The following is a 57274-nucleotide window of genomic DNA, read 5'->3' on the forward strand; positions in this document are numbered from 1 at the left end:
GCGTCACGCCGGCCGGGAATCCAAATTCCTCTGGTAGGAGACACTGGGGCGCCGTGTGGATGGCTGCATGCGCCCCTCACTGTGCGGGAGGTGAGGGAAGCGGTGGCGGGAAGGTCTCCCTAGCGCGCTGGCGAGCGGCGGCATGAAGTTGGGGGAGGAGTGGATGTCCCGCGCGCACCTACCCTCAACCCAACCCCTCTCCCGGAGGGAGAGGGGCTAGGAGCGCGACAGCGGCCTGGGGCTACTGCAGCTTCAGCATCACGATTGCCTTGGCCGGCAGCGCCACCTGCAGCGTGTCGCCTTGCAGGCGGGCGCCTGCGAACGCGGCCGGGCGCACCGCCTGCGGCTGGGCGAAAGTGTTGAGCGCGTCGATGGTCGGGGCGGTCAGGATCTGCCCGTCGATGCTGCGTGCCTGCACGCCGTCGACCTGCACCGCGATGTCGGCGCTGCGGTTGGGGTCCAGATTGGTCAGCGCCACGTACACGTGCCCGTCCTTGGCCCGCACCGCCGAGCCGTGCACCGCCGGCACCGTGTAGCCGGCATGCCGGTAGTCCGGTGTCGTGATCTGCAGCGGCAGCGCGGTCGCGTCCTGGTAGGGCTTGTACAGCATGAACACGTGGTAGGTCGGCGTGAGCAGCATCCTGTCGCCGTCGGTGAGGATCATCGCCTGCAGCACGTTGACCATTTGCGCGATGTTGGCCATGCGCACGCGATCGGCATGCTGGACGAAGATGTCCAGGTTGAGCGAGGCCACCAGTGCGTCGCGCAAGGTGTTCTGCTGGCGCAGGAAACCCGGGTTCACGTCGGGCAGGCCCTTGTACCAGGTGCCCCATTCGTCGACCACCAGCGCGACCTTCTTGTCCGGGTCGTACTTGTCCATGATCGCGCTGTGCTTGGTGATCAGCTCGTCCATCAGGAGTGTGCGCGACAGCGTCTCGATCCAGGCCGCCTCGTCGAAGGTGGTGGAGGAGGCGCGCGGCGGCCAGCCGCCAGGGATGGTGTAGTAGTGCAGGCTGAGGCCATCCATGAACTTGGTGGCCTCGCGCATCATCACCTCGGTCCAGTGATAGTCGGCATCGCTGGGGCCGGGTGCGATCTTCATGATCTTCTGGTCGGCCGGCGCCTTGACGAAGGTCTGGTAGCGGCGGAACACGTCGGCGGCGTATTCGGCGCGCATGTTGCCGCCGCAGCCCCACAGCTCGTTGCCGACGCCGAAGAACGGCACCTTCCACGGCGCCTGGCGGCCGTTGCGGCGGCGCTGCTCGGCCAGGGTCGAGCGCGTGGGCGCGGTCATGTACTCCACCCACTGCGCCATCTCGTCCGGCGCCGCGTCGCCGACGTTGCCGGCCACGTAGGCTTGCGTGCCGAGCAGTTCGGTGAAGTCCATGAACTCGTGGGTGCCGAAGCTGTTGGGTTCCTCCACGCCGCCCCAGTGGGTGTTGACGCTGGTCGGGCGCTGGCTGCGCGGACCGATACCGTCGCGCCAGTGGTATTCGTCGGCGAAGCAGCCGCCGGGCCAGCGGATGTCGGGGACATCCAGCGCCTTCAGCGCGGCGACCACGTCGTTGCGGTAGCCGCGGGTGTTGGGGATCTTCGAGTCCGGGCCGACCCAGACGCCACCGTAGATACCGGTGCCCAGGTGCTCGGCGAACTGCCCGAACAGGTGGCGCGACACCGCGGCGCCGGGGCGGTCGGCACGCAGGGTGCCACGCACCTCGACATCGGCGGCCTGGGCCAGCGTGGCGGCCAGGGCCAGGCCGAGCGTCGCGGCGATCAGCGGCAGCCGCCGCCACTGCACCGCACGCTGCTTCAGGAAACGGGGCGAACGCATCGGGAACTCCTTGTCGGGTAGGGCGGCGCTGTCGCCAGCGTCGCGTGGAAGCGACGGCCGGCAGGCGGCCACGACGTGGCGCCAGACCGATGCCGCATTCGGGTGGCGCAACCCCGGCACGCGTCGCTCCGCGCCTGTCCCCGGTTGCCCCTGTCCCGAGCATAAAAGAGACGCGCAGAGCGGACCAATGTCCGAATGCGCTGCCGCCATATCCGAATTGCAATACGCGGCACCGCCCCTCGCGCAGCCCGGTCCGCGAGTGTGTGCGCTATCGCACAGCGCATGGCCGATGCTCGCGCAGCGATGGCCGCGCCGCGTCCTCGCTGGTTATGCTGCGGGCCCCGCGCATGCGCATCACCGAACAGGCTCCTGCATGTCCTCGCTCTTCGGTCATCTTCCCGACGGTACCGCCATCCACTGCGTGGTCCTGGACAGTGGCGACGGCCTGCGTGCCGAACTGCTGAGCTACGGTGGCCTGCTGCGCAGCCTGCGCCTGCACGGCGCGCATGGCGAGACCGAGCTGGTGCTGGGGCTGCCGACGCTGCAGGACTACCTGCACGACCCGGCCTACCTGGGCGTGCTGGTCGGCCGCTTCGGCAACCGCATCGCCGGCTCGGCCTTCACCATCGATGGCCGGCACTACGCGGTCACCGCCAACGAGGGCGCCAACCACCTGCACGGCGGCGCGCTGGGTTTCGGCCGGCGGGTGTGGACGGTGCTGGCGCAGACCGAGCGCACGCTGCAGTTGCGCTACGACTCGCCGGCGGGCGAGGAGGGTTACCCGGGGAACGTCGCGGTAGAGGCGACCTACCGCGTCGATGGCCGCTGCCTGAGCGTCGAGTTCGTCGCGCAGACCGACGCGCCGACCCCGCTCAATCTCACCCATCATCCCTATTTCAACCTGGCCGGCGACGCCGCGGTGCCCGCCGCGGCGCAGTGGCTGCGGGTGCCGGCCGACCGTTACCTGCCGGTCGGCGATGCGGCGCTGCTGCCGCGCGGCGAGGTCGCCACGGTGGCCGGCACGCCGTTCGATTTCCGCCAGGCGCGGGCCATCGCCGACAAGGACATCGCCGCCGATCCACAGCTGTCGCTCAGCGCCGGCTACGACCACTGCCTGGTGCTGGCCGACGGCCACGATTGCACCGCGCTGCTGTATTCGCCACACAGCGGCGTGGCCATGCGCATCGCCAGCCCGATGCCGGCGGTGCAGTTGTACGAGGGCCAGGGCCTGGACCGGCAGCATCCGGCGCTGGGCCGCGGCATCTGCCTGGAGCCGCAGGGCTATCCGGACGCGCCGAACCAGCCGGGCTTTCCCGATTGCATCCTGCGTCCCGGCCAGGTCTATCGGCACCGCATCGCGTACCAATTCGCCGACGTTGGCCGCGACGCGGAGTGGGCGGCGGTGGAGGCGGCGCTGGCGGAGCAGGGCGGCGGTTGATGCGTGGGACGTCGTCGTAGGAGCGGCTTCAGCCGCGACCGGGCCTTCACCCGTCGCGGCTGAAGCCGCTCCTACGGGAAGATGGGGACGCTACTGCGCGTGCCCCAGCACCAGCTCGATCACGAACTTGCTGCCGAAGAACGACAGCAGCAGGAGCACCATCGCCGCCAGGGTCCAGTGCACCGCCTTGACCCCGCGCCAGCCGTAGCGCCAGCGGCCGAACAGCAGCGCGCCGAACACGATCCACGACAGCACGCTGAGCACGGTCTTTTGCACCAGCCGCTGCGCCAGGAAATCCTGCACGAACAGCACGCCGGTCAGCAGGGTCAGGGTCAGCAGGATGAAGCCGACCACGATGGTGCGGAACAGCAGCGTCTCCAGCGCGGTCAGCGGCGGCAGCGCGCGCAGCCAGGGATGGAAGTCGCGGCGTCGCAGCGCGCGTTCCTGCAGCCACAGCATCACCGCCAGCAGGGCGGCGATGCCCAGGGTGGCGTAGGCCAGCAGCGCCAGCCAGGCGTGCAGTTGCAGCCGCCAGTCCAGCACCGGCGCCGGCTCGTGGCCGTAGCCGTGGTAGGCCAGCAGCAGCGCCGCCGACAGCGGGAACACCACCACGCCCAGCGCGGCCATGCGCCCGCTGGCGCCGACCAGGGCGGTCATCAGCGCCATGCCCAGGCTGACCAGCGACAGCGCGGCGAAGAAGTGCATGTCCGGGCCGCCGGCGGTGTGCAGGGCGACCAGCACGTGATAGCCCGCGTGCAGCGCCACCGCCGGCAGCGCCGGCAGCAGCCAGGCCCGGCTGCGGTCCACCCGGTCGCGCACCACCGCGGCGATCAGCAGGCCGGTCGCGGTCAGGTACAGCAGGGCGGCAAGGACGGTGATGAGCATCGCGCCAGTTTCGCATATCGGGCCCGCTGCCGTGACGGCGGCACCGGGGATCGCCGACGCGCCCGGCTATAATCGACGGCCGTTTCCCGTCCGCGACCCGCCCGCATGTTCGAATCCCTCACCCAACGCCTCTCCGGCACCATGCAGCGCCTGCGCGGCCGCGGTCGCCTGACCGAGGAGAACATCCGCGAAGCCACCCGCGAAGTGCGCATCGCGCTGCTCGAGGCCGACGTCGCCCTGCCGGTGGTGCAGGCGCTGATCGAGCGCATCAAGGTGCGCGCGGTCGGCCAGGAAGTGCTCAAGAGCCTGACCCCGGGCCAGGCGCTGATCAAGGTCGTGCGCGACGAGCTGACCGCGGTGATGGGCTCGGCCGCCAGCGACCTGAACCTCAACGTGCCGGCGCCGGCGATCGTGCTGATGGCCGGCCTGCAGGGCGCGGGCAAGACCACCACGGTCGGCAAGCTGGCCAAGCACCTGAAGGAAAAGCGCAAGAAGAAGGTGATGGTGGTGTCGGCCGACGTGTACCGCCCGGCCGCGATCGAGCAGCTCAAGACCCTGGCCGAGCAGGTCGGGGTGCTGTTCTTCCCGTCCGAGGCCTCGCAGAAGCCGGTGGACATCGTCCGCGCCGCCATCGCCGACGCGCGCAAGTCCTTCGTTGACGTGCTGCTGGTCGATACCGCCGGCCGCCTGGCCATCGACGCGGCGATGATGGAGGAGATCAAGGCGCTGCACGCGGCGATCACCCCGGTCGAGACCCTGTTCGTGGTCGACGCGATGACCGGCCAGGACGCGGCCAACACCGCCAAGGCGTTCAGCGAGGCGCTGCCGCTGACCGGCGTGGTGCTGACCAAGACCGACGGCGACGCCCGCGGCGGCGCGGCGCTGAGCGTGCGCTACATCACCGGCAAGCCGATCAAGTTCATCGGCGTCGGCGAGAAGCCCGACGGCCTGGACGTGTTCCATCCCGACCGCCTGGCCAGCCGCATCCTCGACATGGGCGACGTGCTGTCGCTGGTCGAGCAGGTCGAGCACCAGGTCGACAAGGACAAGGCGCAGAAGCTGGCCGAGAAGGTCGCCAAGGGCAAGAAGTTCGACCTCAACGACATGCGCGACCAGCTCGAGCAGATGCAGAACATGGGCGGGCTGTCCGGCTTGATGGACAAGCTGCCGGGCATGGGCCAGATCCCCGAGCACCTCAAGCAGCAGGTCGCCGGCAACAAGGACGTGCCGCGGATGATCGCCATCATCGGCTCGATGACCAAGAAGGAGCGGCGCAACCCGGGCCTGCTCAACGGCTCGCGCCGCGCGCGCATCGCCCGCGGTTCCGGCACCCAGCCGGCCGACGTCAACAAGCTGATGAAGCAATATCAGCAGATGGAAAAGATGATGAGCAAGATGGCCGGCGGCGGCATGAAGGGCCTGATGCGCGGCATGAAGGGCATGCTCGGCGGCATGGGCGGCCGCGGTGGATTGCCGTTCCGCTGAGCCTGCAGCCACGGCACGCGCGGTGAGCGTGTCCGCCGGCACGCGCGTGCTGCGTCTGGCCCTCGCGCTCGCCCTGGCGCTGCACGCGACCTCCGGCTGGGCGGTGCTGCCGGCGGCGCTGGTGTACTGGGTGCTGGTGGTGCTGGTCGCCGCCGCAATCGATCACGCGATGGCGCGCCGCACGGTCGGCAGTGCCGCGGCGGCGTCCATGGACTCCGTCAGTGGCGAGGCCGGCGCCGCGCCCGCACCGGCGCGGTTGCCGCCGCCAGCGCAGCCGGTCATCCCACCTGCGGCGCTGCGCGCGCGGCCGTCCGGTCTGCGCCAATGGCGCCGCCATCTCGAGGACATCGTTCCGTTCCCGAAGGAGCACTTCCCGCGCCAGGGCATCTGCACCACCTCCGAACTGGTGCTGTACGCCGGCGATGCGCTGGTGCTCGCCTTCCATCCTGCTGCCGACGGCCCCGCACAATGGCGCTGCGACGTGCTTGCGCCGGGCGCGACCCAGCCGCAATGGCTGGATGTGGCGGCGGACGTCGAGTGCGTAGTGCCGATCGCGCAGACCGGCGTGTACTCGATCGGCATCGGCCAGGCCGAACTGCAGGTACCCGGTACGGTGGCGCTGTGGCGACGCGTGCCGGAACCGGAACGGCTGGCGTGGCCGGTGCAGCCGCTGCGCGGCGCCCCCTTGGTCTATGCGCAGCGCTCCGACGGAACCCTCGCCATCGATGACGCGCCGGCTCTGAATGCATGGCCGCTGGCGCAGTTGCCGCTCCGTTGCGTGGCACGCGCGCCGGCGGGAGCCGCGTTGCTCTTCGCCAGCGTCGATCGGAGCTGGGATGTGCCTGGAGCATCCGACGCCTCGGTGGCGGATCCAGCGGATGGCGCGATCGTGCATCGCCACTTCCTGCAGCTGACCCAGGGTGACGTCCTGGTGCTCGAGGCGGTGTGGACATCCGCCCTCTTCGGCCAGCCACTGCCGGTGTCTGGCGGCACCCGTCCGACCGACGGCGAACTGCGGCTGTTCGCGCTGTTGCACGGGCCGCAGCTGGCGGCCTTGCATTCGTCCGCGACTGCGCCGACATGCGTGGAGGTGGTCTGTCCGGTCGACGGGCTGTATTGCCTGGAGTTGTGGTTGTCCGGCCCGGCGTCGTGGCGCGATCGTGCTGTGGAGACGTTGGTCGATCTGCGGCTGTGGGGCGCCTTCGTGCAACGCCCGGCGTGGCTGCGCGCTTTTTCCCTGCAACAGGTGTGGGTCGGCGATCGGGGCCGGCAATGTCTGCCGGTGCCGCTGCCGTGAGCGTCGCCGCGTCGGTGGTACGGCGGCCCGGAGGCAGCGCGGCTAACATGGCGATTCCTGGAATCGCGGAGCACGCATGATGGAGCGCCTGGCGCGCGTGGAGGCCTTCCGGCAGCGCTTCGGCCTGCGCCTGCCGATCCTGCTCAGCCCGATGGCCGGCGCCTGCCCGGTGCCGCTGTCGGCCGCGGTCGCCGCGGCCGGCGGCATGGGCGCGATGGGCGCGGTGCTGTCCGCGCCGCAGGACATCGTGACGTGGATGGATGCGCTGCGCGCCGCTGGCGGCGGGCCGGCGCAGGTCAACCTGTGGGTGCCGGATCCGCCTCCCGTGCGCGATGCCGCCGCCGAGGCCGAGGTGCGTGCCTTTCTCGCTGCCTGGGGCCCGCCGGTCGAGGCCGCCGCCGGCGATGCGGCGCCGGCCGATTTCGATGCCCAGTTCGAGGCCTTGCTCGCGGCGCGGCCGGCGGTAGCCTCCACGATCATGGGCCTGTTCCGTCCGGACCAGGTGCAGCGCCTGCAGCAGGCCGGGATCGCCTGGTTCGCCTGCGTCACCACCCTGGACGAGGCGCTGGCCGCGCAGGCCGCCGGCGCCGATGCGGTGGTCGCGCAGGGGGCTGAGGCTGGTGGGCACCGCGGCGCCTTCGAGGCTGGCAGCGCCGAGCGGCAACTGACCGGGCTGTTCGCGCTGCTGCCGCGGTTGGCCGACCATCTGCAGATCCCGGTGGTCGCCGCCGGCGGCATCGGCGACGGCCGCGGCATCGCCGCCGCGCTGACCCTGGGCGCGAGCGCAGTGCAGATCGGCACCGCCCTGCTGCGCAGCCCGGAGGCGGCGCTGGCGCCGGCCTGGGCGGCCGCGTTGGCCCAGGCCGAACCCGAACAGACCACGCTGACCCGCGCCTTTTCCGGCCGCCTGGGCCGCGCGCTGGTCACCGACTACGTGCGTGCCGCCGCCGCGCCGGACGCGCCGCCGCCGCGGCCGTATCCGGTGCAGCGCGGGCTGACCGCACCGATGCGCCAGGCCGCGCAGCGAGCCGACCGCCTGGCGGCGATGCAGGCCTGGGCCGGGCAGTCGGCATGGATGGCCCAGGCCGAGCCGGCTGGCACATTGGTCGCGCGCTGGTGGGCGCAGGCGCAGGCACTGCTGTGACATCGCAAGTCTTCCACGACGGGCAGCCTGCCGGCGCCGAGCTGCTGGCCGCGGCCGCGCTGGTGAACTACGGGCATTTCAGCACCATGCAGGTGCGCAATGGTGCCGTGCGCGGGTTCGACCTGCATCTGCAGCGGTTGCAGCAGGCCAACGCGGCGCTGTTCGGGAGTGCGTTGCCGCATGAGCGCGTGCGCGCCGAGCTACATGTGGCGCTGGCCGCCTTCGGCATTGGCGACGCCTCGCTGCGCGTCACCGTGTTCTCGCCCGCATTCACGCTGCGCCGTGCCGGTGCCGACTGCGCCGTGGAACTGCTGGTGTCGCTGGCGCCACCGGCACAGGCCGAGGCGGCGCCGCTGCGGCTGCGCAGTGGCGTATTTGCCCGGGAGACGCCCCACATCAAGCACGTCGGCACCTTCAGTGCTTTTTACCAACGCCGCTTGGCGCAGCAGGCCGGCAGCGACGACGCGCTGTTCGTCGACGCGCAGGGGCAGGTGGCCGAAGGCCCGACCTGGAACCTGGGATTGTGGGACGGGGCCTGCCTGCATTGGCCACAGGCCCCGGCGCTGCATGGCACCCAGCAGCGGCTGCTGCAGGAGGGCCTGACCGCGCTGGGCGTGGCGCAGCAGGTGCGGTCGCTGTCGCTCCAGGAAATTGGGCCCGACGTGGCCGCCTTCACCTGCAACGCCCGCGGCCAGCAGGCGGTGGTGGCGGTGGACGGGCGCGCGCTGCGCCCGGCCGCAGATCTACTGGCACTGCTGGAGCAAGCACTGCGCACCCAGCCCTGGCAGGCGATCTAGGCGGCTCAAGAGGCATCTCGCCGCCATCGGCACCGCTTCTGGCGAATCCCCAATCCCGGATCCCCAATCCCTTGCCGCGGCAGCGGCACCCGACTTGGCAGAGCCGGGGCCGGCCGCTATAATCGCCGGCTCACCGCGCCATCCTGGCGACTGGGCAACACCGGAAACTCACCATGGTCAAGATCCGCCTCACCCGTGGCGGCGCCAAGAAGCGCCCCTTCTACCACATCATCGTCACCGACGTGCGCAGCGCGCGCGACGGCCGCAACATCGAACGCGTCGGTTACTACAACCCGGTCGCCCAGGGCGCCGAGCCGCGCGTGGTGCTGGACCTGGCCCGCGTCGACCATTGGGTGTCCAATGGCGCTCAGCTGACCGACAAGGTGCGCAACCTGTACAAGGAAGCCACCAAGAACCAGGCCGCCGCGGCCTGATTCCGCGGGCCGCGCCCAGCGCGCGGCCCTTGCGTTTGCGCCAATGAAAGACAGCCAGCGCCGCATCCTGCTCGGTCGGGTCCTCGGCGCGTTCGGCATCCGTGGCGAGGCCAAGCTCGAGTCCTGGACCGAGCCGCGCCTCGCCATGTTTCGTTATCAGCCCTGGATCGCGCGCAAGCCCGACGGCAGCGAGAGCAGCCTCACCGGCGTGCGCGGCCGCGAGTCCGGCAAGTACCTGATCGCCACGCTGCCCGAGGTCACCGACCGCGACGCCGTGGAAGCCCTGCGCGGCACCGAGATCTACGTGGCGCGCAGCAGCCTGCCGCCGCCGCGCCCGGACGAATACTACTGGGTGGACCTGGAAGGCCTGGACGTGCGCACCGTCGACGGCGTGGCGCTGGGGCAGGTATCGCACCTGTTCTCCACCGGCGCCAACGACGTGCTGGTGGTGCGCGGCGACCGCGAGCGGCTGGTGCCGTTCGTGCAGCCGGACTACATCAAGTCGGTGGATTTCGAGGCCAACCTGGTCGTGGTCGACTGGGACCCCGAGTTCTGAGCGAAGCGGCCATGCGGCCGCTTTGGCTTTTGCCTTTCCCATTCCCCATTCCCGGCTCCCCATTCCCAGCTTCATGCGCATCGACGTCATCAGCCTGTTCCCCGAGTTCGTCGCCCAGTGCGCCGGGTTCGGCGTGGTCGGGCGTGCGCAGGAGCGGGCGCTGCTGGACCTGCACGGCTGGAACCCGCGCGACTACGCCGCCGGCGGCTACCGCAAGGTCGACGACCGCCCGTTCGGCGGCGGCCCGGGCATGGTGATGATGATCGAGCCGCTGCAGGCCTGCCTGCAGGCGGTGCGCGACGCCGATCCGCAGCCGGCGCCGCTGATCTACCTGAGTCCGCAGGGGCGGCCGCTGACCCAGGCCAAGGCCCGCGAACTGGCTGCGTTGCCGCGGCTGCTGCTGCTGTGCGGGCGCTACGAGGGCGTGGACGAGCGCTTCGTCGCCGCCGCGGTGGACGAGGAGATCTCGATCGGCGACTACGTGCTGTCCGGCGGCGAACTGGCCGCGGCGGTGCTGGTGGATGCGGTGACCCGGCTGCAGGAGGGCGCGCTGAACGACGCCGAATCCGCCGCCCAGGACAGTTTCGAAGGCCCGGACGGCCTGCTCGACTGCCCGCACTACACCCACCCGCGCGAACACGCGCTGGGCGAGGTGCCGGCGGTGCTGCGTTCCGGCAACCACGCCGCGATCGCCCGCTGGCGGCGCATGCAGGCGCTGGGGCGGACCTGGCTGCGGCGCCCGGAGCTGCTGGACGAGGCCGCGCTGAGCGCGGCCGACCGGCGCTTGCTGCAGGAATTCCGCCAGGAGCGGGAGGCGGCGCAGGCCGCCGAACAGGAAAATCCATCCAGGCCCTAGCCATTGCCGCCGGGCTGGGTTAAAATGCCCGGCTTTCCGGCCAGTGCGTTCCGTGCTTGGCCCATCCGATATCGCGCAATCGCCGTGCGGCGACTGCCGGACCACCTCACCAGACACAAGCGGTGCCCACCATGAGCAAGCTCAACAAGACCATCCTGGCCGACTTCGAAGCCGCCCAGATCCAGCGCAAGCTGCCGGAGTTCAACCAGGGCGACACCGTCGTCGTCAACGTCAAGGTGAAGGAAGGCAACCGCGAGCGCGTGCAGGCCTACGAAGGCGTGGTGATCGGCACCAAGAACGCCGGCCTGAACTCCTCGTTCACCGTGCGCAAGATCTCGCACGGCTACGGCGTCGAGCGCGTGTTCCAGACCCACAGCGCCACCATCGACTCGGTCGAAGTGAAGCGCCGCGGCAAGGTCCGCGCCGGCAAGCTGTACTACCTGCGTGGCCTGGAAGGCAAGGCCGCCCGCATCAAGGAAGATCTGGCCGCCGCTGCGCAGGCCAAGGTCGCGCGTCAGGCCGCCGCCGCCGCCGCCAAGGCCGAGTAATCCCCGGCGACCAATCGGTCGCTGCCGCAACGGCCGCCTTCGGGCGGCCGTTTGCGTTTGTGGCGTCGGCCATGGTGCCGGCCCGGTGTGTCAGCCAAGGCCGCGCGCGGAGTGTTCTGTAGGAGCGGCTTCAGCCGCGACAAGCTCGACCGGATCAAGGCCGATCCAGGCGCGTAGCGGCCATGGCTTTGCGGGGGGATGCCGTCGCGGCTGAAGCCGCTTGTGTCAAAAGAGGGTCTATCGTTGCAGGTGAGAGCGGAGTGCGGCAGGCCGTGTAGCCCGCAGTGCCAGCAAGCACGAGTAGGAGTCAGCGCCGCCGCACTCCGTGTCTCCTGCCTCACAAGCCCGAACAGTTGCTCGAGTCGCGAGCTCGAACTCCACAAGCATGGGCATCGGCAGGAGTGCTCTCACCCCTGAGTCTACTGCGGAGAACGTCTATGCGTCGCTTTGTCGGGATCGATGTTGCCAAGGCCGAACTGGTCATTCATGTCTTGCCGGACGAGCAGACCTGGACCCAACCCAATACGCCACAGGGGCAGCGTGCGCTGGCCCAACGCCTGGCCGAGCTGGGCTGCGAGCGGATCGTGCTGGAAGCCAGTGGCGGCTACGAACATGCCGTGCTGCAGGTGCTCCGAGAGGCGGACCTGCCGGCAGTGCGGATGGCCGCCGATCGTCCGCGCAAGCTAGCACAGGCCTTGGGCCTGCATGCCAAGACCGATGCCCTGGACGCGCGCCTGCTGGCCATCGCCGCCCAGCACATCCCGACCATGCCCACGCCCGTGGTACCTGAGCACCAGCAGTCTCTTCGCGAACTGCTGGACCTGCGTGCCACCCTGGTGAGCCAGCGTGATACCCATCGGCGGCGCCTGGAGCACATCACCAGCGCCAAGGTGCAACACCGTTGCCGAGAGGTGATCGCCCTGCTGAACCAGCAGATCCAGACGTTGACGCAGGAGATCGAGCAGCAGGGCAAGACCTGCTCGAGCCTCCCCCCGGTGCCTGGGCTCGGCACGATCCTGCGCGCGGTTCTGGCCGCGCGGTTGCCAGAGCTGGGTACGCTGCCGCCACGCAAGCTCGCTGCCCTGGTCGGGCTGGCCCCGTTCAATCACGACAGCGGCTGCTGGAAAGGCCAACGCCGCATCAAAGGCGGACGTGCCGACGTGCGGCGCGTGCTGTACATGGCCACCTGGGCCAGCATCCGCGCCAAATCCCCCTTGGCCAACACTTACGCGCGCCTGCGCGCAGGCGGCAAACCGGCCAAGGTCGCCATCGTCGCCTGCATGCACAAGTTCCTGCGCTGGCTCAATGCCATCGCGCGCGATCAGGCCCCGTACGCTCCTCCTGCCATCGCGGCTGCATGACAGTTGACTCCTACGCGAGGATGGTGCGATACGCGGACGGGCGCTCAGCGCGCCGGATCCTGCGCCACCGCCACGTCGGCAACCGGCGCCGGCGGTTGCACCGGCACTTCCGCCGGATGCGCCACCGTCTCCGGTGGCGCGGGTGCCAGCATCCGCGCGGTGCGCCAGTTGCCCCAGCGGTAGTACGCCAGCGACACCAGCATCGCGCAGGTGGCGCTGGTCGGGAAGCTCCACCAGACCGCATCGGCGCCCAGCTGCGGCTGCAGCAACTGCGCGAACGGCACGCGGATGCCCCACAGCGACAGCGCCAGGATCAGTAGCGGCGGGATCACCGCGCCGGTCGCGCGGACCACGCCGGAGATCACGAAGGTGACCCCGAAGAACAGGAACGACCACACCGCGATGTGGTTGAGATGGCGCGCGATCTCCAGCGCAGCGCTGTGCGCTGGCAGGAACAGCGCCAGGGTCCAGCGGTCGAACAGGATCAGCGGCGCGATCAGTGCACCGGTCAACAGGAAGTTGAACAGCACGCCCTTGCGCGCAGTCGCCGCGACCCGGTCCCAGCGCTGCGCGCCGACGTTCTGCGCGGCCATCGACGAGCAGGCAGCACCGATCGCCATCGCCGGCATCTGCAGATAGGCCCACAGTTGCAGCGCCGCGCCGTAGGCCGCGGACGTGTCGGTGCCGTAGCCGTTGACCAGGGCGATCATCACGATCATCGCCAGCGAGATCAGCACCATCTGCAGGCCCATCGGCACGCCCTTGACGATCAGCGCGCGCAGGATCGGCAGGTCGAGCCGGAACAGCCGCGCATCGCGGCGGCCCAGCCACAGCACGTGGCGCTTGTGGCGCAGGTACAGCAGCAACCCGGTCAGCGACACCGCCTGCGCGATCAGCGTGGCCCAGGCCGCACCGGCGATGCCCAGCTTGGGGAACGGTCCCAGCCCGAACAGCAGCAGCGGATTGAAGCCGATGTCCAACGCCACCGACAGCAGCAGGAAGCGGAACGGCGTGCGCGAATCGCCGGTGCCGCGCAGCGCCGCCGACAGGAACGCGAAGGTGTACAGCAACGGCATCGCCAGGAAGATCACCCGCAGGTAGGCCTCGGCCAGCGGCAGCGACGCCGCTGGCGTGCCCATCGCCGCCAGCAGGTGCCGCGCCAGCCACCAGCCGCCGGCGGCGATCAGTACCGAGATGCCGATGAAGAAGGTGGCGCTGGTGCCCATCACCCGTCGCGCCTGGGCCACGTCGCCGCGGCCCATCGCCTGGCCGATCAGGATGGTGGCGGCCATGCCGATGCCGAACACCGAACCGATCAGGAAGAACATGATGCTGTTGGCATTGGCCGCGGCGGTGAGCGCCGCTTCACCGAGATAGCGGCCGATCCACACGGCATTGACCGAGCCGTTGAGCGACTGCGCGATGTTGCCGGCCAGGATCGGCAGGGAGAACAGCAGCAACTGGCGGCCGATCGGGCCTTCGGTGAGCGCGGCAGGCTTGGTCATCGCGGGTCGGGATCGAGCGTGAGCCGGCCACACTAGCACCGACGGATGTCGGCAGGGCGATGGCGTACCGGGATCTGCAGCGTTCGTGCAGCAGACGGGCTGTGGGGCGAGCCTGCGCCGCCCCCACGGCGGGTGGCGTGGGCCGTCACGCGTGGCGGCCGGCCCAGCCCGAGTCGCGGTAGTGCGCTTGCGCCGAGGATGGGCGCGCGTTCGGCATGGGTCGCGTCATTCGCTTGGTGTGGAGGTGGATCAAAGCCAGCGCCAGCCTGGGACCGTAAACCTTGGTGAGCCACACCCACGGTGCGCCTGCCTCGAGTTCGCTCGCTACCTGCCAACGCGTTCATCCTGAAGGGGCGTGTCCTTGCGGGCGCGGTGCTTGTATTGGCGCGATCGCATCGCCATCTGTGCGGAAAGACGTGCGCGCCGCCCATGCACTCTGCCTGTCCGATCCGGCGTCGTCCTTTGGCTGCCTGCAACCCCTAACGTGAGTGGATGTCGAGCAACGTAATGAACGAACCTGTCGTGCAAGCCCCCTCGGTGCGCCTGGATGTCTGGCTATGGGCCGCGCGCTTCTTCAAGACCCGCAGCCTGGCCAAGCAGGCCGTGGAAACCGGCAAGGTGGACGTGGCCGGGCAGCGGCCCAAGTCCTCGCGCGCGGTGCGCGTGGGCGAGCAGGTGCGGGTGCAGCGTGGCGATGAGGTGTTCGAGATCCAGGTGCTGGGGCTGAGCGATACGCGCGGTCCTGCCAGCGTGGCGCAGGCGCTGTACCAGGAAAGCGAGGCGTCGCGCGAGCGCCGCGCGCAGTTGCGCGCGCAGCGCAGCGCCGAGCGCAACGGCTACCAGGCGCCGGAGGGCAAGCCGGACAAGCGCGCGCGGCGGTTGATCCGCGCGCTCGGCGATCTGGACGCGTTGTAGCCGAGCGTGATGCGTCGCCGCGCGGCTGGCCTGGCCGGCAGCGCACATCGGTGACGTGGGGAGGCTGGCATGCATGCCGCTTGTAGTGTTGGTGCGGCGACGCTTCCTGAGCGCTGCCGTCGCGGCTGAAGTCGCTCCTACGGGACGCGTTGCGTCCTTGTGGAAGCGTCGTCGATCACCGACGATCGGCGTCTGCCCGGGCTGCCCAGCAGTCGGGACTGAAGTCCCTCCCGCACGTGCGATCGTGTTTGCAATCGGCCAGACCGCGTAGGAGCGGCTTCAGCCGCGACGCCGTCAGCCCGCGAAAGATCCGCTGCAGTCTCTGCCTCACGTCGATGCGCCGCGGCCGCCACCGCCACCGACGACATCACACAGACGACAACGCCCCGGCGAGCGGGGCGTTGTCGGGACGCGCGCTGCGGCCGTCAGGCGGCCAGGTCGAAGCGATCCAGCTGCATCACCTTGGTCCAGGCGGCGACGAAGTCGCGCACGAACTTCGCCTGCGCGTCGGCGCTGGCGTAGACCTCGGCCACCGCGCGCAGCACCGAATTGGAGCCGAACACCAGATCGGCGCGGGTGCCGGTCCACTTCAACGCGCCGCTCTTGCGGTCGCGGCCTTCGTAGACGTCCTTCATTTCCGAGGTCGCCTTCCACTCGGTGCCCATGTCCAGCAGGTTGGCGAAGAAGTCATTGCTGAGCACGCCCGGGCGATCGGTGAACACGCCATGCGCGGACTGGCCGCTGTTGGCGCCGAGCACGCGCAGGCCGCCGACCAGCACGGTCATCTCGGGCGCGGTCAGGGTCAGCAGCTGCGCCTTGTCGATCAGCAGCGCTTCGGCCGACAGCGCGTAGCGGCGCTTGGCGTAGTTGCGGAAGCCGTCGGCGATGGGTTCCAGCACCGCGAACGATTCCACGTCGGTCTGTTCCTGCGAGGCGTCCATGCGGCCGGGCACGAACGGCACCTGCACGGTCTGCCCGGCCAGCTTGGCCGCCTGTTCCACCGCGGCGACGCCGCCGAGCACGATCAGGTCGGCCAGCGAGATCCGCTTGCCGCCGCTCTGGGCGCCGTTGAACTGCGTCTGGATGCGCTCCAGCGTGGCCAGCACCTGTGCCAGTTGCGCCGGCTGGTTGACCTCCCAATCCTTCTGCGGGGCCAGGCGGATACGCGCACCGTTGGCGCCGCCGCGCATGTCCGACCCGCGGAAGGTGGACGCCGCGGCCCAGGCGGTGGACACCAGTTGCGCCACGCTCAGCCCGGAATCGAGCAGGGTCTTCTTCAGTGCGGCGATATCCTGCGCGTCGACCAGCGGGTGGTCCACGGCGGGGATCGGGTCCTGCCACAGCAGTTCTTCGGCCGGCACGTCGGGGCCGAGGTAGCGCGCACGCGGGCCCATGTCGCGGTGGGTCAGCTTGAACCAGGCGCGGGCGAAGGCATCGGCGAACTGCTCCGGGTTCTCCAGGAAGCGGCGCGAGATCTTCTCGTAGGCCGGGTCGAAGCGCAGCGCCAGGTCGGTGGTGAGCATGGTCGGCAGGCGCTTCTTCGACGGATCGTGCGCGTCCGGGATCACCGCCTCGGCGTTCTTGGCCACCCACTGGTGCGCGCCGGCCGGGCTCTTGCTCAGCTCCCACTCGAACTTGAACAGGTGCTCGAAGAAGTCGTTGCTCCAGCGCGCCGGGGTCTTGGTCCAGGTGACTTCCAGGCCGCTGGTGATGGTGTCGCCGCCCTTGCCGCTGCCGAAGCTGTTGGACCAGCCCAGGCCCTGGCTCTCCAGGTCGGACGCTTCCGGCTCGGCGCCGACGTGGTCGGCCGGGCCGGCGCCGTGGGTCTTGCCGAAGGTGTGGCCGCCGGCGATCAGCGCCACGGTCTCTTCGTCGTTCATCGCCATGCGGCCGAAGGTGTCGCGGATGTCCTTGGCCGCCAGCAGCGGGTCGGGGTTGCCGTCCGGGCCTTCGGGATTGACGTAGATCAGGCCCATCTGCACCGCGGCCAGCGGGTTCTCGAGGTCGCGGGTATGGCGCACTTCGCTGTCGTCGTCCTTCACCAGCACGCCGTGCGCCTCGTCCACGCCCGGCGAGCCGTGCGCGTAGCGCTCGTCGCCGCCCAGCCACTTGGTCTCGCGGCCCCAGTACACGTCCTGGTCCGGCTCCCAGGTGTCGGCGCGGCCGCCGGCGAAGCCGAAGGTCTTGAAGCCCATCGATTCCAGCGCGACGTTGCCGGTGAGGATCATCAGGTCGGCCCAGGAGATGGCCTGGCCGTACTTCTGCTTGATCGGCCACAGCAGGCGCCGCGCCTTGTCCAGGCTGACGTTGTCCGGCCAGCTGTTGAGCGGGGCGAAGCGCTGCTGGCCGCGGCCGCCGCCGCCGCGGCCGTCGCCGGTGCGGTAGGTGCCGGCGCTATGCCAGGCCATGCGCACGAACAGCGGACCGTAGTGGCCGAAGTCGGCCGGCCACCAGTCCTGCGAATCGGTCATCAGCGCATGCAGGTCGCGCTTGAGCGCTTCGAGATCGAGCTGCTTGAACGCCTTGGCGTAATCGAACTGCGGGTCCAGCGGGTTGGAGCGGGTGGAGTGCTGGTTGAGCAGATCCACGCGCAACTGCTTGGGCCACCAGTCGCGATTGCTGGTGCCGCTGCCGCTGGCAGCCTGATGGAACGGGCATTTCGATTCGCTGGTCATGGGAGGCTGCCTCTGTCTCGATGGACGATGGGGTGGCGTGGCGCCGCGATCATACGGCGGCGCTGCGGTGAAACTGGAGACACGATAGGCGCAAGCGGTCATCTATAGAATTCGAATTCTTCTAATCAATCGATAGCGATTGACTATCGCTGTATTCGACGGAACGGGTGGCCGCTTGAACGTCGGGGCACGTGTCGCGGTATCCGGCCCGTGTGCGCTGGGCCGATTGCGCTCGCTATCCTGTCGCGATGACCCAACGCGCCACCCGCCTGCTGCGCCTGCTCGATGCCCTGCGCGGTCGCCGCCGGCCCGTGGCCGGGGCGCAGCTCGCTGCCGACCTGGGGGTGAGCCTGCGCACGCTGTACCGCGACATCGCCAGCCTGCGCGGGCAGGGCGCCGACATCCTCGGCGATCCCGGCGTGGGCTACGTGCTGCGCCCCGGCTTCCTGCTGCCGGAACTGAACTTCAGCGAAGACGAACTGGAAGCGCTGACCCTGGGCGCGCGCTGGGTGGCGAGCCAGGCCGACCCGGAACTGGCGCAGGCCGCGCAGCGCGCCATCGCCCGGATCGGGGCGACGCTGCCGGCGCCGTTGCGGCTGGCGCTGGAGACCAGCGGGCTGCTGGTGCCGGCGGCCACGCCCGCGCAGCCGGCGGCGCCATGGCTGCCGGTCCTGCGCCGCGGCATCCGCCTGGAGCACGTGCTGCACATGGACTATGCCGATGCCGGCGGCAGTGCCTCGCAACGGCGCATCTGGCCGTTCGCGATGGCCTTCCTGGGCGGCTACGGCATGATCGCGGCGTGGTGCGAACTGCGCGGGGATTTCCGCCATTTCCGCGCCGACCGCGTGCTGGCGCTGCGCGACGACGGCGAGCGCTACCCGACGCGGCGGCATCAGCTGATCCGACGCTGGCGCGCCGCCACCGGGTACGGCGTCGGCTCCTGACAGCAGGTGTCAGCAGGGGCCGCGCAGACTGCGCGGCGTCCACCACGGAGTCCGACCATGTCCCACGATCTTGTGCTCTACACCCACCCCATGTCGCGCGGCCGCATCGCGCGCTGGATGCTCGAAGAAACCGGCCTGGCGTACCGCGCGCAGATCCTCGACTACGGCACCGGCATGAAGGCGCCGGCGTATCTGGCGATCAACCCGATGGGCAAGGTGCCGGCGCTGGTCCACGGCACCACCACCGTCACCGAGAACGCAGCGATCTGCGCCTACCTGGCCGACCTGGTGCCGGAACGGCAACTGGCGCCGCCGCCGGGATCGCCGGCGCGCGGCGATTACTATCGCTGGCTGTTCCTGCTGGCCGGACCGGCCGAGGCCTTCCTCACCGCCAAGCAGCACGGCACGCTGGCACCGGCGCACAGTGCCGGCTACGGCCACGGCGAGGATCTGCTGGACATGCTGGAGCAGGGTGTGGCCGGTCGGGAGTACTTGGCCGGCGACCGCTTAAGCGCGGCCGACCTGTATGCCGCCGCGTTCCTCGGCTTCTACACGCGCATCGGCGTGCTGCAGGCGCGGCCGGCGTTCGTCGCGTTCGCGCAGCGGCACATGGCGCGGCCGGCGGCGCAGCGGGCGGCGGCCATCGACGATGCGCTGCTGGCGGCGCATCCGAATCCGTTCATGCCGCGTCCTAGCGCCGTGCCGGCGAGCGCCTAGCGGAATGTGGAGGGCTGGCGGTTGGGTCATGCCGTATGGCCGGCCGGACCCTCACCCCAACCCCTCTCCCGGTGGGAGAGGGGCTCTAGCGCTTCCCTTCTCCCATTGGGAGAAGGTGCCCCGAAGGGGCGGATGAGGGTGCGGGCGCAGCCTCGTGCGTCCTGGCGCGACGAGACGCTTCGCGCCGGACCCTCACCCCAACCCCTCTCCCGGGGGGAGAGGGGCTTGCAGCCTTTCCTTCTCCCATTGGGAGAAGGTGCCCCGAAGGGGCGGATGAGGGTGCGGGCGCAGCCTCGTGCGTCCTGGCGCTGCGAGATGCTTCGCGCCGGACCCTCACCCCAACCCCTCTCCCGGGGGGAGAGGGGCTAAAGCCGTAGGCCGCCTACAGCAGCGACTTGAGCCGGTACAGCGCTTCCAGCGCCTGCTTGGGCGTGAGTTCGTCCGGATCCAGTGCGGCCAGCGCCTCCTGTGCGGCGGACGGCGTGGCCGCGAACAGGCCGAATTGCTGCGGGGCGTCCAAGGCCTGCGGTGCCATCTGCGAGGCGTGGCTCTCGCCGCCGCGTTGTTCCAGTTCCGCCAGGCGGCGCCGCGCCTGCGCCACGGTGGTCCTGGGCAGGCCGGCCAGCGCCGCCACCTGCAGGCCGAAGCTGCGGTTGGCCGGGCCGTCCTTGACCGCATGCATGAACACCAGGCGGTCGCCGTGCTCGACCGCGTCCAGGTGCACGTTGGCGATGCCGCTGGGGCCGCCTTCGACCGATTCGTCGGCCAGCGCGGTCAGTTCGAAATAGTGCGTGGCGAACAGCGTGTAGCAGCGGTTGTGGTGGGCGAGGTGACGCGCCACCGCGTCGGCCAGGGCCAGGCCGTCGTAGGTGGAGGTGCCGCGGCCGATCTCGTCCATCAGCACCAGCGACTGCGCGGTGGCGTGGTGCAGGATGTAGCTGGTCTCGGCCATTTCGACCATGAAGGTGGACTGGCCGCGCGCCAGGTCGTCGCCGGCGCCGATGCGGGTGAGGATGCGGTCGATCGGGCCGATCACCGCGCGCCGCGCCGGCACGTAGCTGCCGATGTGCGCGAGCAGCACGATCAGCGCGTTCTGGCGCATGTAGGTCGACTTACCGCCCATGTTCGGGCCGGTGATCACCAGCATGCGTCGATCCGGGTGCAGGTCCAGGTCGTTGGGTTCGAACGGCTGCTCGCGCACTGCTTCCACCACCGGGTGGCGGCCGCGTTCGATGCGCAGGCAGGCGCCGGTCTCGAGTTCCGGCTGGGTCCAGTCCAGCGCCTGTGCGCGTTCGGCGAAGCCGGCCAGCACGTCCAACTCGCTGAGCGCGGCGGCGGCGCGCTTGAGCGGCTCCAGGCGCTCGCCCAACGTGTCCAGCAGGCCTTCGTAGAGCAGCTTCTCGCGCGACAGCGCACGCTCGCGCGCCGACAGCACCTTGTCCTCGAAGTTCTTCAGTTCCTCGGTGATGTAGCGTTCGGCGTTGGTCAGGGTCTGGCGCCGGCTGTAGTGCACCGGCGCCTTGTCGGCCTGGCCCTTGCTGATCTCGATGTAGTAACCATGCACGCGGTTGTAGCCGACCTTCAGCGTGGCGATGCCGCTGTTGGCGCGTTCGCGCGCTTCCAGGTCGATCAGGAACTGGTCGGCGTTGGTGCTGAGCCGGCGCAGTTCGTCCAGTTCGGCGTCGTAGTCGGCGGCGATGACGCCGCCGTCGCTCAGCTTGAGCGGCGGCTGCTCGGCGATCGCCGAGGCGAGCAGGTGCGCGATCTCGTCGTGCTGGCCCAGTTCCGCGGCCAACGCCGCCAGCCGCGGCGAATCCAGCGGGGCGAGGATCGCGCGCACCTTCGGCAGCAGGCCCAGGCCGTCGCGCAGGGTGGAGAAGTCGCGCGGGCGCGCCGAGCGCAGGGCGACGCGGGTGAGGATGCGCTCGACGTCGCCAAGCGCGCGGAATGCCTCGCGCAGGTCGGCGTCGGCGCCGCGGTCGATCAGCGTGCCGACCGCGTGGTGGCGCTGCACCAGCACCTCGCGCAGACGCAGCGGACGGTGCAGCCAGCGCCGCAACAGGCGCCCGCCCATCGGCGTGACCGTGCTGTCGAGCACGCCGAGCAGGGTGTTGCGAGTGTCGCCGTCCACGCGCGTGTCCAGTTCCAGGTGGCGGCGGGTGGCCGCGTTCATCGCGATCGCCTCGCCGGCGGTCTCCATCGCGATCGCGGTCAGGTGCGGCAGGCGCTGTTTCTGGGTTTCCTCCACGTAGCCGAGCAGGGCGCCGGCGGCAGCGGTGGCGCGTGGCTTGTCGTCGATGCCGAAGCCGCTCAGATCGTGCAACTGGAAGAACGCCAGCAACTGGCGACGGCCGCTGTCGGCGTCGAACAGCCACGGCGGCCGGCGGCGCACGCCGCGGCGCTCGCGCAGGAATTCCGGCCACTGGTCCTCGTCGGGCACCAGCAGTTCGGCCGGCTCCAGCCGCGCCAGTTCCGCTTCCAGCGCGTCCTCGCTGTCGACCTCGTTGACCAGGAAACGGCCGCCGGCCAGGTCGGCCCAGGCCAGGCCGTAGCCGTGCTTGTTGCGTGCGATGGCCATCAGCAAGGTGTCGCGGCGCTCGTCCAGCAGCGCCTCGTCGGTCACCGTGCCGGGGGTGACGATGCGCACCACCTTGCGCTCGACCAGGCCCTTGGCCAGCGCCGGATCGCCGATCTGCTCGCAGATCGCCACCGACTCGCCCAGCGCCACCAGCCGCGCCAGATAGCCCTCGTAGGCATGCACCGGCACCCCGGCCATCGGGATCGGCGCACCGCCGGAACTGCCGCGCTGGGTCAGGGTGATGTCCAGCAGCCGCGCGGCCTTGCGCGCGTCGTCGTAGAACAGTTCGTAGAAATCGCCCATGCGGAAGAACAGCAGCAGGTCCGGGTACTCGGACTTGGCGGCGAAGAACTGTTTCATCAGCGGGGTGTGCTCCGCTGCGCTTCCGGGAACTTGGGTCTTTTCTCGATTCTGCATCTGATTCAGTGACTTAATGAATTTCGGGGTGACTGTCCGTGGACAAGTATGGACGGGTGCCCGCAGCAAATGACAGCGTGGCGCGTCGCCAGCCCGGTGCATGGTTCGATGCGCCACCTGCCGATCCGCGGTGCAACGTCGGGGTCGCACCGTTGCCACCGGCGACGGCAGGAAGGTCAATCGCGAGACAGTGGATGTCCGGTGCGCACGCAGCACGTGCAGTGCCGAGTCCGCAGCAACCGCGTGCGAGTCGTCTCGGCGCCAGCTGCAATTGTCCGTAAAAAAGGGGATCGGCGACAGCACGCAGTGCAATTCCCGAGCACGCGGCGGAGGATCGGCCACACGGTGACGTTGTGTCCTTTGAATGCCTGTGTGTCGCTTCGGGCAGGACTGTTTCGCCGTTGGAAAAGCTAAGATCCGGGCTTGTGTAGAGCCGGAGGCGTCCATGATCGATCGTCGTACCTTTCTTGCCACGGGTGTCGTGGCCGTCGCCGCGGGCTTCAGCGCATCCGCCGCCCAGATCGTGGCCGCGCCGCGCCCGAAAGGGCCGGCACCGTGGGGCGCCGTGCCAAGCGCGCGGCAGTTGCGGTGGCACCGGTGGGAGCAATACGCCTTCGTGCATTTTGCGATGAACACCTTCACCGACAAGGAGTGGGGTTACGGCGACGAAGATCCGCGCAGATTCGATCCCAGCGATTTCTCCGCCGATCAGATCGTCGCTGCGGCCAAGGCCGGCAACCTCAAAGGGATCATCTTCACCGCCAAGCACCACGATGGCTTCTGCCTGTGGCCGACGCGCCTGACCGAGCATTGCATCCGCAATTCGCCCTACAAGAACGGCAAGGGCGACATCGTCGGCGAAATGGCCGCGGCGTGCCGGCGTGCCGGGCTGGCCTTCGGTATCTATCTCTCTCCCTGGGATCGCAACCACGCCGAGTATGGCCGTCCCGGCTATCTGGACTATTTCCGCAAGCAGATCGTCGAGCTGTGCACGGGGTATGGCGACCTGTTCGAGTTCTGGTTCGACGGCGCCAATGGTGGCGACGGTTACTACGGCGGAGCGCGCGAAACGCGCAAGATCGATGCCCCCGCGTACTACAACTGGCCGCGGATGATCGAGCTGGTGCACCAACACCAGCCGATGGCCTGCACCTTCGACCCGCTGGGCGCCGATATCCGTTGGGTCGGCAACGAGGAGGGCGTGGCCGGCGATCCGTGCTGGCCGACCATGCCCAATGCGCCTTACACGCAGGAAAACGGCAACGCCGGCGTGCGGGGCGGGGCCCTGTGGTGGCCTGCGGAAACCAACACCTCGATCCGCCCGGGCTGGTTCTACCATGCCGACGAAGACGGCAAGGTGCGCAGCCCGGAGAATCTGGTGCGCTACTTCGATACCTCGGTCGCGCGCGGCACCAACATGAACCTCAATCTTCCGCCGGACCGACGCGGCCGCATCGCCGACCATGACGTCGCGGTGTTGAAGAGCTTTGGCGACGCGATCCGCGCCAGCTTCGCCATCGATCTGGCCAAGGGCGCCAAGGCCAGCGCCAGCGCGTCGCGCGGTCCGGGGTTCGAGCCGGAGCGTGTGCTCGACCGCCAGCCGGACAGCTACTGGTCCACGCCGGACGACGTCACCACGCCGACGCTGACGCTGGAACTGTCGGCGGCGCATAGCTTCGACCTGATCCGGCTGCGCGAATACCTGCCGCTGGGCGTGCGTGTCACCCGCTTCGCGATCGAAGCCGAGGTGGATGGGCAATGGCAGCGCTTGGCCGAAGCGCAATGCATCGGCGCGCAGCGGATCCTGCGGCTCGATCGTCCGATCGCCGCGCGCCGTGTGCGCCTGCGTGTGCTCGAGGCACCGGTCTGTCCGGCGATCAGCGAATTCGCGCTGTTCCGCTCGGTGGCCCCCGTTGCGGTCGCGCGGCCCACGACGAACGCGCCGGACGTGCTGTCCACCGCGGGGTGGCGCATCGTCGCGGCCAGCGCGCCGGGAGCGGAGAAGTTGCTCGACGACGATGCCGGCACGATCTGGGTCGTGCCCGCTCCCACGCCGGGCCATCCCGCGCAGGTGACCATCGACCTCGGTGCGCTGCGCCAGGTCGCCGGCTTCAGCCTCACCCCCTCGCGCACGGTGATGAACGGTGCGGCGCCGCCGAAGGGCTATCGCGCCGAAAGCAGCGAGGATGGCCAGCATTGGCAGCCGGCCGGCGGCGGCGAGTTGTCCAATATCGCCTACGCGCTCTCGACCCAGCGGCTGAATTTCCCGGAGGTCCGGCAGATCCGTTACCTGCGGCTGTCGTTCGCCGAAACGGCGCTGCCCGCCGAGCGGCTGGCGATCGCCGGGATCGGTGCCTTCTCGCGGTTGCGGTGAGGGCTGGCGCTCCCTCGCCGCGATGCGCGGTGTGGGAGCGTGCATCGCCGGGGCGATGCAGCGTCGTGGGTGCGGCGATGCTGGCGAGGCGTCGTAGATCGGCTTCGGAATGAAGCGTCAGCGGCTTTGCTTCATTGTGCGTAGCGCGTGTGCCGACCACGGTTTGTGCGGGCGTAGCTGGCGCGCCAGCGCCGCATAGGAGCACCGAGTCGGGCGCGCATGACGATGGCGCCGCGCAGCTCCTCGAAAGCGCGCGCCCGCCTCAGGCGACGAACGGCCGCGGCCTGGTGCGCACACTCTTCAGCGCCAGCCGCGCAGGCACCAATCCGGGCGCGGTCGCTTCCAGTGTCAGCGTGCCGGCATCGCGCGTGGTCTGCAGCAAGGCCATGCACAGACCGTTGAAGGCGCGGCGTTGGTCGGCCTTGTCGGGTTCGTGGCTGGACGGGTCGCCGTTGCCCACGCCGATCAGACGGCCGGGGCCGCTGACGGCGAAGCGCACGGTGTCGCTGGCGGTCGGGACGACGCGGCCCTTGGCGTCGACGATCTCCACCGCGACCACGGCCACGTCCTCGGCGTCGGCCAGCAGATTCGCCCGTTCGCAGCGCAGGCGCACCGCGGCCGGGGCGCCGGCGGTCTCGCGGAGTTGCGTCAGCACCTGCCTGCCGCCGCGGTAGCCGCGCGCTTCGATGCGGCCCGGCGCGTAGCGCACGCGCCATTCGACGTGGCCGTAGGCCGGCACCTGCTGCAGGCCCTGGCTGACGCCATTGACCAGCAGTTCCACCGCGTCCAGGTTGCTGTGGCACCAGACGTCGACCATGCCGTTGTCGCGCTCGTCCAGCAGGCCGTCCCAGTTCCAGTGCGGGAACAGGTGTAGCACCGGCGCGGTGGTCCATTGCGCGCGGTAGTACCAGTAGTTGTCCTTGGGGAAGCCGCAACTGTCGAGGATGCCGAACTGCGAGGCCACGTTCGGCCAGCGGTTGTACGGGGTCGGCTCGCCGCGGTAGTCGAAGCCGGTCCAGACGAAGCCGCCGGCGATGTACGGGCGCTGCGCGACATAGCTCCACCAGGCTTCGGCGCTGCTGGCCCACCAGGGGTAGTCGAGGTCGTAGGCGCGGGCATAGCCGCGCACGTCGTCGGTGCGGTAGTTGCCGCGCACGCCGACGGTGCTGCCGGTTTCGCTGCCGTAGACCGGGATCTGCGGATGGCGCGCATGGAAGGCGTCCATCTGCGTGGTGCGGTAGTTGAAGCCGACCACGTCCACGACCTGGCCGACGCCGTCGTCGAAGCCCTTGTCCATGGCGAAGGTGGTGGGGCGGCTCGGATCCAGGCGCCGCACCAGGCGCTGCATGCGCGCGACGATGCGCGCGCCGCGCGCGGTGACCATCTGCGGCTCTTCGTTGCCCAGCGACCACAGCATCACGCAGGGATGGTTGCGGCCGCGCCGCACCATCGACGTGAGTTCGGCCATGGCCTCGTCGTCGGAGGACATGCGCCGGGTCTCGTCGATCAGCAGCAGGCCCAGCCGGTCGCACAACTCCAGTACCGCCGGCGAGGCCGGGTTGTGCGCGCTGCGGTAGGCGTTGCAGCCCATCGACTTGAGCTGGCGCAGGCGCCATTCGTGCAGGCGGTCGGGAATGGCGGTGCCGACGCCGGCATGGTCCTGGTGGTTGTTGGTGCCCTGCAGCTTGTAGGCCGCGCCATTGAGCAGCAGGCCGCGCTGCGGATCGAACTGCAGGCGGCGCACGCCGAAGTGGGTGGTGGTCGCGTCGCAGGGACGGCCGTCGCCGAGCAGGTGCGTGGACAGCGTGTAGCGTTGCGGGTTCTCCGGCGACCACGGCGCGGGCGTGCCCAGGTCCAGGGTCTGCTGCACGCGCTGCACCACGCCGGGCTCGACCGTGATCGGCGCGGAACTGGCCTGGGCGACGATGCGCCCGTCCGGCGCGCGAATCACCGAGATCACGCTGCACTGCCGCGGCGTCGCGCCGTGGTTGCCGAGTTCGGTCTCCACCAGCGCCTGCGCGTCGCCGCCGTCCCAGGCGCTGCGCACGTACACGCCGTCCATCGGCACGTGCAGCGCGTCGGTGGTGCGCAGCCAGACGTGGCGGTAGATGCCGGCGCCTTCGTAGAACCAGCCTTCGCCGAGCGTGGCGTCCACGCGCACGGCGATGATGTTCCTGGCGCCGTAGTCGAGCACGTCGCTGAGGTCGACTTCGAAGCCGCAGTAGCCGCTGCCGTTGCGGCCGACGATGTGGCCGTTGCAGAACACGATGCAGTCGCGGAACACGCCATCGAATTCCAGGCTGATCCGCTTGCCCAGGTCCTCCGCCGGAATCTCCAGCACGCGCCGGTACCAGCCGATGCTGGTCTGCGGATCGGTGCGGCCCAGCGGCTTGTAGCCGTGCGCGGCGGCCGGGTCTTCGCCGTTGACCAGGGTGGAGGTCGGATCCTGGCGCGGCGGCAGCGCCACCGCCCAGTCGTGCGGCAGGTCGATGCGCTCCCAAGCGCTGTCGTCGAAGCCGAGCAGGGCCGCATCGGCGGTGTCCTTGCCGGCCTTGGCGTAGGTGCGCTGGAAGGTACCGAAATTGAAGTCGCGCGCCGGGTCGTCGGCGTGGCCGAGATGGAAGCGCCAGCCGCCATCGCACAGCAGGCGCTGGCGCGGGGCATCGTCGTCCAGATCCAGCGAGAGCGGCGCAATGGCATCGCTGCCGGTGGGCGTGGCGGCAAGCGCGGCCGGCGCCAGCGCCGCGGCGGCACCGGGCACCGCCACCTGCACGCCGCCGGCGACCAGCGAGCGCAGCAGGTCGCGGCGGCTCAGTTCGATCACGGCTGCGCGTCCTGCGCCGGCGCGGCACTCTTGCCGGCCGTCGTGGCCGGCGCCGGTCGGTAGGCGTGCTGCATGAAGCCGATGCCGGGCAGCAGTTCGTTGCCGTGGCGGAAATCGAAGAAGCTGGCGTTCTCCCACGAGGAGCCGACGCCCCAGCGGGTCTTGCAGGTGTTGCTGGTCCAGGCCGGCTCCCAGTACACGACGCCGCTGCCGCCGTTGTCGACCACAAGTTGGGTGAGGTCGACCAGGTAGTTCAACTGGCCCTGCGGGGTGGCCGGGTAGCCCTTGATCAGCGAGTCGGCGCCGAGCAGGTTGGGCGAGGGGTCGCCGCTTTCCAGCGTCCACGGATAGGCGGTCTCCACCACCATCACTTCGGCCGGATAGCGCTGGCGCAGGCGCTTGATGGTGGCGCCGAGCTGGTCCATGGTCTCGCGCGACCACTTGCGGTAGTAGCTGATGCCGATGAAGTCGAAGTCGCGCACGCCGGCCTTGGCGGCATCGGCGAACCACGGCTCCACGTTCTCCGGCTGGGCGATGTGCAGCATCACCTTGGGCTTGATCGTCGAGCGCGCGCCGGCGTCGCGCACCGCCTTGATGCCGGCGTTGAACAGCTTGGCGTTGCGGGTCCAGTCGATCGGCCGGCGCTTGTCCCAGGGCTGGCTGTCCATCAGGTCGGAATTGCTCTCGTTGCCGACCTGCACCAGTTCCGGCATCAGCCCGGCGCGGTCCAGCGCGCTGAGCGTGTCGTAGGTGAAGCCGTACAGCGTGCGCGCCAGTTCGTCCTGGTCGGTGATGTTGGCCCAGGCCTTGGGGATCAGTTGCTTCTCGCCGTCGGCCCAATCGTCGGAGTAGTGGAAGTCCAGCAGCACCTGCATGCCCTGCGCGCGCGCCCGGCGGATGGTCTTCTTGACGTCGCTCAGGTCGCTGTAGCGGGTCCAGCGCGCATCGTTCCACAGGCGCACGCGCACCAGGTTGGCGCCGTGCGCATGGAACAGCTCGAACGGGTCGCGCACCGCGCCGTGGTCGCGGTACTGCACGCCGCAATCCTCCATCTCGTTGACGTAGGACAGGTCGGCGCCGAGGTATAGCGTGCCGGCGCCGGCCAGGGGCGCGGCGAGGGCGGTGGCGAGGGCCAGCGCGAGCGCCGGCAGCCAGGTGCGTCTGGATCGCATGCGGGTCTCCACCGGCTCAGAACGTGTAGGTCGCTTCCAGGGCGAAGCGGCGGCCGAACAGCTGGTAGCCGCCATCGTCCTGGTTGGCGAGCCGGTTGCGCTTGTTGTCGCTGTAGGCGCGCAACGGTTCGTTGGTCAGGTTGCCGACCTGGAACTTGAAGCCCAGGTGCTCGCTGTAGCGCCAGGCCAGGCTCAGGTCCACCGTGCCTTCGCTCTCCAGTCGCGCCAGCCGCGCCGCGTTCCAGCCGTACACCACGGTGTAGGGGCTGTGGTACTTGTAGCCGATCCGCGCTTCGAACTTGTTGTTGTTGTACCAGAGGTCCAGCGTGCCGGTGTTGCGCGCCAGGCCGCTGAGCGGCAGCGGATTGTCCGCCGGCGAGAACTCGTGCAGGTTGGATTCCACGTACGAGTAGTTCGAGTAGATGCCGAAGTTCTCCATGTGCGGGATGAAGAAGAACGGGGTCTGGAAGGTCAGTTCGGCACCGTTGATGTAGCCGCCGCCGCCGTTGAACGGGCCGCTGATCAGGTAGTCGCGGCCGTCGATGGTCTCGTGCTGGGTCTTGTAGCCGATGCTCGAATCCACCCACTTGCGGTACAGCGCCAGCGCCGCCAGCGCTTCCTTGTGGAAGTACCACTCGTAGGACAGGTCGAGCTGGGTGGCGCGGAACGGATTGAGCTGCGGGTTGCCGCCGCTGCCGGTGAGCTGGCCGACGGTGGTGTTGGGATCGTCGAGCGCGCGCCCGGTGCGCAGTTCGTCCAGCGGCGGCCGCGCCATCACCTTGGCCACCGACACGCGCAGGATGCGCTCGGGATCGATCAGGAAGTTGACCGTAGCGCTGGGCAGCACGTCGGTGTAGGTCTTGCCGGCGCTGCTCGGCTGCACCACGCCGCCGACGGTGTCGTAGCCATGGCTGTCGGTGTCGGTGTGGACCACGCGCACGCCGGCGTTGCCGGTGACGTCCACGCCGAACCATTGCGAACTGAACACCGCCTTGGCGAAGGCCTCGCGCACGTTCTCCTCGACGTTCCAGTGATCCAGGCGCTGCTCGACGGCCAGGCTGGGATCGAAACCGCCGAAGCCGAGCTTGGCGATCGCGTCCAGGTCGCCGCCGGTCAGGGTCGGCACGTTCAGGTCCGGCATCGTCACCGGGTAGATCAGGTCCTGGTAGGCCGAGATCGGCTGGCTGTAGCCGGACTGGAAGCTGGTGAAGTGGCGGTTCTGCTTCTCGCGGCGTGACGCGCGGGCGCCGAATTCCAGCGCGGTGACCGGCGAATCCTCGATCGCGCGACTCGCGCTCAGCGCCAGCGCGGCAATGCGGTCGCGCAGCGCCTGCGGCTCGGTCTGGCCGCTGATGCCCCATTCCGGCGCGTCGGAACTGGTGCTGATGGTGGGGGTGACGCCATGGCGGAAGTCGAACGACACCGTGTCCGGGTTGCTGCCGAAGCGCACCGCGCGCCAGTCGTTGTCGCGCTTGGCCTGCGAGAACGACAGGTCGCTGCCCAGCGTCCACACGTCGCCGCTCCACTTGGCGTTGAGGCCGCCGGCCGCCAGCGTCTTGACCTCGTTGTAGTTGGCGATGACGTGGTCCACCTGGAGGTTGGAATTGGCCAGGGTGCCGGCGACGACGTCGCCGTCGACGATGGTGTAGGACGAGCCGGGGGTGGTGTACGGATTGCTGGCCGAGTAGATGCTGTAGCCGAGGTTGTTGAACCAGTTCTGGCGCTGGTCCTCGTCGATGCGAATGCGCGAGTACAGACCGTCGAGCTTGAGTTCCAGGTTGCCCGAGCGCCACTGCACGGTGCCCATGGCGCCGGTGCGGGTCTGCTCGGTCAGCTTGAGCTGGTCGGCCGCGCCCCAGGGGGTGTAGTCCACCTTGCCGTCGCCATTCACATCGCGTGCGTTGCTGGCGTCGGTATAGCCCCAACTGCCGATCGAGACGCCGGCGTTCTTCTGCTTCTGGTAGGTGGCGCCGAGCGCGACCGCCAGGTTGTCGTTGAAGCGGTGGATCCAGCTCGCGCCCAGGCGCTGGCCCCACGGCGAGTAGTCGCGCGCGTCCTTGGCCTCGTCGTAGTAGACCGGGCCGGCGGTGGCGACGAAGGTCGGGCCGGTGTGATCGAGCGGGTTGATCGTGGAGATGTCCACGGTGGCGGCGATGCCGCCGGCGATCAGGTCCGCCGACGGGGTCTTGTAGACCTTGACGGTGGAGACGATCTCGGTGGGGAACACTTCCCAGCGCACCGCGCGGTTGGGTTCGGAGGAGGCAATCTCGCGGCCGTTGACGGTGCCCATGGTCATGCGCGGGCCCAGGCCGCGCACGGTGGCCAGGCTTTCGTTGCCGCGGTCGCGGGTGCCGTTGACGCCGGGCAGGCGCACCAGCGCCTCGGCCACGGTGACGTTGGGCATCTGCCCCATGTTGTCGGCGGAGATGACTTCCACCACGTGGTCGTCGAGCTGCTTGGCCTGCACGGCCTGTTCCAGGCTGGCGCGCTGGCCGACCACCATCACGTTGTCCAGGGTGACCGGCTGCTGGCCGGTCTTGGCGTCGGTCGTGGCATCGGGGTTGGCGGGTGGCGTGGCCGCGGGATCGGCGCTGGTGCTCTGCGCGTGCGCGGCAAAGCTGCCGGACAGGGCCAGGACGATGGCCGCGCCCAGCAGGGTGCGGGCGGCAGGGCGGTGCGCGCGCCGGCCGAGCGGGCGACGGGACTGTTCCAAAGGCATTTTTGTTCCCTCCCAGGACAAAAAGTGACCGAGCAAGTTGGCATGGGCCGGAGGCGTCCGGCCCGGAAGGCATCGGCAGGGCGCCGTGCATGTCTGCGGGCTGTCCCGATCGCTGTCCTCGATGGCGTATCCGTCGACACGGCAAGGCATGCGCGGCATGTCCGGCGGCGGCGCCGTGGACATCCCCTTTCCGCTGCCCTGGCGCGCGAGAGACCGGGAGCGAGGATAGAAGCGACAGGCATTCCATTCCAATGAAGCATTTGCCGAGGGCTATCTCATTTTGGAATGGATGTCGCGCGCCGCGTCTCACTCCTCGCCACCCCACGCTCAGGCCATGGTGGGCTGCGCCTGCAAGTCGAGCAGGGCGGCGGCGGCCGCGCCCAGGCCGCGTTCGCGGTGGCGCAGGACATGGAAGGTGCGTTCGGCCAGCGTCACCTCGATGCCCTGCAGGCGGCCGCTCTCCAGCCACGGCGCCGCGGCCAGTTGCGAGATCGCCGCCAGGCTGCGCCCGGCCTGGACCGCCGACAGCACCGCTTCATTGGAGGGCAGGGACAGGGCCACGCGCAGGCGTTCCGGGGCGATGCCGGCATCGCGCAGCGCCGCCTCGAACGCCGAGCGGGTGCCCGAGCCAGGCTCGCGCATGATCCAGGTGCTGTCCGCGACCAGCCGCGCCAGCCCGGGGCGGCGGCGCCCGGCCAGCGGGTGGCCCGGTGCGGCCACCACGCGCAGCCGGTCGTGGTCCAGCGCCGAACTCAACAGTTCGGGGGCCTGCACGCTGCCTTCGACGAAGCCCAGTTCGGCGCGTCCCTCGCGCACCGCGCGCGCCACGCTGTCGGTGTTGCCCACGCTCAGGCGGATCTCGATCTGCGGGTAGCGCGCATGGAACGCCATCAGCCGGGTCGGCAGCCAATAGCTGGCCACGGTCTGGCTGGCATGCAGGTCGAGGGTGCCGCGCAGCACGCCGCGCCACTCGCTCAGCGCCAGTTCGGCCGCACGGCTGCGCGCCAGGATCGCCTTGGCGTCCTCGCAGAACGCCGCACCGGCCGCGGTCAGCACCAGGCCGCGGCCGACCCGGTCGAACAGCGCGACCCCGTACTGCTGCTCCAGCGTCTTGATCGCGGCGCTGGCGGCCGACGGCGTGCGATGCACGGCCTGCGCACCCAGGGTCAGGTGCTGGCGCTCGGCCACCGCCACGAACAGGGTGAGTTGTTCCAGGGTCATGGGCGAATGTTCGGATGAGCAGAATGAACTGTGCGCAATTATGCGATGGATCGGAACGGTTTGCGGGCGCAGCCTGTCGCCACTTCGATCCGGATCGCTCCACATGCACGCGCCACTGCACCGACCTTCCGCCCTGCTGCCCGGGCTGGCCCTGGCCATCGGCGTGGCGGCCTTGGCCTGGCTGGCCGAGCGCGCGCAACTGCAGTGGCTGGGCCGGCGCTGGATCGATGCGCTGGTGTTCGCGATCGTGCTCGGCACCTTGCTGCGCACGGCGTGGCGCCTGCCGGCGTCCACGCACGCCGGCATCGCCTTCGCCGCCAAGCTGCCGCTGGAACTGGCCATCGTACTGCTCGGCGCTTCGGTCGGGATCGGCGCCATCGGGGCGGCCGGCGGCCTGTTGCTGGGCGCCATCGCCGCGGTGGTGCTGCTGGCGATCGCCCTCGGCTACGGCATCGGTCGCGCGCTGGGCCTGCCGTCGCGGCTGGCCACGCTGGTTGCCTGCGGCAATGCGATCTGCGGCAACTCGGCGATCGTGGCGGCCGCGCCGGTGATCGATGCCGACTCCGACGACGTCGCTGCGGCGATCGCCTTCACCGCGGCACTGGGCGTGCTGGTGGTGTTGCTGCTGCCGCTGGCGGTGCCCGTGCTGGGCCTGGACCAGCGCCACTACGGCATCCTCGCCGGCCTGACTGTGTACGCGGTGCCGCAGGTGCTGGCGGCGACCGTGCCGGTCGGCGCGCTGAGCGCGCAGGTCGGTGCGCTGGTCAAGCTGATGCGGGTGCTGATGCTCGGGCCGGTGATGCTGCTGCTGGGGCTGGTGCGTGGTGGATCATCAACACAGCGGCGCCCGGCGCACGCGCTGGTGCCGTGGTTCGTGTTCGGCTTCGTCGGCATGATGGGGCTGCGCGCGCTGGGCGTGCTGCCGGCGTTGCTCATCGAAGCGGCGCAGTCGCTGTCGCTGCTGTTCACCCTGGTGGCGATGGCCGCATTGGGACTGTCGGTGAATCTGCGCACGGTGCTTGCGTCCGGCGGCCGCGTCTTGGCGGCCGGCACGCTCTCGCTGCTGGCATTGGCCAGCCTCAGCGTGTTGCTGCTGCGCTGGTTGCCGTAGGCGTGGGCGCCGCAGTCCACGTGCATCTGCAGCATTTCGCATCGCCTGCACCCACGTTCAACCAGGTGCTCACGAAAGGCCGCGGAGCATGGCGATACCTGCCATGCAAAGGAGATTGTCATGCGTTATTCCCGTTCCGCTTTCTCTCTGGCGCTGATGTCGGTTCTCGGCGTCGGCCTTGCGCATGCGCAGACCGATACGTCCGGCCAGGCCGGCAGTACCGATCCTGGCGCGATGCAGCAGCAAACGCCGTCGACGTCTGCCGCGCAGACGTCGACCGGCATGCAGGGCGCGCAAGGCGCGCGCGCGTCCGCGCTCAACGAAAAGCAGGCGCTCGGCGTGCTGTCGGCGATCAACACCAGCGAGGTCAACGCCGGCAACCTGGCCTTGCAGAAGCAGGTCAAGGGCCCGGTGCGCGACTTCGCCATGCAGATGGTCAAGGAGCACTCGGACAACAACGCCAAGATCGCGCCGTGGGGTCCTGATGCGAAGGCCGCGCCGGCGCAGCAGCAGATGCAGAAGGCCAAGGCGGAGGCCGGCAAGCTGCAGGCCCTGGACGGCGATCGCTTCGAGCAGGCCTATGTCATGGCGATGGTCAAGGATCACCAGGCCGCCCTGCAGATGCTCGACAGCACCCTGATCCCCGCCGCGAAGACCCCGGACGTGGCCGCGCATCTGCGCACCACGCGCACCCACGTGGCCGAGCACCTGGCCAAGGCGCAGCAGTTGCAGAGCGCCGGCGCGTCGCCGGCCGGTTCCACCCGCTGAGCCGCGCTGCGGGTCGCGGCCGAGGCGCCGCGACCCGCTCCGCGAACGAACATTCCTGTCCTGTCAGGAGCTTCCCATGCGCGAATCTTCGGCGACCGACGCGCCCGTCACCCTGGACGGTACGCGCCTGGTGCGCACTCTCAGCATTCTCGGCGAACCCCACCAGATCCTCGATGCCTGGTGCGACATGGGCGTCCAGCAGCAGGTGCTGGCAGGCCTGGCAGACCTGCAATCCGGCGACGGCTACGCCTCGCAATGGCGCCTGCGCCTGCCGCTGGAGCGCCATCTCGACGTGGATTACCGGCGCGGCGAAGTCCACCTCGGCGAATCGGTCAGTTATGCCGGCAGCGGCGAGCATGGACTGCAGCTGCAGACCACGCTGAGCGTGCGTGCCGCGCCGGATGGCTTCGGCTGCGAAACCACCTTGGCGCTGGAGTATCGCGTCGAGGGCGATATCGTCGCGCAGGCCGTGGCGAAGCTTGTAGGTGCGGCCCCGGATGCGCTGATCGGTAAGGTGCTGCACCGCTTCAAGGCCTGGATCGAGTGCGGCGAAGTGCCGACGTTGCGCGACAACCCGTCCGCGCGCGGCCGCGATCACCACGAACACTAGGAGTCCGCCATGCGCGCACTGTGCTGGAACGGCGTCAACGATCTGCGGGTGGAAACGGTTCCCGATCCGCGTATCGTCAATCCACGCGATGTCATTCTCAAGGTGGGCCTCAGCACAACCTGCGGTTCGGACCTGCATTTCATCGACGGCTATCTGCCGACGATGCGCGAAGGCGACATCATCGGCCACGAATTCATGGGCGAAGTGGTCGAGATCGGACCGAACGTGCGTAACCTGCGCGTCGGCCAGCGCGTGGTCGTGCCCTCGTTCATTTCCTGCGGCGAATGTTGGCACTGCGGGCGCCAGGAATTCTCGCTGTGCGACAACACCAACCCCAACTGGGAGATGCAGGAGCCGCTGCTCGGCTATCCGACCGCCGGCATCTATGGCTACACCCACGCCTTCGGCGGTTACGCCGGCTCGCACGCGGACTTCATCCGCGTGCCGCATGCCGACGTCGGCTGCTTCGCCATCCCGGAGGAGGTGGACGACGAGGATGCATTGTTCCTGTCCGACGCCGGTCCCACCGGCTTCATGGGTGCCGACTTCTGCGACATCCAGCCCGGCGCCACCGTGGCGGTGTGGGGCTGCGGCGGCGTGGGACTGATGGCGCAGCAGAGCGCGCGGCTGCTGGGTGCCGAGCGGGTCATCGCCATCGACCGCCTGCCCGAGCGCCTGGCGCTGGCGCGCGACGTGTTGGGCAACGAAGTGATCGACTACAGCGCGGTCGACAGCGTGGTCGAGATGCTGCGCGAAATGACCGGTGGACGCGGCCCCGATGCCTGCATCGATGCGGTCGGCATGGAAGCGCACGGCACCGGCCTCGGTCATGCCTACGACCGGGTCAAGCAGGCGCTGCATCTGCACACCGATCGCGGCCAGGCGTTGCGCGAGGCGATCCTGGCCTGTCGCAAGGGCGGTACGTTGTCGATCCTCGGTGTCTACGGCCTGATGGATAAGTTCCCGGTGGGCGCGGTGATGAACAAGGGCCTGACCGTGCGCACCGCGCAGCAGCATGGCCAGCGCTACGTGCCGCGCCTGCTCGAACTGGCCCGCAGCGGTGCGTTCAAGACCCGCTTCCTGGCCACGCACCGCATGCCGCTGGACGACGCGGCGCGCGGCTACGAGATGTTCAAGCACAAGCAGGACGGCTGCGTGCGCGCGGTGTTCGTTCCGGGGCAGGCGGCCGTACCCGCGGTGTAATAGTCTCCGCGCAGGCGGCGGCCTAAGGTAGCGGCCATCTTCCTCCGCATCGCCGCCGGGTCGCCCCATGGGCCACGATCACAGCCACGCCCCTACCGAAATCCGCCACGAGCGCCCCCTGTGGTGGGCGCTCGGCCTCACCGCGCTATTCCTGGTGGTGGAGGTCGCCGGCGCCTTCCTCACCAACAGCCTGGCGCTGCTGTCCGACGCCGCGCACATGGCGACCGATACGCTGGCGCTGATGATCGCGCTGATCGCGGTGCGGCTGAGCCGGCGCCCGCCCGATGCCAAGCGCAGCTACGGTTACGCGCGGCTGGAGGCGCTGGGCGCGCTGGTCAACGGCGCGCTGCTGTTCGTGGTCGCCGGCTACATCCTGTGGGAAGCGGTGCAACGCTTTCGCCAGCCGCAGGAGATCGCCACCGTCGGCATGCTCGGCATCGCCGCGTTCGGCCTGCTGATCAACCTGATCTCAATGCGCCTGCTCAAGGCCGGCAGCGGCGAGAGCCTCAACATGAAAGGTGCCTACCTGGAAGTGTGGAGCGACATGCTCGGCTCGGTGGCGGTGATCGTCGGCGCGCTGGCGATCCGCGTCACCGGCTGGAAGCTGATCGATCCGATCCTGGCGGTGCTGATCGGCCTGTGGGTGCTGCCGCGGACCTGGGTGTTGCTGCGCGAAGCGGTCAACGTGCTGCTGGAAGGCGTGCCGAAGGGCGTGGACCTGGATGCGGTGCGTGGCTATCTGCAAACAGCGCCAGGCGTGGCCAGCGTGCACGACCTGCACGTGTGGGCACTGGCCTCCAGCACCCCGGCGCTGACCGCGCACGTGGTGGTGGCCGATGGTGCCGACGCCGACGCAGTGCGTGCCGCGCTCTGCGATGGCCTGCATGCGCAGTTCGACATCGACCACATCACCCTGCAGATGGAAGCCGGCCATTGCGGCGCCACGCCGTGCGGCGCGCCGGCGGCGGGCGAGGGTGGTGGCCACGGTCATCACGGGCATGGTCATGACGATCATGCACATGCGCATGGGCATCGCACCCATGGGCATGCGCACGGGCATTCGCATCCGTAACTGGCGCTGCTGCGCGATGACGTTCGTGCAGGCGCAGCGCGTCTTTCGTTGGGAGTTGGTCGCCGGCGTTTACCGGCAATGCCGGCCGCGGTTGAAACCGCTCCTACATGGAATCGCCTGAGCGCCTCAGACCACCGGTTCGCGCAACGCCGGCGACTCCCAACCCGGGCGCGGCGCGAAACGCTCGCCGTGGCGTGTGTGCAGGGCGCGCAGACGCGCCAGCAGGACATCGGCGCCGGCAGCGCGGATGTATTGGATCGGGCCGCCGCGGAACGGAGCGAAGCCGGTGCCGAAGATCACGCCGGCATCGAGCAAATCGGCATCGGCGACCACGCCCTCGTGCAGGCAGGCCACCGCTTCGTTGAGCAGTGGCAGGATCAAGCGGTCTTCCAGGTCCTCCGGCGCGCGGTAGTCCTTCGGCAGTTCGGGCTTCTTGGCACGGCCGTTCTCCCACGCGTACAGGCCCTGGCCGTCCTTCTTGCCGCGCTTGCCCGGCTCCACCGTCTGCAACGCCGCCGGGATCGGCAGGCCCAGGAACGGCGCCAGTTCGGCGCCCACGCCGGCGGCCACGTCCAGGCCCACGGTGTCGATCAGTTCGATCGGCCCCATCGGCATGCCGAACTTGACCGCGGCCTTGTCGATCGCCGGGCCGGGAATGCCTTCGGCATAGGCGGTGGCCGCTTCCAGCATGTACGGGAACAGCACGCGGTTGACCAGGAAGCCCGGCGTGCCGGCCACCGGCACCGGCAGCTTGTCGATCGCCTTGCAGAAGGCGGCCAGCCGCTTCTGGTTCTCCGGCGCCAGGCCGTCGTGGCAGACGATCTCCACCAGCGGCATCTGCGCCACCGGGTTGAAGTAGTGCAGGCCGCCGAACTGCGCCGGGCGCTGGATGTGCTCGCGCAGTTCGGTCAGCGGGATCGAGGAGGTGTTGGTGCTGAGCAGCGCATTCGGCTGCATGTGCGGTTCCAGGGACTGGTACAGCTCGCGCTTGGCCTGCGGGTTCTCGATGATCGCCTCGATCACCAGGTCGGCCGTCGGCACGCCGTCGCCGGCCAGGTCGCCCTTCAGGCGCGCCGCCACCGCCGGGCGCTTGCTGTCGTCCTTGACCCGCTTGGCGAACAGCTCGCCGGCGCGGCTCAGCGCACCGTCGATGAAGCGCTGCTCGCGGTCCTGCAGGGTCACTTCGAATCCCTTGTAGGCCGACCAGGCGGCGATGTCGCCGCCCATCACGCCGGCCCCGACCACGTGCACGTGGCGGATGCCGTGGTCCTTGCCGCCCAGCGCCTTGAGCCGCTCGGTGAGGAAGAAGATGCGGATCAGGTTGCGCGCGGTCGGGGTGCTGGCGAGTTTGACCACCGCCTTGCGCTCGGCGTCCAGGCGCGCCTGGATACCGCTGCCGCCGCTGCGTTCCCACACCCCGATCAGTGCGTATGGCGCCGGGTAGTGTTCCTTGCGCGCCTTGCGCGCCACCTGCTTGCGCATCTGCGGCGCCAGCAGCTTGCGCGCCGGCCAGGTGTTGGTGGCCCAGGCGGTGGCGCGCTGCTTGAAGGGACGGGCGGTGCCGGACAGCGCCAGCGCCACCGCGGTATCGGTGAGCACGGCGGGCGCGGCGACCTTGTCGACCAGGCCCATCGCCCGCGCCGCCGAAGCCGACACGGTGCGCCCGGTGAGCATCAGGTCCATCGCCGCCGGCGCGCCGATCAGTCGCGGCAGGCGCGCGCTGCCGCCCCAGCCGGGGAAGATGCCGAGCTTGGTCTCGGGCAGGCCGATGCGGGTGGCCGCATCGCTGGAGGCGACGCGGTAGCGGCAGGCCAGGGCGATCTCGGTGCCGCCGCCCATGCAGAAACCGTGGATCGCCGCGACCGTGGGGCAGGGCAGTTCCGCCAGCTTCTGGAAGGTGGCCTGGCCGCGGCGGATGGCGTCGTTGACGGTGCCGCGGCGGTCGAATTCCTGGAACTCCTTGAGGTCGGCGCCGGCGATGAAGCCGTTGTCCTTGGCCGAGCGGATCACCACGCCCTTGGGCGGATCGATGGCGATGCGCTCGAGCAGGTCGCCCAGCTCCAGCAGCACGTCCTGCGACAACGCGTTGACGGGCGCGTCCTGGCGGTCGAGGCTGAGCACGACGACGCCGTCGCCGCGGATATCCGCTTGCCAGTGACTGAATCGGAGCCCGTCGAAGCCTGAAAGCATGGGGAGGACCATCCGCTTGTGTATGGAGAAGATCGTTATCATCCAGAGGTTGTTTCCGTCGCGTCAAATCCCAATGCAGGGGAATTGAGGCGCGTCCCGCGACCGCTGGCCTTGCGCCAGCCTAACGGAACGCCGGTTAACGTCGTGGGGCGGCGATCCGCTGAGGGGCGCTGAACTTTTTTCCGAATTGGCGGTCAGAGGGTCCGACGTAGGTTGGGCTGACAGGAGTGCGGCCCGCTATGGCCGATGTCGAAACACCCCAGGAGCTGGACCTGGAACTGGTCCGGCGTGTGCAGCGCGGCGAGAGTGCGGCGTTCGATGTGCTGGTGCGCAAGTACCAGCATCGGATCGTCGGCCTGATCGGGCGCTACATCGCCGACTGGAGCGAATGTCAGGACGTGGCCCAGGACACTTTCATCCGCGCCTACCGCGCGATCGGGAGTTTCCGCGGCGACGCCCAGTTCTCCACATGGTTGCACCGGATCGCCGTGAACACCGCCAAGAACTACCTGGTCGCGCACAACCGCAGGCCGCCCACCGACGACGTCGACGTGCTCGATGCCGAGCAGTTCGACAGCGGCACCCGGCTGCGCGACACCGACACGCCCGAGCGCGAGCTGATGCGCCAGGAACTGGAGCGCACGGTGATGAAGGCGGTCGACGCCTTGCCGGAAGAGTTGCGCACCGCCATCACCCTGCGCGAGGTGGAGGGCATGAGCTACGAGGACATCGCGCAGAAGATGGGCTGCCCGATCGGCACCGTGCGTTCGCGGATCTTCCGCGCCCGCGAGGCCATCGACGCCGAACTCCGTCCCCTGCTGGATACCGACAGCGCCACCCGTGAGCGACACCGCGTATGACCGATAGCACGCCCTTTCCCAAGCCAGTGCCGGCGCCCGACAGCGCAGCGCCGGACAAGTTCGAGCTGCACTACCGGCAGCAACTGTCCGCGCTGATCGACGGCGAACTGCCGGCCGACGAAGCGCGCTTCGTGCTGCGCCGGCTGCAGCACGACGAGGAATTGTCCGGCTGCCATGAGCGCTGGCAGCTGTGCGGCGACATTTTGCGCGGCCGTGTCAGCGTGCCGGCGCCCAGCGATTTCAGTGCCCGCGTGCGCCAGGCGGTGGCCGCCGAAGCGCAGCAGGCCGCGCGTGCCGATGCGGCCAGCGCCGCCGGCAAGCGCCGCAACTGGCGCTGGGGCGGCAGTGCGGCCCTGGCCGCCTCGGTCGCGGTGCTCGCGCTGTTCGTGACTCAGCGCCTGCCGCAGACGCCCGAGGCGCTGCCGCCGGCACAGGTCGCCGATGCCACCGCGCCCACGCCGGCGCCTGCCGCCACCACACCCCAGGTCCCGACGCCCGCGCCGGCGCCCGCCGATCCGCAGGGCGATCTCGCCGCGGCCGTCGCCGCCGCGCCGGCGATGGCGATCGCCGCCAATCGTCGCCAGGAGGCGGCCGCGGCGGCGCGGCGCGAGGCTACCCGTAGCGAACAGGCGGTACGCACCCGCAACGCCCCGGCCGAGCGCGCCTATGCCGCCACGGCACCCGCCAGGCGGCAGGCCAAGGCGTCCGCACAGACCCCGTTCGTGGCGCCGGTCGCCGCACCGACCATGGTCGCGCAACGCGCCAACGATCCGTTCGGGCACCCTGCAACGCCGTTGCAGGCCCGGCCGTGGCCGCGCTCGACCCTGCCGGCCGCCGACGGCGGTGAATTCACCGCCAGCTTCCCGCGCAGCGGCGCGGATCCGGCGGCGTTCTATCCGTTCGAACCCCGGCTGCCTGCCGACGCGGCGACCAACCCGCCGCCGCAGCAGCCCTGAACCCGCGCGCCGGTTTCTCGTCCCGGCGCGTGGTCCCCGTTGCTTCGTCCCCTCGTTCTTCCCCTTCCCGAACCGGAGGCTCGCGTCCGATGACTCACCGTATCCGCCACCATCTGTTGGGCCTGCTGGCGCTGACCGTGCCGTTGGCTGCCTGTGCGCAGCAGCCCAGCCCCAGTGCCGCCAGCGCCCCGCCGCCGGCTGCGCAGTCCGCGCCGGCGCCGCAGTTGGTCGGCAACCTTCCCGACTTCACCCGGCTGGTCGAGCAGGTCGGCCCGGGCGTGGTCAACGTCGAGACCACCATCAGCCGCCGCGCCGCGGCCGCGCGCTCCGGCGGCGGCATGCCCGACGACGACCAGATGCCCGAGTTCTTCCGCCGCTTCTTCGGGCCGGACGGCATGCCGGGCATGCCCGGGCAGCCGCGCGGCGGCACGCCGGACGACGACGGCCCCGCCGGGCGCTCGATGGGCTCGGGCTTCATCATCTCGCCCGATGGCTACGTGCTGACCAACCACCACGTGGTCGACGGTGCCAGCGAGGTCAAGGTCAAGCTCACCGACCGCCGCGAGTTCACCGCCAAGGTGGTCGGTAGCGACCAGCAGTACGACGTGGCGCTGCTGAAGATCGACGGCAAGAACCTGCCGACGGTGCGCATCGGCGACTCCAACCTGCTCAAGCCCGGCCAGTGGGTGGTGGCGATCGGCTCGCCGTTCGGCCTGGATCACTCGGTCACCGCCGGCATCGTCAGCGCCACCGGCCGCAGCAATCCCTACGCCGACCAGCGCTACGTGCCGTTCATCCAGACCGACGTGGCGATCAACCAGGGCAATTCCGGCGGCCCGCTGCTCAACACCCGCGGCGAGGTGGTCGGCATCAACTCGCAGATCTTCTCCGCTTCCGGCGGCTACATGGGCATCAGCTTCGCGATCCCGATCGACCTGGCGATGAGCGCGGTCGAGCAGATCAAGAAGACCGGCAAGGTCACCCGCGCCCAGCTCGGGGTCATGGTCGGCGCCATCGATTCGCTGAAGGCGCAGGGCCTGGGCCTGCCGGATACGCGCGGCGCCCTGGTCAACCAACTGGTGCAGGGCAGCCCGGCGGCAAAGGCCGGGCTGGAAGTGGGCGACGTGATCCGCACGGTCAACGGCACCGAGATCGGCGCCTCCAGCGACCTGCCGCCGATGATCGGCGCGATGCAGCCGGGGGCCAAGGTGCGCCTGGGCATCCTGCGCGACGGCAAGCCGCGCGAGCTGACCGTGCAGCTGACCGCGCTGGCCGACGACGCCCAGCCCAACGCCGGCCCGGTGGTCGGCGACAACGCCGCCCCGGCCACCGGCGCCAATGCCTTGCTCGGCATCGAAGTGGCCGACCTGGATGCCGCCACCCGCCAGCAGCTGGGGGTGGAGCCGGGCAAGGGCGTGCGCATCACCGCGGTGACCGGCCGCGCCGCGCGCGACGCGCAGCTGGTGCCGGGCATGGTGATCCTGCAGGTCGGGCGCACCCCGGTCGGCAGCGTGGCCGCCCTGAACCAGCAGCTGAGCGCCTACAAGAAGGGCGACGTGGTGATGCTGCTGATCCGCGTGCGCGATACCACCAGCTTCGTCGCGGTGCGCGCCGGCGGCTGATCCCGCGCGCCCGGCGCAGGCCGGGCGCCATCCCGGGCGCCGATCCAGACGGGTCGGCAGCCCGGGGCAGGGGCGAATCCGGCGGCCGTCACCAGCGGCCGCCGGCCATGCGATAATGGCCCGTTATCCTGACGACGGTCCTGGCCGCCGCCCACCTCATGTCCTCTGATTCGATGCGGAACATCCGCAACTTCTCCATCATCGCCCACGTCGACCACGGCAAATCGACCCTGGCCGATCGCATCATCCAACTCTGCGGCGGCCTGCAGGCGCGCGAGATGGAAGCGCAGGTGCTCGACTCCAACCCGATCGAGCGCGAGCGCGGCATCACCATCAAGGCCCAGTCCGTGTCGCTGCCGTACACCGCGCAGGACGGGCAGGTCTACCACCTGAACTTCATCGACACCCCCGGCCACGTCGACTTCTCCTACGAGGTCAGCCGCTCGCTGGCCGCCTGCGAGGGCGCGCTGCTGGTGGTGGACGCGGCGCAGGGCGTGGAAGCGCAGTCGGTGGCCAACTGCTACACCGCGGTGGAGCAGGGCCTGGAAGTGGTGCCGGTGCTGAACAAGATCGACCTGCCCACCGCCGACATCGACCGCGCCAAGGCCGAGATCGAGGCGGTGATCGGCATCGACGCCACCGACGCGGTGCCGGTCAGCGCCAAGACCGGGCTGAACGTGCGCGACGTGCTGGAGGCGATCGTGCACCGCATCCCGCCGCCGGTGCCGCGCGACACCGACAAGCTGCAGGCGCTGATCATCGATTCCTGGTTCGACAACTACCTGGGCGTGGTCTCGCTGGTGCGGGTGATGCAGGGCGAGATCAAGGCCGGCGACAAGCTGCTGGTGATGTCCACCGGCCGCACCCACCAGGTCGACAACGTCGGCGTGTTCACGCCCAAGCGCAAGGTGCTGCCGGCGCTGCGCGCGGGCGAGGTGGGCTGGGTCACCGCCAGCATCAAGGACGTGCACGGCGCGCCGGTCGGCGACACCCTGACCCTGGCCGGCGACCCGGCGAGCAAGCCGTTGCCGGGCTTCCAGGAAATGCAGCCGCGCGTGTTCGCCGGCCTGTTCCCGGTCGATGCCGAGGACTACACCAACCTGCGCGAGGCGCTGGACAAGCTGCGCCTGAACGACGCGGCGCTGCGCTTCGAGCCGGAAAGCTCCGAGGCGATGGGCTTCGGTTTCCGCTGCGGCTTCCTCGGCATGCTGCACATGGAGATCGTGCAGGAGCGCCTGGAGCGCGAGTACAACCTGGACCTGATCAGCACCGCGCCGACCGTGGTCTACGAGGTGCTGAAGACCGACGGCAGCATCATCAGCATGGACAACCCGGCCAAGCTGCCGCCGGTGAACATGGTCGAGGAGATCCGCGAGCCGATCATCCGCGCCAACATCCTCACCCCCGAGGAATACATCGGCAACATCATCAAGCTGTGCGAGGAAAAGCGCGGCAGCCAGATCGGCATCAACTACCTGGGCAGCCAGGTGCAGATCAGCTACGAGCTGCCGATGGCCGAGGTGGTGCTGGACTTCTTCGACAAGCTCAAGTCGGTCAGCCGCGGCTACGCCTCGCTGGACTACCACTTCGTGCGCTTCGACACCGGCCCGTTCGTGCGCGTGGACGTGCTGATCAACGGCGACAAGGTCGACGCGCTGTCGCTGATCGCCCACCGCAGCCACGCCGACCGCCGCGGCCGCGAACTGTGCGAGAAGATGAAGGACCTGATCCCTCGGCAGATGTTCGACGTGGCGATCCAGGCCGCGATCGGCTCGCAGATCATCGCCCGCACCACGGTCAAGGCGATGCGCAAGAACGTGCTGGCCAAGTGCTATGGTGGCGACGTCTCGCGCAAGAAGAAGCTGTTGGAAAAGCAGAAGGAAGGCAAGAAGCGCATGAAGCAGGTCGGCCGCGTGGAAATCCCGCAGGAAGCCTTCCTGGCTGTGCTGCAGATGGACAAGTAGCTGGGAGTCGTGAATAGGGAGTGGGGAATGGAAAGAGCGCCTGCTCTTGCCTTCCCGATTCCCCGTTCTCCATTCCCGATTCCCATTCCGAAGGAATACGAATGAAATGGTTTGAAATCGCGCTGGTGGTCCTGACCTTCGCCACCGGCATCATCACCCTGCTGGACAAGCTGTTCTTCGCCAAGCGCCGCGCCGCGCGCGCCGGCCTGCTCGACAGCGAGCCGGTGATCGTCGACTACTCGCGGGCGTTCTTCCCGGTGCTGGCGGTGGTGCTGATCCTGCGCAGCTTCATCGCCGAGCCGTACAAGATCCCGTCCAGCTCGATGATGCCGAACCTGCTGGTCGGCGATTTCATCCTGGTCAACAAGTTCTCCTACGGCTTCCGCCTGCCGATCACCAACCAGAAGATCATTCCGGTCGGCGAGCCCAAGCGCGGCGACGTGGTGGTGTTCAAGCCGCCGCACAAGCCGGACGAGAACTGGATCAAGCGCGTGATCGGCCTGCCGGGCGATCGCATCGGCTTCCACGGCGACACCCTGTACATCAACGGCACGCCGATGAAGTACAAGGTCATGGGCGAGTACGTCGGCAAGGGCAAGGGTGCGGAAATGACCGGTGCCACGCTGCTCACCGAGTACCTGCCGGGCCGCACCCACACCGAGCTGGAATGGATCGATCGCAACAATCCGGCCGGCCAGGGCGACTGGGTGGTGCCGCCGGGCAAGTACTTCGTGATGGGCGATAATCGCGACAACAGCGAGGACAGCCGGTTCTGGACCCAGACCCATTTCCTGCCCGAGGAGAACCTGCGCGGCAAGGCGTTCCTGATCTGGCTCAATTGCGAAGGCTGGTTTTGCAGCGGCAGTTTCGATCCGTCGCGGATCGGGACGACCATTCAGTGACTTGCGTGAGGGGAAGCGCGATGAAGCACAAGCAAAGTGGCATGACCTTGACCTCGTTCGTGATCGTGCTGGCGGTGGTCGGATTCTTCGTCTACATCGGCATGAAGCTGTTCCCGATGTACATGGAGTTCTACGCGGTGCGCTCGGCGATGAAGGGCCTGGCGACCGAAGCCGGCAGCGCCGAGATGGATCCGTCGCAGGCCAAGGCCTCGCTGTTCCGGCGCCTGGACATCAACAATTCGGACAACGTCAAGCCCGGCGACGTCACTTTCGAGCGCACCGATACCGGTGTGAAGATGCACGTGGCCTACGAAGTGCGCCGCCCGCTGATCGCCAATCTGGACGTGGTCGGCAAGTTCGACGCCACCCAGGACCTGACGACGCGTGGTGGCCAGTAAGACCATCCTGCGCGGTGACCGCATCGGTCACCGCTTCGCCGAGCCGCAGTTGCTGGCGCAGGCGCTGACCCATCGCAGCGCCGGCGCGCCGCACAACGAACGTCTGGAATTCCTCGGCGACGGCATCGTCAACCTGCTGATCGCCGAGGCGCTGTACCAGCGCTGGCCCAAGGCCGACGAGGGCGCGCTGACTCGCGCCCGCGCCGAGCTGGTGCGCGAGGCCTCGCTGGCCGCCATCGGCCGGCAACTGGAACTGGGCGAACGCCTGACCCTCGGCCCGGGCGAGATGAAGTCCGGCGGCCATCGCCGCGACTCGATCCTGGCCGATGCGGTGGAGGCGGTGGTCGCGGCGATCTACCTGGACGCCGGCTTCGAGACCTGCCGCGCCACCATCCTGCCCTGGTTCGAGACCTCACTGGCGGCGCTGCCGGTGGGCAAGGTGGAGAAGGACGCCAAGACCCGCCTGCAGGAATGGCTGCAGGCCCGGCAGCGGACCCTGCCGGCCTACGAGCTGATCAGCGAGACCGGCGACGACCACGCCAAGCTATTCCGGGTACGCTGCGTACTCGCCGAGCCCGCCCTGGTGACCGAGGGCGAGGGCACCTCGCGGCGCCTGGCCGAGCAGCAGGCCGCCGCCGCCGCCATCGAGCAACTGGATTCGAGCAAGTGAACGAACAAGCCACTCCCCCTTACCGCAGCGGCAGCGTGGCCGTGATCGGCCGCCCCAACGTGGGCAAGTCCACCCTGACCAATGCCCTGGTGGGCGCCAAGGTCAGCATCGTCTCCAACCGGCCGCAGACCACCCGGCATCGGCTGCTGGGCATCGCCAGCTTCCCGGCCGGTCAGCTGCTGCTGGTCGATACCCCGGGCCTGCACCGCGAGCAGAAGCGCGCCATGAACCGAGTGATGAACCGCGCCGCGCGCGGCTCGCTCGAGGGCGTGGACGCCGGCCTGCTGGTGATCGAGGCCGGGCGCTGGGACGAGGAGGACACGCTGGCGTTCAACGTGCTCAGCGACGCCGGCATCCCGGTGGTGCTGGTGGTCAACAAGGTCGACCGGCTCAAGGACAAGACCGCGCTGCTGCCGTTTCTGCAGCAGGTCAGCGAGGGCCGCAGCTTCGCCGCGGTGCATCCGATTTCCGCGCTCAAGCGCAAGGGCCTGGAGGCGCTGGTGCGCGACCTGCTGGCCTTGGTGCCGGAAGCGCCGCCGATGTTCGGCGAGGACGAGATCACCGACCGCAGCCAGCGCTTCCTGGCCGGCGAACTGGTGCGCGAGCAGTTGATGCGCCAGCTCGGCGAGGAACTGCCGTACGCGACCACCGTGGAGATCGAGCGCTTCGCCGAGGACGGCGCGCTGCTGCGCATCGGCGCGGTGATCTGGGTCGAGCGCGAAGGCCAGAAGGCGATCGTGATCGGCAAGGGCGGCACCCGCCTGAAGGACATCGGCGCCAAGGCCCGCCAGCAGATGGAGCGCCTGTTCGGCGCCAAGGTGTTCCTGGAGACCTGGGTGCGCGTGCGCGAGGGCTGGTCCGACGACGAGGCGGCGTTGAAGGCGTTCGGGTACGGGGAATAAAGCCGGGAATGGTGAATCGGGAATCGGGAATCGGATTTCCGCGCCTCCCGGACAATCATGGTGTGCGTAGGGGCGGCTTCCGCCACGTGCGCTCCTCCGGTAACGCCCGTCGCGGCTGAAGCCGCTTCTACACGACGCTGGCTCTTTCCGATCGTTGGACGATGATGCGGCCAGGGACGGCATGCTGTTCCATTCCCTATTCCCCACTCCCCATTCCCAGCCTCTGCAGCCTTGATCGAGCACGAACCCGGTTTCGTCCTGCACGCCCGGCCCTGGCGCGAGACCAGCCTGCTGGTGGAGGTGCTGAGCGTGCACCACGGCCGGCTCGGGGTGTTGGCGCGTGGCGTGCAGGGACCGAAGAAGCAGGCCTTGCGCGCGGCGCTGCAGCCGCTGCAGTCGATCCGCTTCAGCGCGCAGCGCCGCGGCGAACTGGCGCAATTGCGCGCGGCCGAGGCGCTGGATGCGGCGCCGCGGCTGAGCGGCGAGGCGATGCTGGCCGGCTTCTACATCAACGAACTGACCCTGCGCCTGGCCCCGCGCGACGACCCTGCGCCGGACCTGTACCTGGCCTATGCGCGGGTGCGCGCACGGCTGGCGGCCGAGGCGCCGCTGGCCTGGTCGCTGCGCTGCTTCGAGCGCGATCTGCTGGAGGCGCTGGGCGTGGGCTTCGACCTGCGCCACGACGGCGACGGTGAGCCGATCGACCCGGCCGCGCGCTACGTGCTCGACGCCGAACACGGACCGCGCCGGTTGTTGAGCGACCGCGGCCACGACCAGCGCAGCGGCATGGCCACCGGCCGCGCGCTGCTGGCCCTGGCCGACGACACCGAACCGGTCGCCGAGGATCTGCCCGGCCTGCGCCGCGGCATGCGCGTGGTGCTGCTGCATCACCTCGGCGGCCGCGGCCTGAAGTCGTGGGAAATGGTCGAGGACCTGGCACGGCAGCGCAGCGCCGCCACCGCGGCGCCGGAGACGGCAGCGCCCGCGGCGACGCCCGACCCGGACGCCGATCCGGATGCCACGTCCGACGCGATGGCGGAGTCCACGATGGAAGAGGCGAAGGTACCGCCGTCCACGGCGTCGTGATCGCGCAGGATCGGCGTCGCGAGCGCCGCGGCCAGACGGGCACCCAGGCGACCTGGGTTCCGCACACGTCAACCAAGTGCACGTTTCTCTGTAAGAGCGGCTTCAGCCGCGATGGCCGTTCCCGGTAACGCCTGTCGCGGCGGAGGCCGCGCCGACGGGAGATTGGAGATGCACCGGTCGCGCCATCACGCACCATCGCCCTCGCATGAAGCGATGACGGCAGGTGGGCGAGGGCAGCCGCGGCTTAGACCGCCCTGGCAACGTCCGGGAGCGCGCTGGACGCTATCGAAGCCGCGTCTCCCCCAGCCCAGGCGGACGCCGATCGGCATCCCCAATCCCGAATCCCGAATCCCCAATCCCGGCTTTCAGTGCAACAACGCCGCCACCGCCTCGCTGAACTGGTGGCGGGCCTGCGAGGAGGCCGGGTCGCCATGCAACTGGCGCACGGCGCGCGCCAGGCGCGCGGCGCCGACGAAGCCGCAGCTGGCCTGCAGCCGGTGCAGGTGGTTGCGCACGGCCTGGTCGTCGCTGAGTTGCAGGGCGGAGGCGACCGCGTCGCGGGTACCGGGCAGCTCGGCCAGGAACAGCTCGCGCAGCGCGATCAGATGCGTGCGCTCGCCGTTGAGCGCGGCCAGCGCGGTGGTCTCGTCCCAGTCCAGGGTCGGCTCGGCAGTCCCCGGCGTGCCGCCGGATTGGCCGCGCGCCAGCAGCCGGCGCACCGATTGCAGCAGCCGTTCGGTGCTGAGCGGCTTGAGCAGCACGTCGGCGAACCCGGCATCGAGCAACTGCGCGCGAACGGTGCCGCTGGCGTCTGCTGTGTGCGCCAGTCCGAGGGTGCCGGGGCGCTGCCGCTGCAACTGGCGCAGCAGGTCGCTGCCGCTGCCGTCGGGCAGGTTGGCGTCGATCAGCCACAGGTCGTGGGCCTGCGTCTGCGCGCGGTCGAGGGCGCTGGCGACGGAGTCGGCCAGGTCCACCTGCGCCGGCAGCGCCTGCAGGGTCGCGTCGAAGAAGGCGCGGCTGATCGGGTCGTCTTCGACGAGCAGCAGTCGCGTTACCGGGTCCTGGGTCGATGCCATGCTGAGCCTCCATGCGGCGTGGTCGCATCCCGCGCGGTGGCGCGCGTGCGTGCGCCACTTTGCCTCGCCGGCGCGGCAATCGCAAGCCGGTCCCGGCCCGGCCCATCTGCGACAATAGCCGCCCTTTTCCGCCCGCAGCCTGTTGCCACGTGGCCCGATCCAGAAACCGTCTCGACCGCACGCCCTTCCAGACCGACATCGCCGACCTCAGCCACGATGGCCGCGGCGTGGCCCGCCGCGAGGGCGACAAGGTCGCCTTCGTCGCCGGCGCGCTGCCTGGCGAGACCGTCCTGGCCGAACCGACCGCGCGCAACCGCCACTTCGACGAGGCGCGCACCGTGCAGGTGCTGCAGGCCTCGCCGCAGCGGGTAACGCCGCGCTGCCCGCATTTCGGGGTCTGCGCCGGCTGCGTGCTGCAGCACCTGGCCGAGGACCAGCAGATCGTCGCCAAGCAGCGGGTGCTGACCGAGAACCTGGAGCGCATCGGCCACGTGACCCCGCAGGCGGTGCTGCCGGCGCTGACCGGCGCGCCCTGGGGCTACCGGCGCAAGGGCCGTTTCTCGGTGCGGCGGGTGGAGAAGAAGGACAAGACCCTGGTCGGCTTCCGCGAGCAGGATCCGCGCTTCGTCGCCGACCTGTCGGTCTGCCATACGGTGATCCCGCAGATCGGCTTCAAGGTGAGCGCGCTGGCGGAGCTGGTCGAAAGCCTGGACGGCAAGCGCGACATCCCGCAGATCGAGTTCATCGCCGGCGACGCCGCGGTGGCGCTGACCTTCCGGCACATGCAGCCGCTGAGCGCGCGCGACCAGGACGCGCTGATCGCCTTCGCGCAGCAGCACGATTTCGCCATCTTCCTGCAGCCCGGTGGCGTGGACAGCGTGCACCCGCTGTATCCGCAGGAGGTGCCGCTGTCGTTCCGGCTACCGCAGTGGGACGTGGAACTGGCGTTCCGGCCGCTGGACTTCATCCAGGTCAATGCCGCGCTCAACGAGAAGATGATCGCGCACGCGCTGGCGCTGCTCGACGCGCAACCCGGCGACCGGGTGCTGGACCTGTTCTGCGGCCTGGGCAACTTCACCCTGCCGCTGGCGCGCACCGTGCGCGAGGTGGTCGGCGTGGAGGGCGACGCCGGGCTGGTGGCACGCGCGCGGGAGAATGCGCAGCGCAACGGCCTGGACAACGCCCAGTTCTTCGCCGCCGACCTGACCCAGGACCAGCGCCAGGCGCCGTGGATGCGCCAGGGCTTCGACAAGCTGCTGCTGGACCCGCCGCGTTCCGGCGCGCTGGAGGTGCTGCAGCAACTGCCGTTGAAGCAGTTCCAGCGCATCGTCTACGTCAGTTGCCATCCCGGCTCGCTGGCGCGCGACGCCGGCTACCTGGTCAACGAACAGGGCTTCGTGCTCAAGGCCGCCGGCGCGATGGACATGTTCCCGCATACCGCGCATGTGGAGAGCATTGCGGTGTTTGAAAAGCCGTGATTCGGGATTGGGGATTGGGGATTTGCAACGGCGCCTCCGCGCGCTGGCTTATGCTTTAACCAATACCGAATCCCCACTCCCCAATCCCATGCCCTTAGAAATCGAACGTAAATTCCTGGTGACCGGCGACGGCTGGCGCGCGGCGGCGCATGCGGTGATGCCGATGGCGCAGGGCTATCTCAACGACCAGGCGGCGTTAGCCAGTGGGGCGCAGAAGGCGTCGGTGCGGGTGCGGGTGCAGGGCGAGGCCGCGTTCCTCAACCTCAAGTCGCGCGAGCTCGGGCATACCCGCCAGGAGTTCGAGTATTCGATTCCGCTGGACGATGCGCGCGCGCTGCTGGCGCTGTGCGTGGGCGGGCTGATCGACAAGCGCCGGCATCTCGTGCAGCACCAGGGCCACCTCTGGGAAGTGGACGAGTTTCTCGGCGACAACGCCGGCCTGGTGGTCGCCGAGATCGAGCTGGACAGTGCCGACGAGGCATTCGCCAGGCCGGACTGGCTCGGCGCCGAAGTCACCGACGATCCGCGCTACTACAACGTGGCGCTGGCGAGCTGTCCATTCTGCGAGTGGCAGGGATTGGTGATTCGGGATTAGGGATTGGTAAAAGCGTAAAGCCAAACGCCTCACGCGGCCCGCTTTTGCGATTCCCCACTCCCCAATCCCGAATCCCGAATCCCCGCTTCTCGCGGCAATCGGGCTTATGCTTTTGCCAATCCCGAATCTCCAATCCCCAATCCCCGCTCATGCGCATCGATATCTGGTCCGACGTGGTCTGCCCCTGGTGCTGGATCGGCAAGCGCCGGTTGCAGCAAGGTCTTGCGTCGCTGGGCGCGGAGGCGCCGGCACTGGAGATCCACTGGCATCCCTATCAGCTGGATCCGGATGCCGGTACCGAGCCGGTGCCGTTGCGCGAGGCCTATGCGGCCAAGTTCGGTGGTGCGGCGCGCACCGAGCAGATCCTCGCGCAGACCCAGGCCACCGCGCGCGCCGAAGGCCTGCCGTTCGACTTCGGCCGCGGCCAGGTGCGGGTGACCACGCTGCCGGCGCACCGGCTGCTGTGGCTGGCCGCGCGCGAGGGCGACGTCGACGCGGTCGCCGAGGCGCTGTTCCACGCGCACTTCGCCGAGGGCCGCAACCTGGCCGAGGTGCAGACGCTGTGCGATGCCGGCGCCGCGGGCGGGCTGTCGGCGGCGCGGGTGCAGGCGCTGCTGGACGGCGACGAGGGTCTGGACGAGATCGAGGCGGAATTGCAGCAGGCGCAGGCCATGGGCATCCGCGCCGTGCCTACCTACGTGATCGACGGCCGCCAGGCGCTGCAGGGCGCGCAGCCGCCGGAGGTGTTCGCCGCCACCGTGCGCGGCCTGCTCGCTGACGCCCAGGCGGGCGACGATTGCGGCCCGGACGGCTGCGCGGTCTAGAACGTCGCACGCTGTACGTTGGGCTCCCCGCCGCGCCTCAACTCGGACGCGTTCATTACCGTGACGTGTCAGCTGACAGGCGGCCGACCTGCCGCCGACGCCGGCATCTGCGACAATGCCGGCCCACAGGCGCCTGAACCGCGCCGGCAGGAGGAACCCCCCCGCATGCTCGCGATCGGCGTTGCCGGTACCGAACTCACCGCGCAGGAGCGCGACTGGCTGCAGCACGATGCGGTGGCCGGCGTGGTCCTGTTCAAACGCAATTTCGCCTCGCGGGCGCAGGTAAGCGAGCTGAGCGCGGCGATCCGCGCCGCGACGCCGCGGCCGCTGCTGATCTGCGTGGACCAGGAAGGCGGCCGCGTGCAGCGCTTCCGCGAGGGCTACAGCGCGCTGCCGCCGTTGCAGGGCTTCGGCGCGCTGTACGCGCGCGACCCGGCCGCGGCGCTGGAGATGGCCGAGCAGCACGCCTGGTTGATGGCCAGCGAAGTGCGCGCCAGTGGCGTCGACCTGAGCTTCGCCCCGGTGCTGGACCTGGCCCGCGGCAACCGCGCCATCGGCGACCGCGCCTTCAGCGACGACCCGCAGGTGGTCGCGGCGTTCGCCGCGGCCTATGTGCGCGGCATGCACAGCGTCGGCATGGGCGCCACCCTCAAGCATTTCCCCGGCCACGGCACCGTGCTCGAGGACACCCACGTCGACAACGCCGAGGACCCGCGCCCGCTGGAGACCCTGCGCCAGGAAGACCTGGTGCCGTTCGCCGCCGGCATCGCCGCCGGTGCCGACGCGGTGATGATGGCGCACGTTGTCTATCCGCAGGTGGCGCCGGAACCGGCCGGCTACTCGCCGCGCTGGATCCAGCAGATCCTGCGCCAGGAACTGGGCTTCCGCGGCGTGGTGTTCTCCGACGACATCGGCATGGCCGCTTCGTTCGCCGCCGGCGGCGTCGCCGCGCGGGTCACCGCGCACCTGGATGCCGGCTGCGACGTGGTGCTGGTCTGCCACCCGGAACTGGTCGAAGACTCGCTGCAGGCCGTGCGCGACCGCCCGCTCAACACCGCTGCGCTGCTCGGCCTGATCGGCCGCGGCGGCCTCGGCTGGGACGGCCTGCTGGCCGACGCCCGCTACGGCCACGCCCAATCCCATCTCCTCTCCACCTTCGGAAAAACCGCCTGATGTCCACTCTCACCATCGCCCAGGCCCTGGCCCAGGCCGACCTGCTGGTCGATCGCCCGCGCATCGACCAGGCCATCGCCCAGATGGCCGACGCCATCGCCGCCGACTACCGCGGCGAAACCCCGGTCTACCTGACCATCATGCACGGCGCGCTGCCGTTCGCCGGCCAGCTGGCGCTGGAACTGGGCAGCCGCGGCCAGGACCTGCAACTGGACTACCTGCACGCCACCCGCTACCGCGGCGAGACCGTCGGCGGCGAGCTGGTGTGGAAGCACCGCCCGGCCACCGCGCTGTACGGCCGCCGCGTGCTGCTGCTCGACGACATCCTCGACGAAGGCCTGACCCTGAAGGCGGTGCGCGAGTGGTGCCTGGAGCAGGGCGCCACCGACGTGCGCATCGCCGCGCTGACGGTCAAGCGCCACGACCGCTGCGTGCCGGGGGTGAGCGCCGACTACATCGGCGTCGAGGTGCCCGACCGCTACGTGTTCGGCTTCGGCATGGACGTCAACGAGGCCCTGCGCAACCTGCCGGCGATCTACGCGAAGAAGGAGTAAGCGGGCAGGCGAGCCTCGCCTCCGCCGCCGTCGTTTGCCGCTGCCGGCGCGCGTCGCCGGCGCAGGCGTTCCCTTCCGTTCGAGGATCCGCATGGACAACATCGCACTGGCCGTCATCGGCGGCACCGGCGTCTACAAGCTCGCACAGCTCGACGACGTGCAGACCCACGAGGTCGAAACGCGCTACGGCGCGCCCTCCGGCCCGGTGCGGGTCGGCACGCTGCTCGGCCATCGTGTCGCCTTCCTGGCCCGCCACGGCGAAGGCCACTCGCTGCCGCCGCACAAGATCAACTACCGCGCCAACCTTGCTGCATTGCAGCAGATCGGCGCTGCGCGGGTGCTGGCGCTGAACACCGTCGGCGGCATCACCGAGCGCTTCGGCCCGCGCGTGCTGGCCTGTCCGGATCAGCTCATCGACTACACCTGGGGGCGCATCTCCACCCTGTGCGAGGAGCCGGGCAGCGAGGTGCTGCACGTGGATTTCGGCCATCCGTATTCGCCGCTGCTGCGCAGCAAGATCCTGGCCGCCGCGCGCGTCACCGGCACCGCTCTGGTCGATGGCGGTTGCTATGCCGCCACCCAGGGCCCGCGCCTGGAAACCATTGCCGAGATCGCGCGGCTGCGCCGCGACGGCTGCGACCTGGTCGGCATGACCGGCATGCCCGAGGCCGGGCTGGCGCGCGAGCTGGGCCTGGAATACGCCTGCCTGGCGATCGTGGCGAACTGGGCGGCCGGCTGCGGCGACGCCGAGGAGATCACCCTGGCCGAGGTGCTGGCCAACGTCGAGGCGGCCTCGGTCGGCCTGCCGGAGCTGGTGGGGGAACTGGCGCGCGGGTGATTGTCTTCGCTGCGCAAGCTTTGCATACTCCGCCGGTGCGGCTGCCGCACAACCACCACCCATTCACTGCAAAAGGTCTCGCATCACCATGCCGAACGGTACCGTCAAGTGGTTCAACGACGCCAAGGGATTTGGTTTTATTTCTCCGGAAGACGGTAGCGCCGATGTGTTCGCGCACTTCTCCGCGATCAACTCCAAGGGCTTCCGCAGCCTGCAGGAAGGACAGCGTGTCAGCTACGACGTGACCCAGGGTCCGAAGGGCGCGCAAGCCTCGAATATCACGCCGGTCGAGTAAGCGCTCGCGTTGACTCGGTTGTGCCTTGAACCCCGCTTCGGCGGGGTTTTTTGTGGGAGACGTCGCCGCCGTGGCGGCGTTCGCAGACAGTGGATGCAATGAAGCAAGGACTGCAGATCGGGATCGTCGGTTACGGCACCGCGGGCCAGGCGCTGGCGCTGCTGCTGGCGCGCGACGGGCACCGCGTGCAGGTGTTCGAGCGCGCCGCCGAGCCGGGGCCGGTCGGTGCCGGCTTCCTGCTGCAGCCGACAGGCCTGCAGGTGCTGTGGCGGATCGGCCTGCTCGAGCAGGCGCTGGCCTACGGCGCGCCGGTGCACCGCCTGTACGGCGAGACGCCGTGCGGACGCGCGGTGATGGACATGCGCTATCGCGACCTGGACGCGCGCCTGTTCGGGCTGGGCATGCAGCGCGGCGCCTTGTTCGCCCTGCTGGCCCAGGCCTGGGACGGCTACGCCACCTTGCAGCGCGATACGCGCATCGTCGCCATCGACGACACGCTGCGCCGGGTGCAGGACCAGCACAGCCGCTGGCACGGGCCATTCGACCTGGTGATCGCCTGCGATGGCTCGGCCTCGACGCTGCGCGCGCAGGTGCAGGCGACGCGGCTGGACCGGGTGTATCCGTGGGGCGCGTTGTGGTGCCTGCTGCCGCGCGGCGACTGGGCCTTCGCCGACGAACTGCGTCAGCGCTACGTGGCCGCGCGCAAGATGATCGGCCTGCTGCCGGTGGGCACGCGCCCGGGCGATGCCGAGCCGCGGGTGAGTTTCTTCTGGAGCCTGCCGACCGCCGACTTCGAGGCCTGGCAGGCGCGCGGCATGCAGCCGTGGCTGGAGGAGATCGCGCAGCTGTGGCCGCAGGCGCGCGAACGCCTGGCGCAGATCGACGCACCCGCGCAACTGGCGCGGGCCAGCTACCGCGATGCGGTGCAGCGGCACTGGTACCGCGGCCGCCTGGTCCTGGCCGGCGATGCCGCACATGCGATGAGTCCGCAGCTGGGGCAGGGCGTCAACATGGCGCTGATGGACGCCTGGGCGCTGAGCGAGAGCCTGCGCACCGCGCCGGACATCGACGCGGCACTGGCGCGCTACCAGGCGCAGCGCCAGGCGCACGTGGCGGTTTACCAGTTCTGGAGTCGCTGGTTGACCCCGCTGTTCCAGTCCGAGCGCGACCTGGTGGCGCGGCTGCGCGACGTGGGGATGCTGCCGGCCGGGCGCATGCCGGGTGGCCGTGGACACATGCTGCGCGTGCTCAGCGGCACCCAGCACGGCTGGTTCGGCAAGCTGCCGCTGGCGCCGGAGTTTTTCGCGGCGTTGCAGGAGGCGATGGCGCGGCGCGTGGCGCTGCCGTAGGCGGCGAGATCGCGGACGCGGTTGGACGCACGCTGCGGCGATTCGTTGCTTGGTTGCGCGTGCAGAGCGCAACGCAGCGAGCGCG

Annotated in this window: 47 protein-coding genes; 36 read left to right on the forward strand and 11 right to left on the reverse strand. The window is 69.7% G+C overall.

Annotated features, from left to right (window positions below; translation table 11 throughout):
- Positions 1–241: 241 nt before the first annotated feature.
- The gene (locus AC1PLR_RS05855; RefSeq protein ID WP_481103537.1) at positions 242–1798 is read right to left on the reverse strand and encodes an alpha-N-arabinofuranosidase; all 1557 of its coding nucleotides are present in this window, start codon (positions 1796–1798) and stop codon (positions 242–244) included.
- 406 nt (positions 1799–2204) lie between these two features.
- On the opposite strand from AC1PLR_RS05855, the gene AC1PLR_RS05860 reads away from it, so the two are divergent.
- Positions 2205–3269, forward strand: a complete 1065-nt coding sequence (locus AC1PLR_RS05860; protein WP_481102959.1) for an aldose epimerase family protein — start codon at positions 2205–2207, stop codon at positions 3267–3269.
- A gap of 90 nt (positions 3270–3359) precedes the next feature.
- On the opposite strand, the gene AC1PLR_RS05865 is transcribed toward AC1PLR_RS05860, so the two are convergent.
- Positions 3360–4154, reverse strand: coding sequence for a cytochrome C assembly family protein (locus AC1PLR_RS05865; RefSeq protein ID WP_481102960.1), 795 nt, complete (start codon positions 4152–4154; stop codon positions 3360–3362).
- 105 nt (positions 4155–4259) lie between these two features.
- Between AC1PLR_RS05865 and ffh the strand changes: the two genes are divergently transcribed.
- The 9 genes from ffh (at position 4260) to AC1PLR_RS05910 (ending at position 12632) form a co-directional block, all read left to right on the forward strand.
- Positions 4260–5639: a signal recognition particle protein gene (gene ffh, locus AC1PLR_RS05870; protein ID WP_152238411.1), complete on the forward strand. Its 1380-nt coding sequence runs from the start codon at positions 4260–4262 to the stop codon at positions 5637–5639.
- Between the two features lie 22 nt (positions 5640–5661).
- Positions 5662–6936, forward strand: coding sequence for a hypothetical protein (locus AC1PLR_RS05875; RefSeq protein ID WP_481102961.1), 1275 nt, complete (start codon positions 5662–5664; stop codon positions 6934–6936).
- 79 nt (positions 6937–7015) lie between these two features.
- Positions 7016–8080 (forward strand): NAD(P)H-dependent flavin oxidoreductase, encoded by a 1065-nt coding sequence (locus tag AC1PLR_RS05880; protein ID WP_481103538.1) that lies wholly within the window; start codon positions 7016–7018, stop codon positions 8078–8080.
- A complete protein-coding gene (locus tag AC1PLR_RS05885; protein WP_481102962.1) occupies positions 8077–8877 on the forward strand; it encodes an aminotransferase class IV family protein in 801 nt (266 codons plus the stop codon). Before AC1PLR_RS05880 ends, AC1PLR_RS05885 begins: the two co-directional genes overlap by 4 nt.
- A 173-nt stretch (positions 8878–9050) precedes the next feature.
- Positions 9051–9311, forward strand: coding sequence for a 30S ribosomal protein S16 (gene rpsP / locus AC1PLR_RS05890; protein WP_010342240.1), 261 nt, complete (start codon positions 9051–9053; stop codon positions 9309–9311).
- Between the two features lie 43 nt (positions 9312–9354).
- Positions 9355–9867: a ribosome maturation factor RimM gene (rimM, locus tag AC1PLR_RS05895; RefSeq protein ID WP_481102963.1), complete on the forward strand. Its 513-nt coding sequence runs from the start codon at positions 9355–9357 to the stop codon at positions 9865–9867.
- A 73-nt stretch (positions 9868–9940) separates the two neighbouring features.
- A complete protein-coding gene (gene trmD / locus AC1PLR_RS05900; RefSeq protein WP_481102964.1) occupies positions 9941–10723 on the forward strand; it encodes a tRNA (guanosine(37)-N1)-methyltransferase TrmD in 783 nt (260 codons plus the stop codon).
- Between the two features lie 131 nt (positions 10724–10854).
- Complete coding sequence (gene rplS, locus AC1PLR_RS05905; protein WP_010342237.1) at positions 10855–11271, forward strand: 50S ribosomal protein L19; 417 nt, start codon at positions 10855–10857, stop codon at positions 11269–11271.
- A gap of 437 nt (positions 11272–11708) precedes the next feature.
- Positions 11709–12632, forward strand: coding sequence for an IS110 family transposase (locus AC1PLR_RS05910; RefSeq protein WP_481102227.1), 924 nt, complete (start codon positions 11709–11711; stop codon positions 12630–12632).
- A 44-nt stretch (positions 12633–12676) separates the two neighbouring features.
- Here AC1PLR_RS05910 and AC1PLR_RS05915 read toward each other — a convergent pair whose 3' ends face one another.
- Positions 12677–14137, reverse strand: coding sequence for an MATE family efflux transporter (locus tag AC1PLR_RS05915; protein ID WP_481102965.1), 1461 nt, complete (start codon positions 14135–14137; stop codon positions 12677–12679).
- A 507-nt stretch (positions 14138–14644) separates the two neighbouring features.
- Between AC1PLR_RS05915 and AC1PLR_RS05920 the strand changes: the two genes are divergently transcribed.
- Positions 14645–15052, forward strand: coding sequence for an RNA-binding S4 domain-containing protein (locus tag AC1PLR_RS05920; protein ID WP_481102966.1), 408 nt, complete (start codon positions 14645–14647; stop codon positions 15050–15052).
- 425 nt (positions 15053–15477) lie between these two features.
- On the opposite strand, the gene katG is transcribed toward AC1PLR_RS05920, so the two are convergent.
- The gene (gene katG / locus AC1PLR_RS05925) at positions 15478–17727 is read right to left on the reverse strand and encodes a catalase/peroxidase HPI (protein ID WP_481102967.1); all 2250 of its coding nucleotides are present in this window, start codon (positions 17725–17727) and stop codon (positions 15478–15480) included.
- A 248-nt stretch (positions 17728–17975) separates the two neighbouring features.
- Here katG and AC1PLR_RS05930 point away from each other — a divergent pair, with 248 nt between their 5' ends.
- The gene (locus tag AC1PLR_RS05930; RefSeq protein WP_481102968.1) at positions 17976–18671 is read left to right on the forward strand and encodes a helix-turn-helix transcriptional regulator; all 696 of its coding nucleotides are present in this window, start codon (positions 17976–17978) and stop codon (positions 18669–18671) included.
- A 57-nt stretch (positions 18672–18728) separates the two neighbouring features.
- On the forward strand, positions 18729–19388 hold the full coding sequence (locus AC1PLR_RS05935; protein ID WP_481102969.1) for a glutathione S-transferase family protein: 660 nt from the start codon (positions 18729–18731) through the stop codon (positions 19386–19388).
- A 382-nt stretch (positions 19389–19770) separates the two neighbouring features.
- Here the strand turns inward: AC1PLR_RS05935 and mutS are convergent, their stop codons facing one another.
- Entirely contained in the window at positions 19771–22383 is a 2613-nt protein-coding gene (gene mutS / locus AC1PLR_RS05940; protein WP_481102970.1) for a DNA mismatch repair protein MutS, read from the reverse strand.
- Positions 22384–22828: 445 nt separating this feature from the next.
- Here mutS and AC1PLR_RS05945 point away from each other — a divergent pair, with 445 nt between their 5' ends.
- Positions 22829–24757 (forward strand): alpha-L-fucosidase, encoded by a 1929-nt coding sequence (locus AC1PLR_RS05945; protein WP_481103539.1) that lies wholly within the window; start codon positions 22829–22831, stop codon positions 24755–24757.
- A 262-nt stretch (positions 24758–25019) separates the two neighbouring features.
- On the opposite strand, the gene galA is transcribed toward AC1PLR_RS05945, so the two are convergent.
- The 4 genes from galA to AC1PLR_RS05965 form a co-directional block, all read right to left on the reverse strand.
- On the reverse strand, positions 25020–27581 hold the full coding sequence (galA, locus tag AC1PLR_RS05950; RefSeq protein WP_481102971.1) for a beta-galactosidase GalA: 2562 nt from the start codon (positions 27579–27581) through the stop codon (positions 25020–25022).
- Positions 27578–28753, reverse strand: coding sequence for a glycoside hydrolase family 53 protein (locus AC1PLR_RS05955; protein WP_481102972.1), 1176 nt, complete (start codon positions 28751–28753; stop codon positions 27578–27580). Before AC1PLR_RS05955 ends, galA begins: the two co-directional genes overlap by 4 nt.
- Positions 28754–28769: 16 nt before the next feature.
- Complete coding sequence (locus AC1PLR_RS05960) at positions 28770–31472, reverse strand: TonB-dependent receptor (RefSeq protein WP_481102973.1); 2703 nt, start codon at positions 31470–31472, stop codon at positions 28770–28772.
- Between the two features lie 327 nt (positions 31473–31799).
- Positions 31800–32693 (reverse strand): LysR family transcriptional regulator, encoded by an 894-nt coding sequence (locus AC1PLR_RS05965; RefSeq protein WP_481102974.1) that lies wholly within the window; start codon positions 32691–32693, stop codon positions 31800–31802.
- Positions 32694–32796: 103 nt separating this feature from the next.
- Between AC1PLR_RS05965 and AC1PLR_RS05970 the strand changes: the two genes are divergently transcribed.
- The 5 genes from AC1PLR_RS05970 (at position 32797) to AC1PLR_RS05990 (ending at position 37457) form a co-directional block, all read left to right on the forward strand.
- Positions 32797–33804 carry a YeiH family protein gene (locus AC1PLR_RS05970; protein ID WP_481102975.1) on the forward strand — a complete coding sequence of 336 codons (1008 nt, stop codon included), beginning with the start codon at positions 32797–32799 and terminating at the stop codon, positions 33802–33804.
- Positions 33805–33960: 156 nt separating this feature from the next.
- Complete coding sequence (locus AC1PLR_RS05975) at positions 33961–34572, forward strand: DUF4142 domain-containing protein (protein ID WP_481103540.1); 612 nt, start codon at positions 33961–33963, stop codon at positions 34570–34572.
- Positions 34573–34648: 76 nt separating this feature from the next.
- Positions 34649–35182, forward strand: coding sequence for a hypothetical protein (locus AC1PLR_RS05980; protein ID WP_481102976.1), 534 nt, complete (start codon positions 34649–34651; stop codon positions 35180–35182).
- A 9-nt stretch (positions 35183–35191) separates the two neighbouring features.
- Positions 35192–36385 (forward strand): zinc-dependent alcohol dehydrogenase, encoded by a 1194-nt coding sequence (locus AC1PLR_RS05985; protein WP_481102977.1) that lies wholly within the window; start codon positions 35192–35194, stop codon positions 36383–36385.
- Between the two features lie 67 nt (positions 36386–36452).
- On the forward strand, positions 36453–37457 hold the full coding sequence (locus AC1PLR_RS05990; protein ID WP_481102978.1) for a cation diffusion facilitator family transporter: 1005 nt from the start codon (positions 36453–36455) through the stop codon (positions 37455–37457).
- A 126-nt stretch (positions 37458–37583) separates the two neighbouring features.
- On the opposite strand, the gene AC1PLR_RS05995 is transcribed toward AC1PLR_RS05990, so the two are convergent.
- Positions 37584–39647: a 3-hydroxyacyl-CoA dehydrogenase NAD-binding domain-containing protein gene (locus AC1PLR_RS05995; RefSeq protein ID WP_481102979.1), complete on the reverse strand. Its 2064-nt coding sequence runs from the start codon at positions 39645–39647 to the stop codon at positions 37584–37586.
- A gap of 239 nt (positions 39648–39886) precedes the next feature.
- Between AC1PLR_RS05995 and rpoE the strand changes: the two genes are divergently transcribed.
- The 9 genes from rpoE to recO all read left to right on the forward strand — a co-directional run bounded on the left by rpoE (position 39887) and on the right by recO (position 49007).
- Entirely contained in the window at positions 39887–40507 is a 621-nt protein-coding gene (gene rpoE / locus AC1PLR_RS06000; protein WP_010340494.1) for an RNA polymerase sigma factor RpoE, read from the forward strand.
- Positions 40504–41463 carry a sigma-E factor negative regulatory protein gene (locus AC1PLR_RS06005; RefSeq protein ID WP_481102980.1) on the forward strand — a complete coding sequence of 320 codons (960 nt, stop codon included), beginning with the start codon at positions 40504–40506 and terminating at the stop codon, positions 41461–41463. The genes rpoE and AC1PLR_RS06005 overlap by 4 nt, the downstream gene beginning before the upstream one ends.
- A gap of 89 nt (positions 41464–41552) precedes the next feature.
- Positions 41553–43085: a DegQ family serine endoprotease gene (locus AC1PLR_RS06010; protein WP_481102981.1), complete on the forward strand. Its 1533-nt coding sequence runs from the start codon at positions 41553–41555 to the stop codon at positions 43083–43085.
- Between the two features lie 173 nt (positions 43086–43258).
- Positions 43259–45049, forward strand: coding sequence for a translation elongation factor 4 (gene lepA, locus AC1PLR_RS06015; protein WP_193314649.1), 1791 nt, complete (start codon positions 43259–43261; stop codon positions 45047–45049).
- Positions 45050–45150: 101 nt separating this feature from the next.
- Complete coding sequence (lepB, locus tag AC1PLR_RS06020) at positions 45151–45951, forward strand: signal peptidase I (RefSeq protein WP_010340595.1); 801 nt, start codon at positions 45151–45153, stop codon at positions 45949–45951.
- Between the two features lie 20 nt (positions 45952–45971).
- Entirely contained in the window at positions 45972–46349 is a 378-nt protein-coding gene (locus tag AC1PLR_RS06025) for a DUF4845 domain-containing protein (RefSeq protein WP_010340596.1), read from the forward strand.
- Positions 46339–47019 (forward strand): ribonuclease III, encoded by a 681-nt coding sequence (gene rnc / locus AC1PLR_RS06030; RefSeq protein ID WP_481102982.1) that lies wholly within the window; start codon positions 46339–46341, stop codon positions 47017–47019. The genes AC1PLR_RS06025 and rnc overlap by 11 nt, the downstream gene beginning before the upstream one ends.
- A complete protein-coding gene (gene era, locus AC1PLR_RS06035; RefSeq protein WP_010340598.1) occupies positions 47016–47921 on the forward strand; it encodes a GTPase Era in 906 nt (301 codons plus the stop codon). Before rnc ends, era begins: the two co-directional genes overlap by 4 nt.
- Positions 47922–48152: 231 nt before the next feature.
- Positions 48153–49007: a DNA repair protein RecO gene (gene recO / locus AC1PLR_RS06040; RefSeq protein ID WP_481102983.1), complete on the forward strand. Its 855-nt coding sequence runs from the start codon at positions 48153–48155 to the stop codon at positions 49005–49007.
- A 365-nt stretch (positions 49008–49372) separates the two neighbouring features.
- On the opposite strand, the gene AC1PLR_RS06045 is transcribed toward recO, so the two are convergent.
- Positions 49373–50083 (reverse strand): Hpt domain-containing response regulator, encoded by a 711-nt coding sequence (locus tag AC1PLR_RS06045; protein ID WP_481102984.1) that lies wholly within the window; start codon positions 50081–50083, stop codon positions 49373–49375.
- A gap of 149 nt (positions 50084–50232) precedes the next feature.
- Here AC1PLR_RS06045 and rlmD point away from each other — a divergent pair, with 149 nt between their 5' ends.
- The 8 genes from rlmD to AC1PLR_RS06085 all read left to right on the forward strand — a co-directional run bounded on the left by rlmD (position 50233) and on the right by AC1PLR_RS06085 (position 57189).
- Positions 50233–51561, forward strand: a complete 1329-nt coding sequence (gene rlmD / locus AC1PLR_RS06050) for a 23S rRNA (uracil(1939)-C(5))-methyltransferase RlmD (RefSeq protein ID WP_481102985.1) — start codon at positions 50233–50235, stop codon at positions 51559–51561.
- Positions 51562–51649: 88 nt separating this feature from the next.
- Positions 51650–52156: a CYTH domain-containing protein gene (locus AC1PLR_RS06055; RefSeq protein ID WP_481102986.1), complete on the forward strand. Its 507-nt coding sequence runs from the start codon at positions 51650–51652 to the stop codon at positions 52154–52156.
- 149 nt (positions 52157–52305) lie between these two features.
- Positions 52306–52980, forward strand: a complete 675-nt coding sequence (locus AC1PLR_RS06060) for a DsbA family oxidoreductase (protein ID WP_481102987.1) — start codon at positions 52306–52308, stop codon at positions 52978–52980.
- A 165-nt stretch (positions 52981–53145) separates the two neighbouring features.
- The gene (nagZ, locus tag AC1PLR_RS06065; RefSeq protein ID WP_481102988.1) at positions 53146–54153 is read left to right on the forward strand and encodes a beta-N-acetylhexosaminidase; all 1008 of its coding nucleotides are present in this window, start codon (positions 53146–53148) and stop codon (positions 54151–54153) included.
- Positions 54153–54707 (forward strand): hypoxanthine-guanine phosphoribosyltransferase, encoded by a 555-nt coding sequence (locus AC1PLR_RS06070; protein ID WP_481102989.1) that lies wholly within the window; start codon positions 54153–54155, stop codon positions 54705–54707. Before nagZ ends, AC1PLR_RS06070 begins: the two co-directional genes overlap by 1 nt.
- Before the next feature lie 91 nt (positions 54708–54798).
- Entirely contained in the window at positions 54799–55545 is a 747-nt protein-coding gene (locus AC1PLR_RS06075) for an S-methyl-5'-thioinosine phosphorylase (protein WP_481102990.1), read from the forward strand.
- A gap of 88 nt (positions 55546–55633) precedes the next feature.
- Positions 55634–55840: a transcription antiterminator/RNA stability regulator CspE gene (cspE, locus tag AC1PLR_RS06080; RefSeq protein WP_003488188.1), complete on the forward strand. Its 207-nt coding sequence runs from the start codon at positions 55634–55636 to the stop codon at positions 55838–55840.
- A 98-nt stretch (positions 55841–55938) separates the two neighbouring features.
- Positions 55939–57189 (forward strand): FAD-dependent oxidoreductase, encoded by a 1251-nt coding sequence (locus AC1PLR_RS06085; protein WP_481102991.1) that lies wholly within the window; start codon positions 55939–55941, stop codon positions 57187–57189.
- Positions 57190–57274 lie beyond the last annotated feature (85 nt).

This window comes from Xanthomonas sp. NCPPB 3570 (assembly GCF_056725115.1).

What these genes read in the sequence shown, in the direction of transcription:
- rimM (WP_481102963.1), top strand. Translation starts at nt 9,355, where the DNA reads ATGAAAGACAGCCAGCGCCGCATCCTGCTCGGTCGGGTCCTCGGCGCG.
- lepB (WP_010340595.1), top strand. Translation starts at nt 45,151, where the DNA reads ATGAAATGGTTTGAAATCGCGCTGGTGGTCCTGACCTTCGCCACCGGC.
- rpsP (WP_010342240.1), top strand. Translation starts at nt 9,051, where the DNA reads ATGGTCAAGATCCGCCTCACCCGTGGCGGCGCCAAGAAGCGCCCCTTC.
- AC1PLR_RS05985 (WP_481102977.1), top strand. Translation starts at nt 35,192, where the DNA reads ATGCGCGCACTGTGCTGGAACGGCGTCAACGATCTGCGGGTGGAAACG.
- AC1PLR_RS05955 (WP_481102972.1), bottom strand. Translation starts at nt 28,753, where the DNA reads ATGCGATCCAGACGCACCTGGCTGCCGGCGCTCGCGCTGGCCCTCGCC.
- AC1PLR_RS06070 (WP_481102989.1), top strand. Translation starts at nt 54,153, where the DNA reads ATGTCCACTCTCACCATCGCCCAGGCCCTGGCCCAGGCCGACCTGCTG.
- AC1PLR_RS05910 (WP_481102227.1), top strand. Translation starts at nt 11,709, where the DNA reads ATGCGTCGCTTTGTCGGGATCGATGTTGCCAAGGCCGAACTGGTCATT.
- AC1PLR_RS05880 (WP_481103538.1), top strand. Translation starts at nt 7,016, where the DNA reads ATGGAGCGCCTGGCGCGCGTGGAGGCCTTCCGGCAGCGCTTCGGCCTG.
- ffh (WP_152238411.1), top strand. Translation starts at nt 4,260, where the DNA reads ATGTTCGAATCCCTCACCCAACGCCTCTCCGGCACCATGCAGCGCCTG.
- AC1PLR_RS05865 (WP_481102960.1), bottom strand. Translation starts at nt 4,154, where the DNA reads ATGCTCATCACCGTCCTTGCCGCCCTGCTGTACCTGACCGCGACCGGC.
- AC1PLR_RS05975 (WP_481103540.1), top strand. Translation starts at nt 33,961, where the DNA reads ATGTCGGTTCTCGGCGTCGGCCTTGCGCATGCGCAGACCGATACGTCC.
- AC1PLR_RS05860 (WP_481102959.1), top strand. Translation starts at nt 2,205, where the DNA reads ATGTCCTCGCTCTTCGGTCATCTTCCCGACGGTACCGCCATCCACTGC.
- AC1PLR_RS06045 (WP_481102984.1), bottom strand. Translation starts at nt 50,083, where the DNA reads ATGGCATCGACCCAGGACCCGGTAACGCGACTGCTGCTCGTCGAAGAC.
- cspE (WP_003488188.1), top strand. Translation starts at nt 55,634, where the DNA reads ATGCCGAACGGTACCGTCAAGTGGTTCAACGACGCCAAGGGATTTGGT.
- AC1PLR_RS06085 (WP_481102991.1), top strand. Translation starts at nt 55,939, where the DNA reads ATGAAGCAAGGACTGCAGATCGGGATCGTCGGTTACGGCACCGCGGGC.
- rpoE (WP_010340494.1), top strand. Translation starts at nt 39,887, where the DNA reads ATGGCCGATGTCGAAACACCCCAGGAGCTGGACCTGGAACTGGTCCGG.
- AC1PLR_RS05995 (WP_481102979.1), bottom strand. Translation starts at nt 39,647, where the DNA reads ATGCTTTCAGGCTTCGACGGGCTCCGATTCAGTCACTGGCAAGCGGAT.
- AC1PLR_RS05960 (WP_481102973.1), bottom strand. Translation starts at nt 31,472, where the DNA reads ATGCCTTTGGAACAGTCCCGTCGCCCGCTCGGCCGGCGCGCGCACCGC.
- AC1PLR_RS06010 (WP_481102981.1), top strand. Translation starts at nt 41,553, where the DNA reads ATGACTCACCGTATCCGCCACCATCTGTTGGGCCTGCTGGCGCTGACC.
- AC1PLR_RS05970 (WP_481102975.1), top strand. Translation starts at nt 32,797, where the DNA reads ATGCACGCGCCACTGCACCGACCTTCCGCCCTGCTGCCCGGGCTGGCC.
- AC1PLR_RS05935 (WP_481102969.1), top strand. Translation starts at nt 18,729, where the DNA reads ATGTCCCACGATCTTGTGCTCTACACCCACCCCATGTCGCGCGGCCGC.
- trmD (WP_481102964.1), top strand. Translation starts at nt 9,941, where the DNA reads ATGCGCATCGACGTCATCAGCCTGTTCCCCGAGTTCGTCGCCCAGTGC.
- lepA (WP_193314649.1), top strand. Translation starts at nt 43,259, where the DNA reads ATGCGGAACATCCGCAACTTCTCCATCATCGCCCACGTCGACCACGGC.
- AC1PLR_RS06060 (WP_481102987.1), top strand. Translation starts at nt 52,306, where the DNA reads ATGCGCATCGATATCTGGTCCGACGTGGTCTGCCCCTGGTGCTGGATC.
- katG (WP_481102967.1), bottom strand. Translation starts at nt 17,727, where the DNA reads ATGACCAGCGAATCGAAATGCCCGTTCCATCAGGCTGCCAGCGGCAGC.
- AC1PLR_RS05915 (WP_481102965.1), bottom strand. Translation starts at nt 14,137, where the DNA reads ATGACCAAGCCTGCCGCGCTCACCGAAGGCCCGATCGGCCGCCAGTTG.
- AC1PLR_RS06075 (WP_481102990.1), top strand. Translation starts at nt 54,799, where the DNA reads ATGGACAACATCGCACTGGCCGTCATCGGCGGCACCGGCGTCTACAAG.
- AC1PLR_RS05930 (WP_481102968.1), top strand. Translation starts at nt 17,976, where the DNA reads ATGACCCAACGCGCCACCCGCCTGCTGCGCCTGCTCGATGCCCTGCGC.
- AC1PLR_RS05945 (WP_481103539.1), top strand. Translation starts at nt 22,829, where the DNA reads ATGATCGATCGTCGTACCTTTCTTGCCACGGGTGTCGTGGCCGTCGCC.
- rplS (WP_010342237.1), top strand. Translation starts at nt 10,855, where the DNA reads ATGAGCAAGCTCAACAAGACCATCCTGGCCGACTTCGAAGCCGCCCAG.
- AC1PLR_RS05990 (WP_481102978.1), top strand. Translation starts at nt 36,453, where the DNA reads ATGGGCCACGATCACAGCCACGCCCCTACCGAAATCCGCCACGAGCGC.
- AC1PLR_RS06005 (WP_481102980.1), top strand. Translation starts at nt 40,504, where the DNA reads ATGACCGATAGCACGCCCTTTCCCAAGCCAGTGCCGGCGCCCGACAGC.
- AC1PLR_RS06025 (WP_010340596.1), top strand. Translation starts at nt 45,972, where the DNA reads ATGAAGCACAAGCAAAGTGGCATGACCTTGACCTCGTTCGTGATCGTG.
- AC1PLR_RS05980 (WP_481102976.1), top strand. Translation starts at nt 34,649, where the DNA reads ATGCGCGAATCTTCGGCGACCGACGCGCCCGTCACCCTGGACGGTACG.
- AC1PLR_RS05965 (WP_481102974.1), bottom strand. Translation starts at nt 32,693, where the DNA reads ATGACCCTGGAACAACTCACCCTGTTCGTGGCGGTGGCCGAGCGCCAG.
- mutS (WP_481102970.1), bottom strand. Translation starts at nt 22,383, where the DNA reads ATGCAGAATCGAGAAAAGACCCAAGTTCCCGGAAGCGCAGCGGAGCAC.
- nagZ (WP_481102988.1), top strand. Translation starts at nt 53,146, where the DNA reads ATGCTCGCGATCGGCGTTGCCGGTACCGAACTCACCGCGCAGGAGCGC.
- AC1PLR_RS05920 (WP_481102966.1), top strand. Translation starts at nt 14,645, where the DNA reads ATGAACGAACCTGTCGTGCAAGCCCCCTCGGTGCGCCTGGATGTCTGG.
- AC1PLR_RS06055 (WP_481102986.1), top strand. Translation starts at nt 51,650, where the DNA reads ATGCCCTTAGAAATCGAACGTAAATTCCTGGTGACCGGCGACGGCTGG.